The sequence below is a fragment of the Cyclobacterium xiamenense genome (assembly GCF_042140265.1).
GTDB classification, from domain to species: domain Bacteria; phylum Bacteroidota; class Bacteroidia; order Cytophagales; family Cyclobacteriaceae; genus Cyclobacterium; species Cyclobacterium xiamenense_A.
This window is the reverse complement of sequence record NZ_CP159481.1, coordinates 1,013,187-1,070,857: the sequence shown is the minus strand read 5'-3', so window position 1 is coordinate 1,070,857 and position 57,671 is coordinate 1,013,187. Positions and strand designations below refer to the sequence as shown.

Sequence of the window (57,671 nt, the reverse complement as noted above, 5' to 3'; positions counted from 1 at the left end):
AAGACCAGCCTTCCCAGGGTTTTGACCTGCAGCAAGTGGGACAAACCAGCGAGACCGTGTCCTACCTGATCGGTACGTACAGATCTACCGGAAATAGCTTTCGGGTACTTATCCGTCGCAAAAAAAATGACCAACAATCCTTCCTTATCTATAGCATGGAATTTATCCGGCAATAGATGCGCCCTGCTCGTTTCAAAATATTTCGTAATTTTAGCAAACCATGCAGGAATACCTAACGAACGAACGCTTGACCCTTTTTATACAGGCCGCCTTCCAGGAGGATGTGGGCGAGGGTGATCACTCGACACTGGCAGCAGTACCGCCCAATCAGCTCGGAAAAGCCCAATTGCTCATCAAAGAACACGGAGTGATTGCGGGGCTTGAATTGGCCAAAATGATTTTTCATCATCACGATCCGGAATTGCAGGTCGAAATACTGGTAAGCGAAGGACAGAAGGTACAGCCAGGACAAATCGGACTTTCGGTGTACGGAAAAGCCGCTTCCATCCTTACCACGGAACGATTGGTTCTAAATTGCATGCAACGCATGAGCGGGATTGCCACCAAAACGAGAGCATTGAACGCCCTCATCGAGCATACGAATGCACGGCTACTGGATACCCGAAAAACCACACCCAATTTTCGAAATGTTGGAAAAATGGGCGGTTTCGATCGGAGGAGGGAAAAACCACCGATTCGCCTTGTACGACATGATCATGCTAAAGGATAACCACGTAGACTTTGCCGGTGGTATCTCCCGAGCCATAAATGCCGCCAAAAGCTATTTGGAAAAGAAGCAACTAGACCTGAAAATAGAAATTGAAACCCGTAGCCTCGACGAGGTCAGACAGGTATTGCGGGTAGGTGGGGTGGACGTCATCATGCTCGACAACATGGATGTCCCCACGATGAAAGAAGCCGTGAACCTGATCGGTGGACGCTACGAAACCGAGGCCTCGGGCGGCATTGACGAAAAAACGATCGTGCCCATTGCTGAATCCGGCGTTGATTTTATTTCCGTCGGAGCACTCACGCATCAGGTAAAAAGTCTGGATATCAGCTTGAAGGCCTTGCGGTCTCATCGGCAAACTGAAGATTGACCAGGTTGGCATAGTGCCCGCCTTCCTTGGCAGCAAGCTGCTCGTGGTTTCCTGATTCGATAATCTTCCCATCTTTCAGCACGTAGATCCGGTCCACCTTCCGAATGGTCGCCAGTCGGTGAGCGATGATAATGGTGGTACGCCCCCGCATCAACTGATCCAGCGCCTCTTGCACCAAGGCCTCCGAGGCGGCATCCAACGAGGAGGTGGCTTCGTCCAAAATCAAAATTGCCGGGTCTTTCAGGATCGCCCGGGCGATGGCGATGCGCTGGCGCTGCCCGCCAGACAATTTGACGCCACGTTCACCCACCCGTGTATCCATACCCTCTGGAAAACTTTCGATAAACTCCCAGGCATTTGCCTGCTGCGCGGCCTCAATGAGCTCCTGCTCTGTGGCATCCGGCTTTGCGTACCGTATATTTTCCCGTATAGTCCCTCCAAACAACAATACTTCCTGAGGTACAATCCCAATATTCTTCCGCAGTTGCTGCGGGTCCCAATCCCGAATGGATTCACCGTCGAGCACAATGTCCCCTTTTCCTACCTGATAAAATTTCAGGAGCAATTGGATTACAGTCGATTTCCCTGCGCCACTGTGTCCCGCCAACGCTACTTTTTCCCCAGGGGCGATCTCCATACTGAAGCCATCCAAAACCCGGTAATCCGGACGTGTGGGGTAGTGAAACACCACCTCTTTAAAGGATATGGAACCCGTGAGGACCCCTTCTTTTCTTCCTGGAATCGCTTCCTCGGCAGTTTCTTCGAGAATCTCCAAAACCCGCTCGGAGGAGCCGATCGCTTTCTGAACCTGCCCGTAGATATCCCCCAATCCCGCGATCGATCCACCAATAAAAGTGGTATACAAGACAAAGGACACCAAATCACCAATGCTCATTTCACCAGCGCTTACGAGTGTGGCGCCGTACCAAATGACAGCGACTATTCCTCCGAAGAGGGCAAAAATGATAAAGGAAATGAAGGCCCCCCGAAAGCCTGCCGCCTTCAACGCGACGCCAACTACCCGGTCCAGCCGGCTTCGGTATCGGTCGGATTCGTACGCCTCGCCCGTAAAGGACTTTACCGTAACGATCGATTGCAGCGTTTCTTCGACCACTACATTGGCTCCTGCTAACTCGTCCTGTGTCTTTTTTGATAACTTTCGAATGAATCTGCCGAAGATCATCGCAATGATCACGAGCACCGGAATGGTAGCCAACATAAAGAAGGTTAGCCGGGGCGTGGTGTAAATCAAAAATCCAATACCCACCAGTAGCGTGATTACCTGACGGAGCAGTTCGGCCAGGGTGATGGAAAAGGTGTCCTGCAACATGCTCACATCGGCAGTAATCCGGCTAATCAACTCTCCGGTACGGCGTTTGTCGAAAAAAGTCATGGGCAAGCGAACCAAGCGATCATACAACGCCACCCGGATGTCTCGCATGGAGCGCTCACTTACCTGGGCAAACAACCAAACCCGGAAAAAAGAAAAAATACTCTGTACCAGCAGGATACCCAGGAGAAGGTAAGCAATGCTGTTGATATCGTTTACGATCCACTCCTTTCCCGAGGCTGCGTCAATCAATTTGCCTGCGACAAAGGGGAAAGTGAGGAGCATTAGACTCGAAAACAACAGGAATAGCATCCCTAGAAAAAAAGGACCTTTGTATGGAAGCGCAAACCGGAAAATTCCGGAAAGCTTTTCAAGATTCTTTTTATTCAGTTTTCTTTTTTCGCTTTTATCTAAAGGTAACCCTCGTTGCTTGGCCATTTATTCTGATTTCTTCTAATTCCATACAAGTTATTTCTTTTTTCGCGGAAACAGCTTGCCCAACCTGCGCAGGAACTGCTTTTCCTTTTCCCAAAAGAAGGAAAACTGTCCAAAAATAAACCCATAAAAAAGCAGAAATACCTGATACAATGGGAGAACCAACAGCAGATAGAGCACGGTTTTGAAAAACCCGCCGTCACTGGTGTTCACGCCAAGAAATGAAAAAATAGGTTTTTTGACAAATAAAATGGTGAATCCCGTGCAGGCAAAAACGACCAATACCAGAACCACTTGCCACAAACTGTCAAGCTTCCACTTGGTTTGTAACCTTTCCAGGAATAGGGGGGTCTTTCTGCGTGACTTTTCACTCATTTAACTAAAATCAAAAAGCCCATCATTCAGCCGCTTAAGGGCCTGTTCCTTGTGCTTTCCGTCAATGAGAATGGAAACATTGTGCTTGCTTCCCCCGTAGGAAACCATCCGTAACGGAAACTGTTCCAAACTATCCATGATTTTTTGTAGCACACCGGACTCCTCCATGATGGCATTGCCGACGATACAAATGATGGACAACTGATTGTCTACCTCCACTTTTCCCAACTTCTGCAACTCAGCTGTAATCTCTTTTAGGTGGGATACGTCATCCAATGTCAGCGATATTGCGACCTCCGAGGTGGTGATCATGTCTATGGAGGTCCGGTATTTTTCGAAGATTTCAAACACCTTACGTAAGAACCCGTATGCGAGCAACATTCGGCTCGATTTGATCTTCACGGCAGTAATCCCATCTTTGGCTGCAATGGCTTTTACCCCAACCGTCCCCTCTCCGGTTCCTGTGATGAGCGTACCGAAAGCTTCCGGCGCCATGGTATTCAGTAACTTCACGGGAACGTTGTGCAATTGTGCGGGCCAGATCGAGGCGGGATGCAGAATTTTCGCACCAAAATAAGCCAACTCTGCCGCTTCGTCAAAAGATAAGTGGGCGATCGGCCGGGTTTGCTCCACGACCCTGGGATCGTTGTTGTGCATGCCGTCAATGTCGGTCCAGATTTCCACTGCAGTGGCATCCACCGCCGCACCGATCAAGGAAGCGGAGTAGTCGCTTCCTCCCCTTTTTAGGTTATCTACTTCGTTTCGGTGGTTCTTGCAAATGTACCCTTGGGTTACAAAAATGCGATCCTCCGGATACCTGGAAAGAATGGCAGCCAACCGTTCTTTGATTCGGTGTAATTCCGGTTCGTCATTCTCGTCAATGCTCATAAATTCAAGAGCGGGTAAAAACACGGCCGGAATCTCCAACTCCTGAAGCAAGGTGTAAAACAACTTGGTGGACAACAATTCGCCCTGAGCCAATATGTCCTTGTTAATTGCTTCGTTAAAGGAGATTTTTAAGATAATCGTTAAGAACTCGAAATGCTCCTTAATGATCTGTACGGCCTTGGACCGACCGGCCTTGGAGGTCAGCAGCTCCAGGTAAAAATTCGTGTAGTGCTCTTGAAGGTCCTCAATTTTTTGTTTGGCTTTTTCTTTTTTTCCCTCCGCCAACGCTTCGCCAATACCCACCAGGGCATTGGTGGTACCGGACAGCGCCGATAAGACCACGATCTTTCTCTCCTCGTCAGCAGTAATCAGGTCTTTTACCTGGTGCATTCGCTCCGGCCTCCCTACAGAAGTGCCGCCAAATTTCATGATTTTCATGCGCATTGCAACTTTTTTATGAATGGATAACTGGAAACACCCTTAAAATCCCAGCATTTTTATGGCGGTTATGGCGGCTTCATCTCCCTTATTTCCATGCTTTCCTCCGGCCCGATCCAGGGCTTGCTGTTGGGTATCTGGTGTCAATACTCCAAAAATAACCGGCTTATTAAAGGTCAGGCCTACCTGTGTAATGCCCTGTGCGACGGCATTGCAAATGAACTCAAAATGACGGGTTTCTCCCTGAATCACACAGCCCAGGCATATCACTGCATCAATGTCATCGCGTCTGGCCATCCATTGAGCGCCCAGGGGCAATTCAAAGGATCCGGGAACATTTTTCCTGACAATGTGCTCCTTTTTAGCCCCGTGCCGCAACAATGTCTCCAATGCTCCGCTATACAGGGATTCGGTGATTTCATCATTCCATTCGGAGACCAGCAGGGCAAATTTCTTCTCCCGAATATCGGAGATATTCGCTTCGGAATGGTGACTGAGATTTTTTAACGATGTAGCCATTTTTTCCTGAAATTATATAAAAAAAGAGTAAAACCTGTCTGGCCTTACTCTTCCTGATTCTTGATAGACTGCCTATCAGTTGGAAGCCAGACCCTCTAGCCTCGCTTTGTGTTTCCGAGCCTCGGTGTATTCGTAGGCGTCGCTGTACTCACTTTCAATTTCTCCATAGGTTTCGATAGCTGCCTGCAGGTTGCCATTTTCCTCGTAAGCAATGGCGAGTTTGGATAAGTATTTTGGTGTGAAGAATTTATTCTCCTTATACGAGGAGGCATTTTTGTAGTACCGAATCGCCTCCGAAACCTCACCCAACTCCATGTAGGCATTGCCGATCAGGGAATAGGCATGCGCCTGCACCAAAAAATCGTCCGAAGAGAAGTCTTTCAAGTGGTCAACGGCCGAAGCGTATTCTCCCTGAGAGAGGTAAATGGAACCCACGTAAAAATGGGCAAGATTGGCAGCAGCGGTGCCTTCGTATTCGTCGATTATCTCCAAAAAGCCCGGCTGCACCCCATCGCCGTTCAAGGCAAAATCCACACTGTCCTGCTCAAAATAGTAAACCGCCTGGAACATCTCTCCCTGCGCTTTTTCGTTTTGATTGGCTTTATGAATCTGAAAACCAACGATCCCGGCAATGACAAGGATCATTAGGCCGATAACTCCCCCTACCAAACGGGTGTTTTGTTTTAAAAACGCTTCGCCTCTTCCAAGACGGGTAGCGATTGCTTCCGGATTTTCCAGAAGTTCATTGGATGTATCAGGAGCTGCCTTTCCCTTTTTGGTCTTTTGCTTCGCCATCATTTTAAATTTTGAGTGGCAAATATAGATGATGTTTTAATGAATAACAAAAGTATTCTGTTTTGAGCCCCAAAAAAGGAATTCCCAGGTGCAACCAAACAGAAAATCAGTCTTTTGCTCCCCTGATTGCCGCGATGCAGTTATTTCATCCCCGGGAGAAAAAACCGCATAAATCGCCGACCAAAAGGAAGCCTCTGACCCGTCCAGGCTGGGAAGGGCATGGCCGATTGAGTTAACTTTTCCAGGGACCGGTAATGGCCAGGGTAATCCCCGGTCCCTGTATGTTGACAAAATACGTTTTCCCGGATGGAGAAAACACGCCACCGGTAAGTTCAGAGGCATAACCGACGTTCTCTGCGAGGTGGTATAGTTCCCCTGCCGGCGTGATCCCGACCAGAAAGGGGTGCTTGTGGTCTTCACAGAGAATCACATCTCCCCAGGGAGCGACGGCCAGGTTGTCACAGTTTTTTAGAATCTTGCGGTCGTTTGGTTCCGCAAAAAGGCTCAGTTCGCCGGGTGCTCCCCTCTCTTCCTCCCTGCCTTCGAATTTGCTGGGCGTATAGCGAAACACCTGACCGGCACCAATTTTGCCTCCATTGGTGCAGGCAAAATACACCTCATTTTCGCCCCACCAGATTCCTTCCCCTCTCGCAAAAACGGCGGCTCCTTTCTCAAAACCCTGATGTCGGAGATCGTCTTCCGGTGACGTAACGTTCTCAAGGTCTACCCAACTGACTTTATGGGACTTCATCACCGGAAATGCCGGTCCTTCGCTATCTTCCCAATTCCGGGTATCCCGGCTTTCCTGGCCAAGGATTGCGAGGGCCTGTAGTTTTCCTCCTTTTTGCAAATTCCCGGGGCTATTCGGAACGTAGCGGTAAAAAATGCCGTCCCCGCGATCTTCGGTCAAATACACTACTCCCGATGCCGGATCTATGGCAACCGCTTCGTGATTAAATCTTCCCATCGCTTTAATCGGCTTTGGCACCGCTCGATGGATGGCTTCTTTCGCGGGTACTTCAAAAACGTAGCCGTGATCCTTTTCCAACTTGTTTTCGTAATCCCCTTTTTTGACTGTGCTCTCTTCGCAGGTCAGCCAGGAACCCCAGGGAGTAATTCCCCCAGCGCAATTCCGAACCGTCCCGGCCAGGCTTAGGTATTGGTGTTCCAATTCCCCGGTATTCTCGTTGTAAACGAAGGTAGTGGTACCCCCAAGCGAGGGCATGATTCCCTTCCCAAAGTCGTAAAAATCATCCGGCTGTAGCCTTCCTACCAATTCGTTGTTGGCACCGAAACCAGAATGCTCGAGAGAGTCCGGACTGATTTCGTGGTTTCTAACCACGATCGTCCTGTCCTTCTTGCCCTGAAAGGCACCCATTCCATCCGCAAGGCCTGGTAAATACAGGCCGTCCGCCATTTTATCTCCCTTTTTACTTATAATCTTATAGGTAAAGCCTTCCGGTAAATTCAAAATACCTGCGGGATCCTTTTTTAGGGGTCCATACCCCAAAGCCGGCTTCAATGCCCCTTTCGCCTGCGATAGCCCGGGATTCATGAATTGGTAGAGTCCCATAAAACCGAGCGTAGCCATACCGGACGTCCTGATGAATTTTCTTCTTGAGTCGTTAATTGATGGTGTCATAATCAAAGAGTGCTTAGTACGAATACGTAGTTGTGTACAGCCATTCCTTCGCTTAGGTGTGAAACGCCTCCGGTGTACAGCAGGCAGTTTATCCAAATCCAAAGAGAATTCCTAACCAAATATGGTAAATGGCAAGTATCCAAGGGTGAAAACCTCTTCGGAAAGCAATGGAACCGCTCCACTCACCGCGTAACCATCTACCTTTTTTCAAACTCACTGAGCCTTACGTGTATGGGTACCGTTTGTCTGCGCAAAAAAAATGTTAATTTTTTTTATGATAAAAAAATGGCCAAAAATGGCCAAAAAACGATAAAATCGGTGTTTTCAATTTTTAGACACGTAAAATTGTATTTTAAATTATCAAAAATGTTTTTTGTTTTAAAAATTTTATCTACCTTAGCATCATCAAACAGTAGCAAAGTCACAAAGTCGGGAGTCAAATTAACAGCAATTGTTTACGACCGATTTTGAAAACCAGGTAACAGCGGGTGGGCTTTGTCAAAAGATATTCTTTCACATAAAAAAACAGCGTAATGTTAAAGTACACATTCGAAACAGCAGAGAGGGAATTGAAAACATGGGTAGATCCTAAGAATGGTTCCCTTAACATCCAAATTGGAAACGAGACAGTCAACATTCCCCACCAAATCGGCGCGGAAATGATTGCGGTCCTTCGTCAGAAACAAGTTATCTTCCAGGAAGTAGAACGAAAGAAAAACAGCTCTTGGAGTAAGTTCATGGAGTCCTTGTCGGGCCAAAAAAGCCAACAAGGCAGGTATCATGCATTAAAAGACCAGAAGTACAAGGCCGCATAAGCAGCTGCATTCTGTATGTATCCGGTTTATCATTTCTTTTTTAATCAATTTTTACTAAAAAAACAGCGTCATGTTAAAGTACACCTTTGAAACCAATACTCAGGAGTTGAAAACCTGGGTAGATCCCGACAACGGCAACCTCAACATTCAAATCGGCGATGAAGTCGTCAACATTCCTCACGAAACAGGAATGGAATTAATCGCCGTGATTCGTCAGAAGCAAGTGATGTTTCGAGAAGTAGACCGAAAACGACTCAGTTCATGGAGCAAGTTCATGGAAATGCTTTCGGGGGACGATAAGAACGGTATCTGGAATTCATCCTTATCGGAAAACTAGTCTCATTCGTTTATTGGTTCTTTCCTGCGAGCGAAGCGGCGAAAGGCGGTAGGGAAAGTGCGAAGTGGATAGGTGAGAGCAGGAAGATTATTTTTTTACTTGTACTTTTTGGGCAGCGGTTGGAACGTGTTGATTCGATTTTTAGGTCAGGTAAGTTTGTTTTTTTTCAAAAGGTCCAGGCCGGGTCGGAAAAAGTTTTCCGACCCGGCTCGGGAAAACTTTTTTTGCTTGCAATGTTGACCAAATGGCATTTTTTAAGGCAACAAATGAAAAAAGGCAGGATTCGGTTGAATCCTGCCTTTTTTTTAAAAGACACCACGATGCGCACATAAGACCTGCAAATTACCAGGAAACCACTGCCATTACGGGAAAATGATCCGATGGGTACCTCCCGTGATAGGTATCGGTCAAAACACCATATTTTCTTACGGCGATGGACTCACTGACGAAGATGTGGTCAATGATTCGCTCCGTACTGGTACTGGTATCAAATCCATTGGTCGTTCCGTTGTTCGCATACACCAACGCGGCAGCAACAAAAGTATCTTTCATTCCGGGTGCAGTTTTTAGGAGTTGGTAAGCGTCGGTGTCCTGTCCCACGTTAAAATCTCCCGTAAGAAGTACGGGCAGACCTCCCGGATTTATTTCCTGAATTTTTTCCAAAATTAATCGGGCCGATTGGTTTCTGGCCTCCACTCCCCGGTGGTCAAAATGGGTATTGAATACGAAAAAGCTCTTTCCCGCTGCCTTATCTTCCATTTTTGCCCAGGTGCAAATTCGGGGTAATGCCGCATCCCATCCCTTATTCGGATAGCCTGTCTCCGGTGCAAGCCAAAAGGTATCGGTCTGTAGCACACTGAACCGGTCCCGATTGTAGAAAATCGCAGCATACTCCCCTGCCTCTTTGCCATCGTCCCGTCCCACACCAACAAACTCATGCTGGGGCAACAGATCGGTGAGGTCCATTACCTGACGGTGAAGTCCTTCCTGTATTCCTACGATGTCAAATTCATGAAACCGAATAAGATTTGCCACCACGGCCCTTCGGTTTTCCCAGGTGTCAGGCGCATCTCCCGGGTTGGCATACCGGATATTGAAGGTAGCGACGGTCAGTGGCGCTACCTGAGCCCAGGAGCAATTGCTCCAAAGAAGTGCTGCCATACAGCACAAAACGATTCTTTTCATGTTTGTGAGGGTTATTTTTTTTACGATGACCCGCTGGTCGGATGACAAGTTAAAAAATAAACGAAAAAAGCCCCGGTTTTTTCCGGGGCGATTTTTAAAGACAATCAAGCGGGAATCAGCCGCTTTTCTTTTTTTCGGCCTGCTTTTGCTTTTTATCTGCCCTTTTTTCCATCATGCTCTTGGCGGGCTTTTTCTTATCCGTTTTCTTTTCTCCTTTGTCCTTGCTCATGGCTGTTGAAAGTTTACGAAAATGTAGGCAGATTTATTGAGATTACCTATACAAGCCGGTGAAATAGTTTTTTGTCTGACCCTTTTCGCTTTACCTCTGATTCACAACCACTAATGGAGTCGGTTACAAGACTCCTCTGATGCAACGGACGAGAATCCCAGGTACCGGTCTCCGCATGGCATTATTCAACCCGAAGCTGGATAAACCGCATTTTTTTTCCACGGCGGGAGCAATGCACGGACCAGCCAATAGCCATCTCTTTCCACAATTTCTATTTCTATGTTCGCTTTTTCGGCTGTCTCCTTATCCATTCCGGGCCGACCAAAAATGCCTGTATCCCCAGGCCCACAGGACAAATCGCGCGCTGATGTACGTTCCAGCCGCTGAGAGTCGTCCAGGTTCCAGCTGCTGCCGTTGATCCCCCAATCGTACAACTGCCGAAACCGTAAAAGAACCACGGAAAGGCAGCGTATTTACCCATGCAAGCTTACCGGTCTTGGAGCCATTGCCCGTGCGGCAAAGCTGTTGCTCCAAAATCGCCGGTGCCTCTTGGACCAAAGAGCGCTCGCTGTCGCTAATCCCCGATAATGGCGTACAACGAATGCTTACTGCATTTTTCACTCCTGGTAAAAATGTTGATTCACATTTTTACCAGGCTCCGTTCAATTGAGAAATGGGCTTGTAGCTAGTTTCCTTTTGGCGCCTTCCGGCAAGCGCGTATCTTTGGTATTCAAACAGCAGTTATGAACGAACAGGAAAAAGACAGAAAAACTTCGCTGCTTGCAGCTATTGAGCGCTGCGAAAACCCTTACGTTCTGGCACAGGTAGAAAACCTATTGAAGCGTGAGGGAATGCTCCGGCCGATTGGGGCATTGGCCACCGAGTATCCAATATTGCTACAAGTACAATCCAACCGGGACTTATCCCTGCAAACCGGACTAAAAAACAAGCATGCGACCCGCCTTTTTTGGTATCAAAATCTCACCGCAGCCCCCTTGTTCCTTACCAGCATATTGATGTTACTGATCACAGCCGCCATTCTTAATAACTTTGCTGTGGACAAGGATGGAATCCACCTGAATCCTTTCCTCAGTAAATTGGCGCAGGTATACGGCTTTATCTGGCTGCTGTATCTGGTCGATTTTCTGGTCATTCTCTATTTATCCATCCAAACGAAAACCAAAATCGCGCGAGCTGCCTTTACATCAAAACTACTGAGCGTGTTGTTTCCTCCCCTTGGGATGAGCTTGCGGCACTACACGGAACCCGAAAAAACTTGGCTGCCCGTGTACCGCTGGTCCCTTTGCAACGAGGGGCTATTGCAGCACCTGAAGGAAAAGTTTTCCGTACCGATGATCGTCGTTGCCTTGCTGATCCTGCCGGTGCTCATCATCGAATGGAATTTTTATGACGAAGTAGAAGCTTTTCTGCATACCGACCTTTCCTTTGTCCTGGACATGGTGCAAGGCTTTATTTGGCTTGCCTTTGCCCTGGAGTTCCTACTACTCGTCTCCATCACCAATGACAAGTTTGGGTACATAAAAAAGAACTGGATCGACCTGCTTATCATTGTATTACCGTTTATCTCCTTTGTGCGTACCCTGCGGATTTTCAAGGTGGCCCGGCTTACACACCTGGCAAGGGGATACAAATTGAGGGCGCTGCTAATGAAGGCGAGGCAGGGACTCATTATCACGAGTTTCTTCTTTCGTGTATTGGCAGTGAAGCCGGACTTTCAGCTTAAAAAACTAAAGAAAAAACTGGATCAAAACCAGGCGGAGCGCGAAAGTATTGAGGAGGAACTGCTGCGTTTTGCACTACGGGTCAAGCAAAAAAATCTCCGTTGAGCTCTCCTTTGCTGTAAAAACCGATTCGTTTTCGGTAACTTGTGTTTGCTACATGCTATAACCATACGTTTCACATGATCTTCAAAGCCATTCTTAGTGTCGCCTGCTATTTCTTATTCTCATCGTTAGTAGCCCAGACAACCTATTCCATTCCCTCCTCTACGAAGAAGATACTTTTTCTCGGCAACAGCATCACCTATTCCGGCCAGTACCTGACCTACACGGAAACCTACCTGCGATTGATGCATCCGGAAAGGGACTGGGAGTTTTACAACCTGGGCTTGCCCAGCGAAACCGTCTCGGGTTTATCAGAGGAAGGGCATGCGGGAGGAGCATTTCCCAGACCGGATTTGCACCACCGACTGGATCGGGTTCTGGAAGCGATAAAACCGGATTTGATTTTTTCCTGTTACGGCATGAACGACGGCATTTACTTGCCCTTTGATGAATCGCGCTTTGCTGCCTACAAAACAGGCCAACAAAAGCTACAGCAAAAAGCGGAGGCTCTGGGAATTCCCATCATTCATCTGACACCGCCTGTCTTTGATCCCGCCAAAGACCCTGCCTATGCGGCAGTCCTGGACCTCTATGCCTCCTGGCTGGTCAGCCAACGATACGCGGCGGGCTGGAACGTGATTGATTTACATTGGCCCATGCGAAAATTTCTGGAAGACCGCAGAGAAGTTGATTCAGACTTTGCCCTTGCCGGGGATGCGATTCACCCGGGTGAACAGGGGCATTGGCTCATGGCCAGAAGTTTACTGTACGGAATCGGGGAATCCAGGCACCTGGAGGCCGATCTGCCGGACATTGCTTTCGATTCGATTCCCCAGGGCAGGGCTTTGCTTCCGCTGATCCGTAAAAAACAAGAGTTGGCCCGCGATGCCTGGCTGACCCATACCGGACACAAGCGGCCCGGGCTGTCCAGGGGTCTTCCATTGGAACAAGCCATCTCCGAAAGTGAGGCATTATTGCAGGCCATATCCGACCTGCTAATTAGGTAAGATCGATGGTGAAATCCGATTTTGGTAGGATTTCACCGAAAGGGACTAACTCGTAGCCCTCCTTATTCATCTTTTCTTCGAAGGATTTTTGGGCTTCGGGGTTCACCGCCATCAGCAGACCGCCACTGGTCTGCGGGTCTGCCACCAACAGCTGATCGTCCTGCCTTTTTACATGTATCCCCTGTCCATAGCTATCCCAATTCCGGTGTGTGCCGCCGGGAATACAGCCAAGTTTGAGGTACTTGTCAACAAAAGAAAAGCGCGGCACCAGGTCCATTACCAGCCTGGCAGATACTCCCGAGCCCTGACACATTTCAGTCAGGTGTCCTCCCAGTCCAAATCCGGTCACATCGGTCATGGCATGCACCTCAGGCCAGGAGGCCACCGAAGCCCCAATGGTATTGAGCCGAAGCATGGAGTTTTTGGCGAGGTCCAGGTCTTCCGGTTCCGCGAGTCCTTTTTTTTCAGCAGTGGTCACCATGCCCACGCCCAGCGGTTTGGTCAGGTACAAACGGTCGCCTACTTTGGCCCCGTTATTCCGTTTTACCTGTGAGCTCGGTATTTTTCCCGTCACTGCCAATCCGAAAATCGGCTCCGGAGCATCGATGCTATGCCCTCCAGCCAATGGAATCCCTGCACGCTGGCACACAGCACGTCCACCCTCCAGCACGCGGCTAGCCACCGAAGGGGGCAATTTGTCAATGGGCCAGCCCAAGATGGCAATGGCCATAAGAGGCTGGGCACCCATGGCGTAAATATCGCTCAGCGCATTGGTCGCTGCAATCGCGCCAAAATCAAAGGGGTCATCTACGATGGGCATAAAAAAATCGGTGGTGCTAACAATGGCGGTTTGCCCATCCAGATCGAATACTGCCGCATCGTCGCTTTCCTCGTTCCCAACCAATAACCCTGGAAATTGAATCCTGCTTCCCTCCTTCTGGTGCAACATCTCTGCCAATACCGCCGGAGAAATCTTACATCCACAGCCTGCTCCGTGACTATACTGCGTTAATTTAATGTTCTCCTTTTCCATAATTGATTAATTGTTCTGCAGTTCCTTTCAAATTATCGGCGCTCACATAAGACTCTCCGACTACTTTGTTCCATTTCTTTTGAATCCCTTTCTGGTAGGCCCGGTCGTAATAATTCAATACAAGGGCCGCCGCTTTTCCAAGTTCTCCGGCCTCTACATGCGCGATCGCCTGCCGGGTATTTCCGATCCCCAGCTTTCTGGCGATCCCTTCTATTGCCTTGATCAGCTTTTCTGAAGATAGCCCGCCATAATCGCCGAGCAATACGTCAATGCGTTTTTCCAGGGGAAGTTTCAGGTGGTAATGGGGCGCGAGTTGCATCTGGCGATAGAGCGGTTCTATCAAATGTACTCTCCCAATGGAAAACGACTCGTCTTCAATCCATACGTGACTTTTTGGATCCAGGGCGAGAAAAGCGTCAAACAGGTCATTTTGGAATTGCTCGGTGGTAGGTTGGCCTGTACTGAGTTGATTTCCGAAGCTAGACCCCTGATGATTTGCCAGCGCTTCCAAATCCACTACCTGCTCGCCCATTTCCCGCAGTTGTTTCAAAAGAGCGGTTTTCATCGATCCAGTGGCCCCAGTGAGTACCCTCAGCGAGGGTGGGTTTTCGAAGTAGGTCAGCGAGGCGTTCCGGTAGGCCTTGTAGCCCCCTTTCAGGACCCAGACAGAAAACCCGTACAGCTCCAATAGCCAGGCCATGCTTTGGGAACGCATGCCCCCACGCCAGCAATGCACCAGGAATTGGGAGGACTGTAGGGCGGAGGCTTTATCGATAAAGCCGATCATTTTTGGCCCAATTATCCGCAGCCCTTCCCGAATGGCGTACTGCTTTCCCTTTTCTTTGTACAAGGTCCCGATGATTTCACGCTCCTTGTTGTCAAAAAGTGGAAAACTGATTGCTCCGGGCAGGTGACCCGCATCGTATTCTGCAGGTGAACGGGTATCCAAAACCGGAAACTCACGCTTGTATGCTAAAAACTCAGGGGCTTCAATTTCTTTCATGGATCCGTCACTGCCTGTTCTTTGGTGTACTTGAATACTTCCGAGCCGCATGCCCTGCATCCAATCCATACGATCACAGGCCTTTTTCTACCGATACCCAATATAGGTATAATCGCCATCCGCCGAGACAGCCGGAGCAAAAAAAAACCGATTGAGCGCATTCAATCGGTTTTCAATTCGGGTCTGCCCGCACTAATTGCCCTCCAGGGCGTTCGCACCCGCCACGATTTCAAGGATCTCGTTGGTGATGGCCGCCTGCCGGGTTCGGTTATAGACCAGTTTCAATTCCTTCAGAAGTTCGGCGGCATTGTCGGTCGCTTTGCTCATGGCCGTCATTCTCGCCCCGTGTTCGGAAGCATTGCTATCCAGGATGGCTTTGTAAAACTGGATTTTCAGGGAATTTGGAACCAGTTCCTCAATGATGTATTCACGGGAAGGCTCCACTAGGTATTCCTGACTGGAGCGGCTGGCTCCATCTTCTTGCTCTATTTTGCTGATGGGCAGAAACTGTTCCTTTATCACCTCTTGTGTCGCAACGTTCTTAAACTCGTTATATACGAGCAACACCTTGTCAAACTTGCCCGAAACAAATGATGCCATGACGTGTTCGGCCGCTTCCTTTACCGGATCAAAAGAAACGTCTTCAAACAACTTCGAATAATCGGAAATCAAGGGAAAAGATCTTTTCTTAAAATAGTCCAAAGCCTTTTTCCCTACCGGCATCACCGTGATCTGCCTGTCTTTATTTTCCTCAATGAGGGCCATGGAAGCTTTCAAAATATTGGAATTGAATGCCCCACACAAGCCCTTGTCAGAGGTTATGGCCACGATCAGAAGGTTAGAAACATCCCGCTCTTCCGCATACACAATATCGGTACTACCTTCCGCGCCGGAGGAGATATTATTCAAAATGGAGGTAAGTTTTTGGGAATAGGGTCTCATTTGGACAATTTTGTCCTGTGCTCTTCTCAACTTGGCTGCCGCCACCATTTTCATTGCTTTGGTGATTTGTTGAGTAGAGCTTACCGAGTTGATCCGTTCCTTTACTTCTTTTAGATTGGCCATAATTGGTTGCTATCCTTCTTTGTTACCGAATTCTGAAATTTATTTGGCCGCATATTTGGGTGCCAACTCATCAACTGCCTTTTTAAGCAGTGTTCCCATGGTATCCATATCCCCTTTGCTGATGGCGGTAATTGCTTCAGGATATTGTGCTGTGATGAGGTTGTAAAAGTCTTTTTCGAACGCCCGAACCTGATCCACCGGTACGGAATCAAGTAGACCTTTGGTAGAAGCAAATATAATGGCTACCTGAAGTTCCACCTTCACCGGTGAATATTGCCCTTGTTTTAAAATTTCCTGATTCCTTCTCCCGCGCTCGATGGTTCGCTTGGTGGTGGGGTCCAGATCCGATCCGAATTTGGAAAAAGCTTCCAACTCACGAAACTGCGCCTGGTCCAGTTTAAGCGTCCCTGCTACTTTTTTCATGGATTTAATCTGGGCATTACCACCGACGCGAGATACGGATATCCCGACGTTGATCGCGGGACGAATTCCCGAGTTAAAAAGGTTGGTCTCCAAAAATATCTGCCCATCCGTAATGGAAATCACATTGGTAGGAATGTACGCAGAAACGTCACCGGCCTGGGTTTCTATAATGGGAAGGGCGGTCAAGGATCCCCCTCCCTTGACCAAAGGTGCAAGAGAAGGTGGCAAATCATTCATTTTACTGGCTATCTCGTCCGAAGCATTGATTTTAGCGGCCCGTTCGAGCAATCTGGAATGCAAGTAAAAAACGTCTCCAGGGTAAGCTTCCCGTCCCGGCGGCCTTCTCAACAATAGGGATACCTCCCGATAGGCTACGGCCTGTTTGGATAAGTCATCGTATACCACCAGTGCAGGACGTCCCGTATCCCGGAAAAACTCGCCAATGGCTGCCCCGGTAAATGGAGCGAAAAACTGCATGGGAGCAGGATCTGCTGCGGAGGCACTGACGACAACGGTATAGGGCAGAGCTCCTCCTTTTTCAAGGGCTGCTACTACGTTTGCCACTGTTGAGGCTTTTTGTCCGATAGCCACGTAGATACAAAACACGGGTTGCCCCTTGTCGTAAAACTCCTTTTGGTTCAGAATCGTATCGATGGCAACCGCTGTTTTCCCGGTTTGCCGATCGCCGATGATCAACTCACGCTGGCCTCTACCTATCGGAATCATGGCATCAATGGACTTGATTCCGGTCTGAAGCGGCTCGTTCACCGGCTGTCGATAGATCACCCCCGGGGCTTTTCGCTCCAAAGGCATTTCATAAAGCTCACCTTCCAGGGGACCTTTCCCGTCAATCGGAGTTCCAAGGGTGTCGACCACCCGACCCAACATTCCTTCTCCTGCCTTGATAGACGCAATACGCCTGGTTCGTTTGACGGTATCTCCCTCCCTGACAGACTTGGCATCACCGAAAAGCACCGCTCCCACATTGTCTTCTTCCAGGTTGAGCACCATGGCTTTTAAACCATTCTCAAATTCGATCAACTCCCCTGCTTGCGCTTTGGAAAGTCCATAAATTCGGGCCACCCCGTCACCTACTTGGAGCACGGTCCCAACTTCTTCCAATTCCGCTTGGGTTTTGGCACCAGAAAGTTGTTCTTTCAAAATTGCCGAAACTTCATCAGGTCTTACATCTGCCATTATTGTATAGGATTAGTATTGATTACAGCTATTATTAATATTTCTTCTCGTACAGGTTTTGGGTAAAACCCAATCGCAATTGTTGCAACTTGCTCTTCAGCGACTCGTCCAATTGCCGGTCCTCGATGTTTAACACAAATCCGCCGATCAGGTTAGGATCGATTTTTTCTACCAATTCCACCCGGTCCTTACCGGAAACTTCCTTTACAATTGCAATAAAGGAATCCCGCAAAGCCTGGTCCAATTGAATGGTAGCCACTACCTCGGCCTTTTGGATGCCGAGGTGCTGGTTGTAAAGCCGGTGAAAACCCCGGGCCATCTCGGGAAGCAGGCTCTCCCTGCCTTTTTTACTCACGAGTTCAAAAAATCGAAGGGTAAGTGGAACCACGTTCCTGCTGAACAGCGCACGGATGACCGTCATTTTTTGTTCGGAAGTGATTACAGGGCTTTTGATGAGATCAAGCAGCTCTGGGCTTTGCTCCACCGTGTTGTGCACACTTTCCAGGTCCTGGTACACCTTTTCCAATACATTGGTCTCCACTGCCAGTTCCAACAATGATTTTGCGTATCGTGAAGCTACTCTGTATGCTGACATTCCGGAACGTTTAGTTTAATTTTAAGTCTTTTACAAAGTCTTCGACCAGCTTCTTTTGGGATGGTTCGCTGGCAAGATTTTGCCTCAATAGCTTTTCAGCAATGCGTAAGGACATTTCTGCCACTTGAATTTTTACATCCGTCAGGGCAGCTTGTTTTTCTGTTTCGATGACAGCTTTGGCTTCCTCGATCATCTTAGCGCCGGCACTGGCCGCTTCTCCTTTCGCCTCCTCCATCAATTTTGCTGCGTATGCGTTGGCCGCCCGAAGGATTTCGTCCCGTTCGATCCGGGCCTCCTGAAGCAACCTCTCGTTTTCAGCTACCAGATTGGCCATTTCCATTTTGGCTTTCTGTGCCTCATTGAGGGAGGCCTCTATGGCCCCGTCTCGTTCTTCCAACGCAGAAAGTATGGGTTTCCAGGCAAACTTTGCCAGCAGCAGAAACAGGATGGCGAAACCAATCGTTTGCCAGATAATCAATCCTAAGTCGGGGCTAATCAGATCCATGGTAAATAATATTAAGCGTGTTGTGTGGATTGTTCAATTTTAAATAAAGGACCGGCCTAATGCCGGTCCCCGTCTTCTTTTTTAGAAAGTAAGGTTGCCATTGAGCGCAATCAGCAGACATACTACTACTGCAAACAAGGAAACCACTTCAATAAGTGCAGCAATGATCAGCATTGCGGTCTGGATTTTTCCAGCTGCCTCTGGCTGTCTTGCAATGCCTTCCATGGCTTGTCCACCGATTCTACCAATACCCAGACCTGCGCCTATCGCTACAATTCCGGCACCGATACCAGCACCCATGAGTGCAAAACCGGCAGTCAATAATAATGAAGTCAACATACTCGTTTTTTATTTAATTAAATTGAACAAAGAAATTTCGAATTAATGATCGTGTCCGTGGTCTGCAACGGCCGCTCCGATGTACATGGCCGAAAACAGCGTAAATACATAGGCCTGTATGGTTGCCACCAACAATTCAATGACATTGATAAAGACCACCATCAGGGTGGAAGCCACGCCAACTGCATACGATTCGAAGACAAATATCAACCCAATAAAGCTTAAAATCACAATGTGTCCAGCCGTGATTGCCACAAACAATCGAACGGTAAGGGCAAAAGGCTTGGTAAACAAACCGATAATTTCTACCGGTACGATGATGAGCAACAGCGGCAAGGGTACGCCAGGTGTAGCGACCACGTGCTTCCAGTAGGCACGGTTGCCATTGAAATTGGTGACGAAAAAGGTAATCATCGCCAGTGTAACGGTTACCGCAATATTACCGGTGAGATTTGCCGCTCCCGGGAGCAATCCCAAAAGGTTACCGATCCAGATAAAGAAAAACAGCGAAAGCAGGTAGGGCGTAAACTTCTTGTACTTTGGTCCGATATTCGGAAGTGCGATCTCATCCCGGACGAAAACCACGATGGGTTCTACAAATGAGGCAATCCCCGTCGGCGGTCGGTTTGGATGTTTTTTGTAGTGCCGGGAGGCACTTAGAATCAGATATAGGGTGACGGCCAATACCAGAAACAACATGGCTACGTTTTTCGTGATGCTCAAATCCACGAAACTACGATTTTCGTCTACAGCCTGAAGTTTGTCGTGCTCATCGATGTAGTACCCCGCATGTTCGACGCCAAAATGATGCGTTTCCGAATCCACAAATGAACTGGAGGAAAAGAATTCAAAGCCCCTGTCGCCCGAGTAAACGATCACAGGCAGCGGCAAGGTGAGATGGGTATGACCAAGGGTGGCGAAATGCCATTCATGGGAATCCTTGATGTGATGCATGATGAAACTCGTCTTGTCTTCATCTTCACCGGAGGCTGCCATAGAGGAAGCAGAAAAAGTCAGTAAAACCACTGACAATAAGAAACTTAACCTAATTAATTTGCGGAACATCAAAATATTTTTTATCGCCTATTTCGAATGAAGGCGCAAATTACTTATTAAGCCGTACATATCAAACAATAAGTACAACAAATAAATTAGAAAGAAATCAATTACAAACCAAAGTAAATTTTCATCGCCGGGCAATAAAATCAAAAAAACAAAGCCTATACTAAGCAGCAGCCGTAAGACGGTGGTACCAAGAATAACGGACACCGAATGAAACATTTCCGACCGCATCAATCGAAGGGCCAGCAGTCCGGTGACTCCCGTCAGCAGGGCAAAGAAAAGCAAAACGGACCAAAAATGACGGTGAAACCAGGGGCCGGGAAAAACGAGCTCTCCCAGCCAGCCAATTGATGCCAAAAGCAGGGTAAAAGCGGTAATTTTTAAAATCCATTGTATCGAAGCTGCTTGCATGATTAGAGGATCGCACCAAACGTTGGGATGGGGATCAGGAATCGTCGGATTTGAGAGATTTGAAGAGCTGATAAAAGGCGATTGCAAGGGAAAGAAAACAACCGATGAGCAAGAAGAGCGGAAAAGACATCCCGGTCTCAAGGTCTGCCCTGTATCCCAGATAGGTACCCAGGGCGATAACGACGCCCATCTGAAACGCTAGTCCTATGTATTTTAAAAAACCCCGCGAATCAATTTGAGGAGGCTTGTTTTTTGGGGTTGACATGCTCCCGATCAATTTTTAACTGATTATTGGTTCCCATGTTGCATTTCCCGTTAAACTCCGCCCCGTTTTCGATGATGAGTTTTTTTGTGTAGATATCGCCGATTATCAGAGCCGTCTTTTTTAGGAACAACGACTCTTCACATTGAATGTCCCCGTTGACCTGACCCGAAATTTCCACGTCCGCTGCTTTCACGTCTCCGTTTACCTTCGCGGATTCGCCAATAATGATCTTTTGCTGGGAGTCCAGGGACCCTTCCACCGTGCCCTCTACCCGGATATTTCCCTGAGAACCTATGTTTCCGACGATTACCGTTCCCATGGCCACCAAGTTACTCGAACTTACCAGCTCGTTGGTGTTTCTTCTTTCATCCGTATTTTTTGCCATAATTAGTCAAATGTTATGAATTCCCCTGGGTCAAGGGGATTGCCCCTGTACCACAATTCCAGATGCAGGTGTTGTCCCGTAGTCTGCTCCCCGGTATTTCCGATAATGGACAGGATTTCTCCTCCTCGAACCGGATCACCGACAGCTTTCAATATTACAGAATTATGTTTGTAAATCGAAATCAATTCATTCGAATGCTGTATTCCTACCACATATCCGGTTTCCAAGGTCCAACTGGCGAGAACCACGGTCCCATCGGCGATTGCCTTTACCGGCTCGTCCTCCCCGGCAACGACGTCTATTCCAAAATGATTTTCCGACGGAGAAAAACTGTTGGTTACCACGCCTTTTACGGGCGGAAAGAAATAATTATCGGTAAACGTACCGTTATTGACTCTCCCGAAGCCTCCTTCCTCCAGGGGAAGTGACTCAAACTCGCTGATTATGTTCCGGGTGGCTTCGCTGCTTTTGTATAGATCGATCCCGGAACGGTCCGGCTGTTGCTCCCCTCGGTTTTCTTCCGGGGCGATTTCCTCCGGAACGGGTTCGGACTCTCCCGAAAGCACCATCTGAATGTTTCGAACGTACTGATCTTTGGCCTCTACCTCCACAATCAGCGAATCAATCGTTTCTGACAAGGCGTGGATTCTCACCATGTTTTCTGTTTCCACGTACATGGGATCGAACCAACGGGCCAGTAACGTCTTGGACAAAAACAAAGACAGGACAAAGCAGGTCAGAAACAGCAAGGTTAACAATAATCCTACCCGTATCTTCGTAATAGTAAAAGAAGTGATGACCGAAAAGTCCTCCTCTTTTCTGATGACAATCAGAAACTTGGTTTCAATCCAGTCGTTTATTTTCTGTTTTACACTCAATGGGTTCCCGTTTTAAGGCATTATCTTTTACAAAAATAGAATTAAATTCCTTTCGTTTAAATTTTTATTTCAAAAGAACTAATTTGAACCGTCAATCAACACTCGGCAACTTGCGCAAGACACTCCTTTCTATATTGGCTGCTTTTCTCCTGCTGGCAGGTGCGCCTGGCTGTTCCTCCCAAAAAGATACCTTTACCAATCGTTTGTATCATAACACAACGGCCAGATTCAATGCCTATTATTACGCGAAAGAAAAAATCAAGGAACTGGAGACTAAAATTGAGCAAGAATACCAGGAAGATTTTTCGCAGGTGTTGCCCGTATTTTTCCCCGTTGACAGCAGCACCATCGAAGCCAACGAAGAATTGTTGATCGAAGCCAGGGAAATGGCATCAAAAGCGGTGGATTGGCACAAAATCAGCAAATGGGTGGATCCTTCGTATTTACTTATCGGTCGGGTGGATTATTACCAGGGAAAGTTCGATGAAGCACAAAACACCTTCAAGTACCTGAATGTAAACAGTTCGCAGAATGAAGTCCGGCATGAATCACTGATTCGGCTGCTGAAATCATTCATAGATCTCAGACAGTTTGAAGATGCAAACTATGTGGTGGACTATCTGTCCAAAGAGCCCTCCATTAGCAGAGAAAACAAGAAGCTCCTTTACACCACGCTGGCCTACTATTACGAAGCCAGGGGTGAAACGGACATGATCGTGCCCTCCCTGTTCAAGGCCCTGGAATTTACGGACGACAAGGCGGAAGCTTCCCGGATTAATTTTATTTTGGGCCAGATGTACCAACTTGCCGGATTGGATGCGTTCGCTTACGAATATTATCAAAAATCATTGTCCGGAAGTCCGACCTACGAACGCACCTTTTTTGCGCAACTCTATTCCCAGCAGGTGGCCGAATTAGAAAAAAGCAAGGACTTGAAGCGGGTAAGAGACTACTACGACGACTTGTATGCGGACAATAAAAATGTCGAGTTCCGGGACGTGATCCTTTTCGAAAAGGGACGTTTGGAAAAAAAAACAGGGAAACCTGGAGGAGGCCATTCGTCTGTACAGCAAAGCAGCGAAACAACCCGGCGAAAACGATCGGCAAAAGGGGTACATCTACCAGGAATTGTCGGAGGTATTCCTGGAGGAAAAAGAGGACTTCCTCAAAACCAAATATTACCTGGACAGCGCCCTTTCAAATTTCAAGGAAACGGACCGGAATTACGCTTCCCTATCCTCCCGAAAAGAAGTTTTTGACCAATATGCCGAAAACTACGAGTTACTTACCAGAAATGACAGCCTGATAAAACTGAGCCAACTCAGTGCAACGGACCAGGAGGCTTACGTAGATGCCTACCTGGCCAGGGAAGAAGAACGCCTTATCCGGGAAGCGGAAGAGGCCAGTGAAAGAAAATCTACGGGAATTTTTGAGAATCTGCTCGCTTTTGGAGGCAGCGGAGGAGCAGGGGGCTCGAGCTTTTACTGGGATAACCCGGCCGCTATCCAACGAGGTTCGCTCGAATTCAACAGGACTTGGGGAAACCGGCCCCTGTCGGACAATTGGCGGAGTAGTAACCGAGGGTTTCAGGAAAATACCAACGAAGCGATTCCATCGAATACCCCGGCCACCGAAACGGCATCAGAAAATTCAACCGAAACCTCCTTTGCCACGCAACTTCCTGACAAAGCCAGCCTGCTAAGCCGAATACCGAATGAACCAGAGACCCTTCAAAAAATGCGCGAGGAGACCGAAAATGCCTATTTTAATCTGGGTAAACTCCTGTACTTCGATTTGAAACGTCCGGAAAAAGCAGTCGCTAATTTGAAAAAACTTATCGAAGAATTTCCCGATACACCGAAAAAGCCAGAGGCTTATTATACGCTGTACCTCGCCTCCAGGGATTTAAATGGCAATCCGGATCAGTACGCCCAGTTGTTGAACAAAGAATTCCCAAATTCCCAGTTTACCAAATCGGTAAATAACCCGGAAGAAGTGTCCGGCTCGCAGGCAAATTTCGAATCCGCAGAGAACTACAAGAAGGCCTATGGGTATTACAGTGAGCAGGAATATGCCGCCGCCCGGGATATCATCCGGGAAACACTCAACCGTTATCCCTTAACCAAACATACGGACCGATTATTGCTGCTGGATATTCTTATTGCCGGGAAGCTGGAATCAGTGGACCGGTACAAAGAACGTTTGCAAAGCTTTATGCAGAACGCCCAGGACGAAGAATTATTGGCGTTTGCCGGGGAACTGCTACAGGCGGTCAGTGAAGAAGAGGACTCCGATGTGCCGGCAGAGGAGACCTCCCAAATGGGAAACGAGGCTGGAGACGTCCAGGAAACCGAGGCGGCGGCCCTGCCTACAGGCGAGCAATCTCCGTACACCGAAAACCCGTCCCAAACCCATATTTTCATCCTTCCCATGGACGAAGAGCTGGCAGAAAATGTGGGGAACCTAACGGCTGAATTGGAGAATTTTCACAACACAAATTTCACCAACGAGCGATTGCGAACAGGAACTATCGGCTTAAATCGGGAAACCAAAATTCTCATCATCAGCCCGTTTCCAAATGCGGAAAGGTCCCTGGTTTACCGGGAAACGTTTTTAAACAGTTTTAACAACGATTCCTTACCGGAGGAGATAAAAAATAGTAGTTTTGTGATCTCCATAGAAAATTTTCAGCAACTCAACAAACGCAAGGATCTGGAAGAGTACCGGACCTTCTATGAGCAAGCTTATTGACAACCTATATGAACGCGAATAAAAAAAATAACCGCAGCCCGATGTACACGAAAATCATCCGGTACATGTGGCTGGTTTTTGTGATGGGTCTGGTAGGCATCATTCTCTTTATAGCAGCAGTGAATGTCAACTTTCTGGGCCTATTTGGCGACTTACCTGATTTTGAATCCCTGGAAAACCCAGACAGCGAACTCGCCTCCGAGCTCTATTCAGCAGATGGCATCCTGCTGGGAAAATATTTTCGGGAAAACCGGACGCCGGTGACGTACAACGAGCTTTCTCCAAACCTGATCAATGCGCTCATTGCCACAGAGGATGTTCGGTTTGAAGACCATTCCGGAATAGACCCACGGGGGCTGACACGGGTCCTGGTCAAAACCCTTCTTCTCGGGCAGCGAGGTGCCGGAGGAGGAAGTACCCTGAGCCAACAAACAGCCAAAAACTTGTTTAAGACCCGTACCAGGGAATCCCAGGGCCTGTTAAGCAATATTCCCGTACTGCGCATGGTGATTATTAAAACCAAGGAGTGGATCGTCGCGGCAAAACTAGAGAGGGCCTATACAAAGGAAGAATTGCTCACCATGTACCTGAATACTTCCGATTTTGGGAGCAACGCATTCGGTATCAAGACCGCTGCCAGCACCTTTTTTAACAAAGAACCCAGGGAGCTGAATATCCAGGAATCCGCCACACTGGTTGGCCTTTTCAAGGCTCCCTCCTACTACAGCCCGGTCTATAATCCGGAGAATTCCAACCGCCGAAGAAACACGGTACTGTCCCAAATGAACAAGTATGGATTCATCACGGAATCCCAGTTCGACAGCCTGTCCAAACTGCCCATTGAGCTCGAATACCTGGTGGAAGGCCATAATGAAGGACTGGCGACCTATTTCCGGGAAGTGGTAAAAGCGGATTTGATACAATGGACCAAAGAAAACCTCAAGCCCGACGGAACCAATTACGATCTGTTTGGTGATGGATTGCGCGTCTACACCACCATCGACAGCCGGCTTCAAAAATATGCCGAAGAAGCCGTAGCCGAGCACATGCCGGAGCTGCAGGAGAAATTCAAAGAGGAAATGCGCAACCGGGATCCCTGGATAGATAGTCAGGGGAGGGTAATTCCAGATTTCATTGAAAATGCCGTGAAACGAACTCAGGCCTACCGAAACCTGAAATCCCGGTACGGGGACAATGAAGACAGCATTGCTGTCAAACTCAACGAAAAGAAAAAAATGACGGTGTTTTCGTACGAAAAAGGGGAAATTGACACCCTCATGAGTACCATGGATTCCCTTCGGTACTACAAAAAATTTCTGCAAACGGGTTTCGTTTCGATGGATCCCCACAGTGGGCACATCAAAGCATGGGTAGGTGGCGCCAACCACAAATACTTTAAATACGACCATGTCAAGCAAGGCAAGCGACAACCGGGATCTACGTTCAAACCTTTTGTGTATGCAGCGGCCATTGAAAACGGATACGGCCCCTGCTACACCGTGATTGATCAGCCCGTCGAAATCAATCAACCCGACCAACCCACCTGGAGACCAGAAAATGCCAATGGGGAATTCACCTACGAGCGCATGACCATTCGTTCTGCCATGTCCCAGTCCGTCAATTCCATCACGGCGTATATGATGAAAAAACTGAGCCCAAGTGTAGTCGTCGAAACGGCACATCGCATCGGAATCACCAGCGAACTGGAGGAAGTACCCGCCCTTGCCCTGGGAACCGTGGATGTTTCCATCATGGAAATGGTCGGGGCCTTCAGCACCTTTGTGAATAAAGGAGAACACATTACCCCCATATACATCGACCGGATTGAAGATAAAAATGGCAATGTATTGCATCAGTTCATCCCGAGAAAACGCCCCGCCATGAGCGAGGAACATGCCTATATCATGGTGTACATGTTGCGTGGAGGTACAGAAGAGGAAGGTGGCACCAGTCAGGGATTACCGCGCAACTTACGAGACGAAGGGAATGAGATTGGCGGCAAAACAGGCACCACCCAAAATGCCTCCGACGGATGGTACATCGGTATTACCAAGGACCTGGTTAGTGGAGCTTGGGTAGGTGGAGACGATCGCGCCATCCACTTCCGCAGTTGGCTCAACGGACAGGGCTCCCGGACCGCCCGTCCCATTTGGGCAAAATTCATGACAAAGGTCTACGAAGATCCCAGCCTCGGCATCACCAAAGGACCATTCCCCAAGCCTGAAAGACCCTTAAGCATAGAAATTGATTGCTCCAAGTACGATTTAAACCAAGACGTATACCAGGAGTTTGACTACGATGCGAGCAGTACGGATTTTTAATTCTGGGAACAATCCGTATCATTTTACCATTCTGTCTATATGGACATGCTCTCCCCTTCCTACCTGCCATCGGAATACCAGCAGCTTCCCGATCTGCCGGGAGTGTACCGCTATTACAACAAAGAAGGCAAACTGATTTATGTAGGGAAGGCAAAAAATTTAAAGAAACGCGTCAGTAGCTATTTCAATAAAAACTCTGGGATCAACCAAAAGACCCGTAGAATGGTGCGGGAAATCCATTCCATTGAGATCACCATAGTCAATTCTGAATTTGATGCGCTTTTGTTGGAAAACAACCTCATCAAAAAATCCCAGCCCAGGTACAACGTCTTGCTGAAAGACGACAAAACTTACCCCTACCTGGTATTGACGAACGAGCATTTCCCCAGGATCTATCCGACACGACGGGTGATTCCCTCCAAAGGGACTTATTTTGGCCCGTTTGCCAGCGTGAAGGCGATGAACAATGTGCTGGATCTGATACACTCACTTTTCACCATCCGCACCTGTAAGTTGGATCTCTCTCCGCAGAAAATCGCTTCTTCTAACTACAAAGTCTGCCTGGAATACCACCTGGGTAACTGCAAAGGCCCCTGCGAAGGATTCCAGGACGAAACCAGTTACCGCTACGATATCGAGCAGGCAAAAAATATCCTAAAAGGAAACCTGGGAGTAGCAAAGTCCTACTTCAAGGAAAACATGCAGGCCGCGGCGGCCACTTTGGACTACGAACAGGCACACCTTTTTAAAGAAAAGCTGGATCTTTTGGAAAAATACCAGGCCCGATCATTGGTGATCAATCCCAATACGGATAGTCTGGACGTGTTTGCCATTGTCAGTGAAGAAAAATTTGCCTTCGTTAATTACCTTCGAATAAAAAATGGCGCCATTACGCTCAGCAAAACCGTGGAGCTCAAAAAACGCCTGGACGAATCCGATGACCACCTTTTGCTAAGGGCTATCGTTCACCTTCGCGACCAATTCCAGAGCGATGCAAAAGAGGTTTTGGTTAATAAGGAGTGTGAGGACCTGCCAGAAGGCATGGTTTTCACCGTTCCAAAAATCGGAGACAAACGAAAACTGGTAGACCTAAGTCTGAAGAATGCCCTCTACTACAAAAAAGAAAAAGCATTGCTGGCCGGTGAAAACAAGCACAAGAAAAACCGGGCCCTGCTTCAATTGCAACAAGACCTTTCGTTGAAAGCCCTTCCCGCCCACATCGAATGCTTTGATAATTCCAACATACAAGGTAGTCATCCGGTGGCAAGCATGGTTTGCTTTAAAGATGGCAAACCCGCCAAAAAAGAGTACAGGCACTACCACATCAAAACAGTGGAGGGGCCTAATGATTTTGCAAGCATGGAGGAAGTGGTGCAACGACGGTACAAACGGATCCTTGAGGAAGGGAGTCCCTTACCCCAACTAATCGTGATCGATGGTGGCAAAGGACAATTATCCTCGGCCGTAGCCGCATTACGCCACCTGGACTTGTATGGAAAAGTGCCCATTATTGGAATTGCCAAGCGACTGGAAGAAATCTATTTTCCCGGCGATCAATACCCCGTATTCATTGACAAAAAATCGGAATCGTTGCGGCTGATCCAACGTATACGCGACGAAGCCCATAGATTTGCCATTACGTTTCACCGTAATTTACGAAGCAAAGGTGCACTGGCATCCCAATTGACGAAGATAGAGGGCATTGGGGAAAGTACTGCGCAAAAACTCCTGAAGCATTTCAAATCCTTTAAAAACATTGAGGCCGCAAGTCGGGAAGCACTTATCGAATTGGTTGGAAAAGACAAAGCAGAAAAAGTATTTTCCTCCATCCACCCATAAAAAAAAAAGCAACTTTTTCGAGTTGCTTTTTTCAAAGAACACTATTTTCTGTTTTTTACTACCACTCCCACAGGTTATTTTCCCATTCAAGCAAATCGTATTCAAATTCCAGGGAATTTAGAAAAGCCTGCAACTGTGCATTTGGATTATTTGGATCAATCATGTCCACAATAAGTGCGTTATCCGGGTTGGTGTATTTCCGAACCACAGATCGAAACAAGCGCAAGTCAAAGGCTTGACTGTAGGGAAGATGTTTGGATGTATTTTGAAAATTTAGCCACTGCCCTTTTTCCAGATCGTCAAAATACTCGTAGAAATCCTTAAATCGAATAAACGCGATGGATTTCTGACCGGCTCCGGAGTTGGTCTCAGAAGGCATAACCAGCTCCAGGTATTTGACATCAAATTTAACCTCCGATCGATGCTTGTCAAATACAAAATCTTCCCGGAAATCCAGGTAATAAATGTCCTTGACAAACGTACTGTCTCCATTTTCAGCCGTAAGGAAGTTGGTCTGGAATTCACTGATGGACAGTGGTTGTGTAAATTCTTCGTCTGCAAAGATCTCAAAGGCATTTTCGTTCACGATGGCATTGTAAATGTTCATCATGATGCCGTCCGATTTGAGTCCTCCGGTCCCGTAGAGGGGCAGGTTAAACTTCTCACGCAGATCAATTCGTCGCCAAACGCCTATTTGATACATTTTATCGTCCTCCCGTATGGGAAGTACAGAGAAGACGGTATCCATCTCAAACTCGGTATCGCCCGGATCCATGTTTGGATTTTGGGTATTGGTGTTTTGCGACACCGCGGGCAGTGCCAGTAAGGTCAGCGCCAGGCAAAACAGCCAAAAATTGACGGATGCTTTTATCGGTACAATCATGATTTCTCTTTCTTTAATTCTAAAACGCTCCAAACGACGACTTATTACCTGATCTGAATAGAATAGACTTCGTTAACGGTACTTCTGATTTTATTTCCCCTAAAGTTTGTTCGGGTCACTTCCCGAGCGATGATTACCAGGCGGTCGCCTCCCTGTGCTTGCGCTAAGAGATTCCGTACCGCCACGTTTTGTCCGGTGATGTTCACACTTTCTCTGGGCACATCGTTTCTTACCAAACGAACCTCACCGGCGGTTACCTCAAAATTGGCATCTCGGGGCATGGTTCTTCCAAACGTAGGTTCCGGTATGGCCCTAATCTGAAGATTGGTGAGACCATTGGCTGGCGTGGGATTTTGCAAATCAATTTGGGTGTCACCATTAAACGGACGGATCGTAGGTGCCGGTACCGGTTTGATTTCGTAGTCTACGGTACCAATGCGGTTTCCTCCACTGGATACCGTGATGTTTACAGTGCCCGAAGCCGCAGGAATTACCGTTACATCGGAAGGCCTGGAACCTTTTATCGCCTGCCCTCCGGCAACCGAAAATTCCGGCGCATAGGAGTTTCCAAGCGCGGGAACTTCTATCACCAGGTCATTGGCACATTCCGCATACAACTGGTTCACAACTTCCGAACTAACCTTGATGACCGGTTGGGCCACAAAGTATTCGTAATCGATAGTAAATACACTGTCCTGCCCTCCGATGGGCACCACTATTTCGCCCCTTAAGGTTCGGGGGGCAAGCCCCCGGTCATCGTAGCTGGATGCAGGAGCTACCGGAAATGCTATTTTACCAAAACCAGATTCCACCGGTATTTCCCGGCCATCCGCGGTCATTTTTAATTCAGTAGACGAGGAAGAGGATGCCAGAAACATCTCTGCTTCAAACGTAGTACCTGCCGCCACCACGTTAGAATTTGCCGCAACCCTCGCTTTCAAGTTATCTGCTTCAAAAATAAACGATCCCAAGGAATTCGTGATCGCATTCAATGCCTCACTCTCAATGTTGAGCACCTCGTTCTGGTGCTGACTGATAATCGCCAGAACCGCCCCTATGGGGGACTTCACGTAGTTCAAATTGACGTAGTCTTTGAACCTGACGTCAACGTCGTTTTTAAACAAATCGATCTCATTGGCATCCTTGGCAATTTTTTCAAAAGAGACGGGGATATTCAACTCCGCTAGCATTTGAGTTAATTCTGCCGGATATTCGTTGAGCTTTTCCTGCATCTCGTACCCGAGACGATTGTTGTTAAAAATATTCCCGGGGATGTCTACGTTTTTCAGGGCAGATGTTTTAAAATTGCCCTCATCGTCAATCGCATTTGCTTCATCGATCAACCGTGCCTTAGCATCCTCCAGGTACTGATATAGTGTCGAACTTTTCTCTCGGATTTGCCGGGCCACTTCCACTTTGGGAACATCCACCGGATTGTTGCCCTGCTGTTCGACGGTAGAGGAGATGATATTCACAGAAAACTGGTTTTTCTGAATGAAGTTCGTCGACGTTCGCTCCAAACCGTCATTGATCAGAATAAACTTCTGAAGGATCTGGTTACTTACCTGTAGTGCCAATAAAGCAGTCAAAACCAGGTACATCATCCCGATCATCTTCTGCCTTGGTGTTTCTTTACCACCCGCCATAAGCTATTTTATGTTTTCTAGATTAAAATAAGTAAGAACTGCTCATTCAACGAAATCATCCTTTCATTGCTGAAAGCATGCCACCATACACCTTGTTCAGGGAGTTGACATTCTGGTTTAATTTCGCCAGTTCGGTTTTAAAAGTTTCGGTTTCCTTGCCTGCTTCGGCAATGCCTTCCATGGCGGCTGTGACGTTTGAATAAAACTTACTGATCGTTTTGGCGTGCATGTTGGAATCTTTCAATTCCTCTTCGTAAACGTTATTCAATGCCGAAAGGCTTCGGGTTACGTTAAGAATCTGGTCTCGGTAAGCTTTGGCATCTTCCGATGCGGAGGACATTTCCGCCAAAGCGGAAGCCGTTTTGCTGTAAGAACTATTGATTTCAACCAGCGAATTGGAAGCCTTTTTTACGTTCTCAGCATATTCGTTCGTTGCTACCGTGGCATCGGTAAGTGAACCCAATTTTTCCGTGGTACTGGCAAGATTCTGCATGCCTTTTCCCAGACTTTCCAGCAATTCCGGGCCGATTTTTGCCTTCTCCAATAGTTCGTCCATTTTCTGAGACGTTTGATCCGAAGCTGCACCTGTGGACTTCGGACTCCCTTTTTTTCCACCGAGTTCCGGATATACTTTGGTCCAGTCCAGTTCTTCGCTTTTCGGTTCGAAAGCAGATAAAAAGAAAATCAATGCCTCAGTAGTAAGACCTACCCCAATCATGAGAGAGGCAAACGGCCAATCCAAAATCTTAAACATGGCTCCCAAAATTACTACTGCAGCGCCAATACCATAAATCTTAGGCATGACCGAACCGTAAAACTTATAAGCGAAGGTGTTTTTTTCTGTTGACATAATTTTTAAAAAACGTTAAGTAAGGAAATGTTTCTGGTATAGGTGAATGAGCTAATGTTATCGTCTGCTTCGTTTATTTGATTTCACGTCCATCGTACCTGAGCGACCAATATAAGTCATGGCCGTACGGAATCCAATGTGCGCGGTTTGCACGTATTGGTATTCATAATTTCTGGCACTCGTTTCCAAAAAATGGGCTACGTCTTTCCAGGAACCTCCTCGTACTACTTTTCGGGTCTCCGTGGAATCCTTAAACGTCGGATTCATGTCCCAGATTAGCGCATTGGCAGCCGGATTGTAGGCATCCTCAACCCATTCGGAAACGTTGCCCGCCATGTTGTATAAACCGTAGCCGTTTGGCGCAAAGGCATCGACAGGTGCCGTGTAAGCAAAGCCATCGTCAATATAATTGCCCCTACCTGGCTTGAAATTGGCCATCAGACAACCCCTTCTGTTTTTAAGGTAGGGGCCTCCCCAGGGGTACTTGGCAATTTCTTTGCCTCCCTTCGCTGCATATTCCCATTCCGCTTCGAATGGCAATCGAAATTTGGGCATGTCGAATTCAGACTCGTCGTTGGCGTTCATGTGATAGGATTTCCACTCGCAATATTGCTTCGCCTGATCCCAGCTAATGCCCACCACCGGATAGTCGTCAAAGGCTGGATGGTCGAAATAATACTCCATTAACGGGTCACCGTAATGATGGGTAAAACTGGTGGACCACACCGTAGTGTCAGGAAGCAGTTCCTCTAACACAAACTGAGGTGGATCAGCTTGGGTGGTAGGGGTTCCAAGTGCCAGGTCACCCATGCGCACCGCATCCAAAAACTGCCGGTACTTGTTGTTGGAAACCTCGTACTTATCCATAAAAAATTCGGATATGGTGACTTGTTTGTTCATCGAGGACAGACTTAAGGCAATGTCTTCGTCCGATTGACCCATCCAAAAAGTTCCAGCCTTTACAGGAGCCATTTCAAAAGGCAGTGCCTGCTGCCAGCCGGAACGCTTCGGAACGCCGGTCACCTCACCTCGCCGGTTGAGTTTTTCACTCGCTGTCCCTTTGTTTCCAAAAAGTCCGCAACCCTGGAGTAATGTCATTATTACCAGGCCCGAAATCAGGGTGAAAAAGCGCTGATTCATTTTTTTAAGCATAAATGACATTAAATTAACTACATTCATTTTCAACCATTTAAACAACTAACCAATTCGAAATTTAACAGATTTTATCAGAAAAACACAAGGATTTTTTCAATTATGTTTTCACTAGTCGAACCGAAATCTCGGGGTCCGTTGAATCATTCTGTCAATTTGTTTCGAAACCTGAGGTAAATTATAGGTTAACATAAACTCGTGCGAGGTGGGGGACTTTGCTTCCAGACCACCAACGACCAAATCGAATGCGTAACCCAACCTGAGGGAATTATCTCTTAACAGACTGTATCCCAACAACACGGAAGCAGACTCTTCACCTCTGTAAGCCAATCCCAAACTTATTTTTTTGTTGTACGTGCCTATAACGCTGACGTCGTACGAAAAATTATTCAGCGATACCGATTTTAGCAATATACTAGGTTCAACTGAAAATTGGGTAAAAGTGTTTATCCGGTACCCCGCCAACAAGTAATGGTGGTTTTCCAGTCGGTTTACCAGATTTCCGTCCCCAAAATCAAAACCCGGCTCGTTTAGGTTCCTGCTGCTTAAGCCCAGGTAATAATTCCCCCGGTCGTACATCAATCCCACTGTCAAATTGGGGTTGCCCTGATTTTCATCCCCCGCCGAGGGGACGGTCGGGTCCGGATTTACCGGAAAAAACTCATCGTATCGAATCGTACTGGAAAAAAAACCGCCCGAAGCACCCACGCTCAGGACTCCCCGACCCAAGGTCAGGTGGTAGGCAAGAGAAAGGTTGACTTCCTGATTGGTAAATGGACCAATGGCATCGTTCAGCGCAACCAATCCGAACCCGATCGGAATTTTTTTAAAGCGGCCGGAAGCAGACAGCAACTGCGTGGTAGGCGCCCCACCCGCCCCGGTACTCGTACTGTAATCCAGCCATTGGGTGCGGTGGAGGGCAGAAATGCGGTATCCGGCTTCCTTGCCTGCGAATGCAGGATTGTAAAACATACCATTGTACATATACTGTGTAAACTGTGCATCCTGCTGCCCCACGGCGTATGGCTGAAAGCTCAGAAATGCAGCGAAAAAACAAACACAGAATGTCAGGTAGTTTTTTGTGGTCATGTGTAAGGGACATTTTGCAATTGGAAACCTATTCTACACATTTAAACTGACTTTACCTGAAAAAAGATTAAAAGAAATCAGATTTTATTCGCTTTTTTTATGTAAAGTTCCAGAGCACCGGTCATGCTCGGAGCATTTGGGAGTGGCGCTTCAATGTCGAGAATCAGGTCCATCTCTTTAACTGCCTGCGCTGTGGTCGGTCCAAACGCAGCAATCCGGGTCTTGCCTTGCTCGAAATCCGGAAAATTCTGAAACAGTGACTTAATGCCCGAAGGACTATAGAATGCCAAAATATCGTATTTAATGTCCTTCAAATCCGATAAATCGGCCGCTACTGTATGGTAGATGATGGCCTCGGTAAAGTCAATGCCGTTTTTGCTTAAAAAGTCAGGGATGTCGTCCTTTCGGATGTCCGAACAGGGGAAAAGGTATTTTTCTGATTTGTGCTTTTTGAAATAGTCGAATAAGTCAGCAGCCGTGCGGTTTCCGACAAATAACTTTCGCTTTCGGATAACGATGTATTTTTGGAGATAATGCGCCGTTTGTTCCGAAATACAAAAATACTTCATATCCGCAGGCATTTCGATTTTTAGTTCCTGACAAATGCCAAAAAAATGATCGATGGCGTTTCTGCTGGTAAAAATTACGGCAGTATGCTTTAAGATCTCAATCTTTTGTTTTCTGAAATCCTTGATGGATACCGGTTCCACCTGAATGAACGGCCTGAAGTCGATTTTGATCTTGTATTTTTCAGCCAACTGAAAATAGGGCGATCGTTCATCAGACGGTTTTGGCTGGGAAACCAAAATGCTTCTTACCCGGTTTAATCTGTCTTTTGTTGATTGCGTCATTTTACTTTTTTTTCCTTTACCCTAGGAGCAATTTACAAATCACCAAAAAGGGGATCAATTCAGAGGTGCAAAGGTAAGAAAATAAATGATAATTATTAAAATCCTTTTTTTTGTACAACCAGATTGACAGACCAATAATGCCTGCGGTATAAAGTCCAAAGAACGAATAATATAAGGTCTGTAAATACAGACCTCCCGGGATCAACTGGTTCGAATACAAAACAACAGTTATACCCAAGACAACCAACAACCAAAACCCACTTACCTTCAGCAGATAAAAAAAATGAGGAAGGGCCACCCGCTGCAGGTCGAAAATAAACGTATTCATTCCCAGCCACATGAACTTAAAAAAAGTAAGCAAGGTGCCCACCCCACTGATAATCAACCAAAGCAAGACCATCGTTTCCAGCTCTTTTTCGAAGGCAATGCCCAGCATCTCTACCTCGAAAATGTGGATCCCCAACAGTACCATCAAGCCCACCCCCAGATTGACAACAATCAAATAAAACAAAAGCTCCGCAGAATAGATCTTTGAAAACCCAACGGACTCCCACAAGTCCTCGAAAGAGAAAATGCCAGCAGGGTTCCAGAACACCCCGAAGATGGTCGGAAATAGCAGCCGAAAAAGTGCAATGAAAAACAACAGCACAAACACCGCAATAAAAAAGAAATCCTTTACATTATCGATTTCCCGTTTACTCATGGGCCCGACCAACGGCACCGTTTCAGGCGAATCCAATGGGAAAAACCCCTTTTTTACGGACACATCGGTTCGGTCAATCCCTTTTCCCCGTACCGTTAGGTTTACCCCACCGCCCGGACTGGCGTGGGAACGCAGAATCTCGTTGGTTAAATACAGGAGGGTATCCGTTTCCGGGAGCATCCATAAAACATCCCCAAAAAACAAGCCGGCGTTTTTAGCTACGAGGATACGCCAGGATGCTGCTGGAAATTGCTCCGCATCTACCCGGACGAATACAGATCGATTTCCACCCGGCCCCGTATACTCCTGTTGCATCTCAGGATCGTAATTAATCAGCACCTGCGCGGTACCAGCCGTAGTCATCAACACCCCAAGCCAAAAGCCCAGGAATCCCATAAAAATCTGATTGCCTGTTTTCATTAAAAACGACTGGTAAACCCAAAATGAACCCGCGAATAGGCTACCGTCATCGGCTGATCGGCAGCCTGACCCAGCGCGTAAACGAATGTAAAGATCCCCCCGCTGGTTTCCAAACTTAATCCACCACCAAGGGCAAGCGGCCATTGCCTTTTCTGTCCCGATACGCGGTTTTCCAGCATACCGACATCCGAAAACAACAGAAAATAGGACTCATTACCGATATAGTACCTCGGTTCCACAGTCAGGTAAGCGTACCTACTGGCGTAAAAGAAATTCTCATTGAATCCCCGAATGCTCTTCAACCCACCCAGTCGAAATAAATCGTTGAGAAACAGGTTCTTGTTGTACATGTCTCCCGCGTCCAGGGAAAATTTGGTGCTTAGAGATTGATTCCATCGGAAATACCGCTGAAGATTACCTTGCAGGTAGTACTGAAGGGTGTTTTGCCAGGCCTCTTCATACAGTTCCGGTGGCAGGCCGGTATTTTCTACCAACCGCTTATTCCCTATCCCCAGCCGAAGGAATCCCTGCCAACCGCTTCTCGGCATTAAGATATCGTCCACATCGCTAAATTCCAGGGTTGCCCCGTAATTGGTATATCGGTAATCGGCGACCTCGGGCAGTGCGCTGGCATCGGAATACCTGCTTACATCCAGCAAATCTCCGGCTTGCCGCTTGCCAAAAAACCTGAGGTAGGTATTCGCTGCTACCTGATACCCGACATGCAACTCAAACTCCCGGTTTAAGAACGTGGTATCCTCTTTCAGAAAGGCAAAGGACAAGCCTAGGTCCAACTGAGAACCAAATAGAAAGGGCTCCCTGGCTGCCACTCGCAGGTTTTGGGAATACTGGCTGAGCCGCTGCCAATTCAACGAATAATCCCTACCCCTTCCGGATACATTAGCCAGGTGCAGGTCAAACTGTCCGGTTACCAGCCATTTGTTGGCCTCGATCTCGTTTGGCAGCAAGCCAATAATGCCGTCAAGGCGATTGATTTTCCGGTCGTTTACGGGTAAATAAACGGTCGCTTCCTCATTTTGGAAGGAAATTTCGGGGTTCCCTTCTAACCGAAGGTAGGGAATATTTCGGAGCCCTTCCAATGCCTGATCAACCCGCTTTTGGGAGAAGGGTTCGCCCGGAACCATTCGCAGCTTTCTCCCCAGGAAAAGTGATTGTGTCCGGGAATTTCCGGTAATCTGTAGGGTATCAAACGAAATCCAGGGGCCTTTTTCTACCCGCAAGCCGGCTGCCACCCGACGATCCTGCCTGATTCGAACGCTGTCCAGGGATACCTCCATGAAGGGATACCCGTTGTTTTGTCCCTGGCTTAGTATTTTTTCGATGAGGGAGCGCAACTCGCGAAAGCGAAACGGCTTGTCCTGAATCGGAAACCCGACTTGACTAGCAGAAGGTAGCATCCAGTGCTCCAAATTACCCCTGCTGAGAACCAACCAGGTATACTGCTCCCGGGCATCCAGGTAAAGGTGGGCGTTTCTATCTCCAAAAAATCGCAGGGAATCCTTCGCATCCAGATAACCCTCCCAATACAAGGAATCGAGTAGTTTCCGTGAAAGATCGTAGACTGCCAGGCTGTCTGGCAGGTCGTGTACGTCCCGCCCGGGGTCAGCATCCTCTGCTGAAATGAATACAGTGAGCCGATAGCTGTTCGTTTGTGCCTCGGCACTACCGGCAAGTCCAAACAACAGCACCCACCCGGTAACCAAAGGCCGAAGGATACTTACCAAACACCCCTTACCTTCATCGGAAAGGTGTAGACCGCATCCATAGCCGTTATAAATAGTGTCTTTCTGTCGCCCGCACCAAAACATACATTTGCCGTCCAATTTGCATCAATCGGGATATGCCCAATCTGATCTCCCCTACTATTAAAAATGGTCACTCGTTTTCCCGTCAAATAAACATTGCCTCGATGGTCAATGGTCATTCCATCCGAACCCATTTCCACAAACAATCTGCGGTTGGTGAGGTATCCATCCTCCTCAATATCGTACACATAGGTTTTGTTATCTCCGATATCGGCTACGTAAAGTTTCTTTCCATCCGGGGTTCCCACCAGGCCGTTGGGCTTCACCAGGTTTTCATCCACGCGGAAAAACTGCAGCCCGTCTGCGCTTAGGTAATACAAATGTTGCCCGTCTTGCTGCATTTCAGGATCCCTGTCCCAATACTTCCTGGCATACAAGGGGTCCGTCAGGTAAATTCCTCCCCTGGGATTGATCCACAGGTCGTTCGGTCCGTTCAGTTTTTTACCTTTAAAACTCTCGAGAAGCACCTCGTGATTGCCCTCCTTGTCAAACGACCACAGCTCGTTTTCCGCATCCGCACAGGCGATCAGGTCACCCTGCAGGTTGAAATAAAGGCCATTGGACCTGCCCGAGTTTTCCGAAAAAACCGAAATTTCCCCCGTTGAAAATTTCCATTTGTAAATCTTGTTGTTCGGCTGATCGGTGAAGAACACGTTGCCTTCGCGATCCACCGCCGGACCTTCGGTAAAAGCATATCCTTCCCCAACCTTTGTTACCTGGGCGTCTTTGGGTACCAAATTTTTTTTAATGTCCACCTGGGCGAGGGAATGCAGAGACGCAAGCAAGAAGCATACCGTCGACCAAAGAGCTATTTTGGGAGAATTCATTTTCATCGTAAGAGGGATTGCATGTCGATTTTTATCCAAAAATAAGCCAATTATCCACAAAAACTAAAACCTGATCGCAAGAATCTTTAGCTTTGTATGCCCATTTTGGGGAAAAGGGATCCAAACGGTCGCATCCCGGGCCCTCCCTCACTGGACATTACAAATCCAATTTCAAACCACATAGAGCCAATGGCTGGTATTTACGTTCACATTCCCTATTGCCTGCAAGCCTGCCGTTATTGTGACTTCCATTTCAGCACCAACCTGAAAAAAACCACAGAAATGGTAGATGCAATCTGCCGGGAACTGGTACTCAGAAAATCGTATTTACCTGCAGGCAGCCCCATCGAAACCCTCTATTTCGGCGGGGGTACTCCATCTATTCTGTCTCCCACAGCCATCGAAAAGATCTGGCAAACGGTGCAAGAAAATTACGCCTGTGCATTTCGGGAAGTGACCTTGGAAGCCAACCCCGATGATCTGGACGAGACAAAACTGGAGGCCTACCTGACCATCGGTATCGACCGATTAAGTATTGGGATTCAAAGTTTCAACGAAGAGGTGCTGCGCTTCTACAATCGTTCGCACAGCGCTGACGAATCGCTTGCCTCGCTTCAAAAAGCCAGAAGAGCCGGATTCAAAAGCCTTTCAATAGACTTGATTTACTGCTTTCCCCAGCCCGATCATGGGATCTGGCAGCAGGACCTGACCCAAGCTCTCCATCAAGCGCCTGAACATATTAGTGCGTATTGCCTGACAATCGAACCCAAGACCGCTCTCGGGGTTTGGGAAAAAAAAGGAAAATTTAAGGCAGCCTCTGAGAACTTTCAGGCCGAACAGTTTGAAATCCTTCAGCAGACGCTTTCTTCGGCAGGCTATGTGGCCTATGAGATTTCCAATTTTGCAAAAAAAGATGCCTTCTCCCTGCACAATAGCAACTACTGGAAAGGCGTACCTTACCTGGGTGTAGGACCTGCCGCCCACTCGTTTGACGGAACGAATAGGGGACACAATGTAGCCGATAACGCCCGTTACCTGCAGCACCTGCAAGCCGGCCGGCTCGCCTTTTCGGAAACAAAGCTATCACGGGAAGACCACATCAACGAGTACCTGCTGACCTCTTTACGTACCATTTGGGGGCTGCGTCCGGACTATCTAAAAGCAAAATTCCAGTGGGACCTGCTCGCCGAGCGAAAAACAATGCTGGAAGACTTTGAATCCCAGGGGAAAATCCACGTACACAAGGACCGGATCACGCTGACGGAGTCCGGAAAATTACTGGCAGATTACCTGGCATCGAAGTTATTTTTATGAGGGTTTCCACGTATCTTTACCCCATGAAAAAATATCCTTCAGACAACCAACGAAACAATCATACCGCTCCATTAAAGGAGGTGTTCGAAGAATTGTTGGAGGCCTACCGCCTTAAGGATACCTTTTCGGAAAAGACCGTTATCCAGGAATGGGAACAACTCATGGGCAAAACGATAGCCTCCCGAACCCAGCATCTTTCTATCCGGCAAAAAGTACTGTACGCCAAAATAAGTTCCGGACCCCTGAAGAAAGAAATGATGCTCAACAAATCAAAAATCCTCCAGTTGATCGAAAGCCGATACGGCAAAGGTGTCGTCAAGGACCTGGCGCTCCTGTAAGCACGAATAAGAGGCATCCCCGTGGTTAATGGCCCGAAGAAATCGATGGTGACGAACAACCTTCCGCGTACCGCTCCCCGATATCAGGCAGGAGTGGGGCAGGACCAGCGCCCTGGCAGCTGACTTATCCGGATACCCATTCTCCATCCACTCTCCGAAGAATTCCCAGGGGGTTCTTCTCCTGCAAGGCCTTTGGCAACAGGGATTCCGGCATGTCCTGATAGGCTATCGGTCTGGCAAATCGCTTAATGGCATACACACCTACCGAGGTACTCCTGCTATCCGTGGTGGATGGAAAGGGGCCTCCGTGCTGCATGGCATACCCGACTTCTACGCCCGTAGGCACCCCTTTAAACAATAGCCGGCCACATTTTTCTTCCAGAAGATTCAGAAAGGCACCGCTCCGGTCCAATTCCTCCGGCATGCCCCAAACGGAACAGGTAAGCTGTCCTTTCAGTTTTTGAGCCAGGGCGATGAGATCGGCCTCGGTCTCGTAGACTACCATGATCCCAAAAGGGCCAAATACCTCCTCCTGGAAAGCATCTTCTTTCAGCCAATCTGAGGCGGATACTTTGGCCAGGGCCGCATTCCCCGTTAATAATTCCCCCGGTTTCGATGCCAGGAGCCACTCGATTTCCCCTGCATGAGACAAGGTCTCCAGCGCCTGATAATAATTGTGGCAAATACCCTCGTGAAGCATGGGTGCACCTTCCGTCTGCTTCAACTGGCTTACGACAGCCTCAGAAAAGGCCTGCTCTTTTGATTTGGGAACGAAAATCAGGCCTGGGTTGGTACAAAACTGCCCCACTCCCAGGGTGAGCGAGCCCGCATAGGCAGCTGCTCCCACCTCCACCTGCTCGGTAAGGAATTTTTCAAACACAAAAATCGGATTGACACTTCCCATTTCCGCAAAAACAGGAATGGGTTGTTCCCGGGCATTGCAGGCATCGAACAGTGCCTTTCCTCCACGGAAGGATCCGGTGAATGCCACGGCCTTTGCCAGGGGGTGGGTAGCCATTAATTGGCCCGTTTCTATTCCCCCCTCTATGTGTTGGAAGGTGCCTTTCGGTAAGCCGCTTAGCCGGACCGCGTTTTTTATGGCCTCGGCCACCATCCGTGAGGTTTCCGGATGCGCTGGGTGCGCCTTATATAGTACCGGACAACCTGCCGCCAGGGCAGAGACGGTGTCTCCACCCGCCGTAGAAAAAGCCAGCGGAAAATTGCTGGCGCCAAATACCACAACAGGACCCAAAGGCCGCAACATGCGTCGTAGGTCTGGCTTGGGCACCGGCTTTCGTTCCGGATCCGCCCGGTCAATCGTGGCCTCTACCCAACTTCCCTCGGACACTTCCTGAGAAAAAAGCCGGATTTGACCCAAGGTTCGGCCAAGTTCTCCCGTGATTCTTCCCTCAGGCAAATGTGATTCCCGGGCAGCCGTCGGTACGAGTTCCTCGCGAATCCCATCAATTTGCCGGGCCATCTCCTCTAAAAAACCAGCGAGCTGGTGGTTGTCCATCGACTTCAATAGCAAAAATGCCTCCTGGGCTTCCTGAAAATTAACGGTTAATTGATCCATTTTTTTATGTACGGGTTTATTTGGTTTAAAAAACGAGATAGCTCCCCGCCCTAAGATCGGGTGCATTGAACCGAACAAGTTACAGGTTATTCGCGGCAGAAACAAAAAATCCCGCAGAATACCCCCTCGCATGGTTTGCGATGCAAGGTTCCATTCGTTGATTCGGGATTTTCTTTGATTTTCCGGCTGGGTAGTGATAAATTTGAACCGATACGCCAACCGAAGACCACGGGCCTCTTAATCACTGCAACTGCATGAATTCGCAACGTTCCCTATCGGATGAATCCCTTCGCCTGATCACTCATTTTGAACCCGGAGACATTGGGGAAATCATTGCCCTGCATGGGAAGCACTACTACGAGGAGTTTGGATTTGGATTGGGCTTCGAAAAATACGTTGCCCGGACCTTCGCCGAATTTGTGTGCCAATTCCAGGAAAATACCGATAGGATCTGGATTGCAAAAGCCGGTAATGAAGTCAAAGGATGCATCGCGTTGGTTCACCGTGATGCCCAAACCGCACAATTGCGGTATTTTATCACAAGTCCGGACTACCGGGGAAAAGGCCTGGGAAAACGGCTCTTCCTGCTCTGCATGGATCGTATCCGGATCGGTGGCTATTCCCAGGCCTATTTATGGACCAGCGCCAACCTTACCACAGCCGCCAGCCTCTATCTGAAAGCGGGATTTCGAAAAACCGAAGAAAGAAAATCGACCAATTTTGGCGTTCCGATGTTGGAACAAAAATATACCTGGCAACCCACCGGGATTTGAGGCCACGGAGGGTAGCACGATGGATGCAACCAGCCCTGGCAGACGCTCGCCTGAGGACAGAAATGAAGCCAACATGCCGGCTAAGGGTAGACGAGTACGGAGACCCGAATAGTCAAAACCAAGCAGCATTCCAGATGGATTTTCGCAGCAAGTTGTAGGAAAAGAGATCACTGAAGGAGAAAAAATATACTATGTGTATTATTAGTTTTCAACCCAACGTATAGTGCCATAGAAAATTCGGTTTTTTTAAACTAAAACTAATACAAATTTCAAGTGGGAAAAAAAAGCGTGGAAAGTCTCAACTTTTTTTGAAATAATTTTCACGGTCAATCTTTTTTCTCTATAATTAGGCGCTTAACACGTAACAACGGATAAAAATGTATTTGAATGGTAAATCGATGCAGGTTTTTTTATCTCTGCTGTGCAATCGATTCCATAGTTCTAGGAATGGTCGTTCGACATTGGGTTGCATCCCCTTCGAAGCTCCATTCTCCTCTGGATGTACTTCATGATAATTACGGAAAAAGAAGATTAATTTGCCTATGAAACACGCGAATAAGTTGGTAATTCACTTAGAAAATTACATTTCCAATTCAATTAAACTCAAAATTTATTATGAAAAAAAATTTACCAAATTGCCGTGGGCTGGTATCCAAATCATCCTTAGCGGCAATCCTGTTCGCCCTGTTTAATGGGGGGCTAATTGCGTCCCCAAACGGGCCCAGCAGGGATCTAACGAACATAGAGAAGGTGCCGCTTATGGCATCCAATGAAAATCTGGAGTCCATACGCACCGCTCCCTTTGACGTGACCGTCTCGGGTACCGTAACGGACTCAAACGGAGAGCCTATTCCCGGAGCTACCGTGTCCGTGCCTGGCACTTCCATCGGTACCGCCACCGATATCGACGGAAAGTACAGCATCACCGTGCCGGAAGGATCCTCCCTGGTATTCTCGTTCATCGGGTTCGAGAGCCAAACCATTCAGGTAAACAATCAATCTACCATCGACGTGACCCTTTCTGAAAGTGCTCAGGCGCTAGACGAAGTGGTCGTAATTGGTTACGGTACGCAACAGAAGAAAGACCTGACCGGCGCCGTGGTGAACGTACAGGCGGAGGAGGTGATGAAGTACAAACCCACCAGTGTTTCCGAGATTCTGAGAACCACCGTACCCGGTCTGAGTGTGGGATATGCCACCAACGCCCGGAACGTACCGGATTTTGAGGTTCGGGGTGACAATTCCATGAAAGCCGATGCGGGTGACGAACGTGCTGCCAACAGGCCGCTGATCGTATTGGATGGGGTCATCTTCCAGGGAGACCTGGCAGAGATCAACCCAAACACCATCGAAAGCGTGGACGTATTGAAAGATGCCAGTGCGGCAGCCGTATACGGATCACAGGCTACAAACGGGGTGGTTATTTTCACCACCAAAAAAGGCCAGTATGGCAAACCTCAAATCACCTTCAGTTCCCGCGTTGGCTTGGTCACAGGAGCCAGAAGGCAACAAACCTATCAGGGCGAGGCGGTATTGGATTGGTTGACGGACATGAACGAAACGATTACCAATACCATCACTGAACCCTGGACTCGTTTCCGGGATTTTAACGACATTGATCCGCAGTATCAGGACGACTGGTTGGCGGCGAATGGGATCCCGGGAGAGACCGATCCGGAAGTGATCCGAATGACCCGAATCAATAACTTCGGTTTTTGGGACAACGAGGTAGAAAATTACAGAAACGGAGTTACCTACGATTGGCAGGATTTCTTGTTCCACACCGGTGTGCGACAGGATTACGACCTGGGTGTTTCGGGTAGAACCGACCGGGTGGCCTACTACTTTTCGCTGGGTTACAGCGATCGGGAGTCCGTACGATTGGGTGAATCCTTTCAGGCAATTACTTCTCGCCTGAATCTGGATGTCAACCTGGGCGAACGTTTGAGTGTGGGTACCAACACACAATTCACCTTTATCGACGAAGGACAGGAGTTCATCGGTAACGGAGGATACCGGGTGTATTCCGTCTACGATCAGCCCTGGGCGAATGGGGCTCCCCGAACACGGGAAAACCTAAACGACCAGGCTGCCGGATCGAATATCTCCAATCCTTACCAGGGTCCCTCCTGGAACACCCGACTGCATAACCAAATTATGATCAACCCCACGCTTTATGCACAATTGGAGCTTCCTTTCGGATTTAGCCTCCGTCAGGATTACACGCCGCGTTTTTCCGTTCGCAAACGCTTCGATCTGGACGAGGCAGGAAACCCGCAACGTGCAGTGGATGCAGCCGAAAGAAGGTACAACGAGTCTTTCCGCTGGCAGTCCAATACCATCCTGAACTGGAACAAGCAATTCGGCGAACACCGCCTGGGCTTTACCGGCTTGTACAATACCGAAAGAAACCAAAGCTGGGAAACGCGTGCCATGACCAACAACTTCTCGCCCACCGCGAGCCTTGGGTTCCATGCGATGCAATTGGGTCTGAACCCAACCATGTCCTCTTACGATGAGGTTAATTCACGAACCGGCCTGATGGGTCGTGTGACGTATGCCTACGGGGATCGATATAATTTCTCTGCTTCCATCAGAAGGGATGGTTTTTCCCGATTTGGGGTTAACAACCTGCTGGGTAATTTCCCATCCCTATCCGCTGCCTGGACGATTTCCAACGAGGACTTCATGCAAAACAGTGGTATTCTAAGTTATCTTAAGGTACGGGCGAGCTACGGTGTGAACGGGAACAGTAGTGGACTGGAAGACTACAATGCCTACGCACGATTGAATAGCAACCTATACCTGAATTACGATGGTGGGTATTTTGCAGCACCGCGTACCGAGATTACGCGTATTGCCAATCCGTTTTTGTCTTGGGAACGAAACGCATCCTTTAACATAGGTATTGACTACGGGTTTTTCAATGACCGGGTGAGCGGTTCCTTGGATGTTTACCAATCCGAGACCAGGGATTTGTTGCTGGATCAAAAATTACCCGAACTGACCGGTTTCGGTTCAGTAAAAACCAACGTAGGAAACTTGCGGAACCGTGGATTTGATCTGGGAATCCGTTCCATCAACGTGACACGAAGCGATTTTACCTGGACCAGTAATTTTAACGTTACCTACGCGATCAACGAAATTACTACCTTGGGTAATGCGCCGATCCCCATGACCGATGCACAGGGCAACACCGTCATGCGGGAGCCCGATGATCTGCAAAACGGTTGGTTTATTGGGGAAAACAAAGACATTATCTGGGATTGGGATCTAGACGGTGTCTACCAAATGGACGAAGCCGATGAAGCCGCTGAGTACGGATTGTTCCCCGGTGACTTCCGTTTTGTCGATCAGGACAACGACGGAGACATCGATATCGATGACCGCGTATTTCTGGGCTTAACCAAAAACCCCTGGTACATCACTTTCCGAAACGATTTCGAATGGAAGAATTTCGACCTGGGGCTGGTATTTCTCGGTAAATTCGGCTGGAAAGGCGGTACACAAGAGCCGTTTAACAATTCCCAGCAATACATCAAAAACAAAAACTGGTACACCATTCCTTACTGGACGCCACTTAACGGTGAAAACAATTTCGCCCGAATCAACTCCATCAACCTGGGAGGCGGAAATGTATGGTTAAACAGAGACTATGTACGTTTGCAAAACGTATCGGTAGGATACAACGTCCCTCCAGTTTTACTGGAAAAAATCAACGGAACACGACTACGACTGGCGCTTAACATCGAGAATGCGGCTGTCTTCACCCCTTGGCACCGCAGTTTGGGTGATCCCGAATCCGCTCGGGAAATGCCTCGCACGTATTCCTTTAGTTTAGATTTCACGTTCTAAGCGAGACGTGGAGGAAATTAACTATAAACCAGAAACGATTTAACAATGAAGAATTTAAAAATATTCAAAGGAATAGGCCTTTCACTACTTCTCCTAGGCTCCGTATCGTGTCAGGAGGATTTTTTGGAAGAACAACCCTTGTCTTTCCTTAGTCCCGAAAACACCTTCGTGGATGCGGCCGGATTGCAAACCGCACTGGATGCCGCCCTGCACGGAGTAATGACGCAATGGAACGGGGATACCCGTGAACTGATGTTCAATAGTAACATGAGCGACGCCTCGGTGGTATCGGCAACCGATAAGCCAGATGCCTTTGTGGACTTGCGTACCTACGCCACTCCTACGAATTCGCGAAACAACGATGCGGGTCGTGCGCGCTCCTTTTATGCAGATAACTACAACCACATCAAAAAGGCAAATACGGTAATCGATTACATCGACGTGCCGGAATGGCCGGATGGAGCAAACGATGCGGAGAGAAATCACTTGCTGGGATCGGCCTATTTTCTACGCGCCTTCTTTTACATGCAACTGACCATGGATTTTGGTAACGTAGCCTTTCCGTTAAGCGTGGTATCCGAAGCCCGAAGGGATTTTAAGGTATTTCACATGCAAGGGATTTGGGATCAAATGATCACCGACCTGGAATACGCGGTTCAGCACGTGAAGCCAAAGAGCCAATTACCCATCGGACAAGCACCGAAGGATGCGGTTCGTATTCTACTGGCTAAGTATTACATGCTAAACGAGCGCTTTGCCGATGCGGAGCGCCTGATGGACGACGTGATCAACGGGGGAGAATCCCAGCTGTTCACCGACGACATGATCCCCTCCGGTGTCACCGAGGTGGAAGTAGCGAATACCAATAACCCGAATACCGGTAACCCGCTTCCAGGCAGGTCCGGATTTGCACCGGTAGACGCCGTTAACTACCTCCACATGGATCAGGGAGCGCAGAAAACTTCCAATCCGGAAGGAATCTGGCTGGTAGTAAACGAACCGTTCATCTTGGGAACACAAGGAAGATCCGCCCGGATTCGCGCCTGGGGTCCCAACTTCGTTAGTACCAACCTGGGCGTTTGGGAGCCTGGCACCACCCGGATCGGGACGGATGTACAGCAGTCCACCTCCGATGCACGGGGACGCATGATGAAAAAATGGGGTCGTGGTCAGGGATTTGCCCGTCCTACCAACTATTCCCAGTATGAAATCTGGAACTTCAAAGGCGAGGTTGACGAGCAGGACTACCGACACAAGGACCTGAATTGGTTTGAAATGGAGGACGTATTGTACGACAACCCTTCACTTCTGGACGATGGAAGTCCCTACTACATGCAGCCACTGCGCTTGTACGACGAAAACGGCAACCTGACCTGCCAGGACACCATTCGCTGCTGGTTCGGTTATCCTCGGTACAAATTCTACTCAGTCAATCAGGAGTCTCGGCCCGACCGACAGGACGGGGGTAAGATGGACATGTACATCATGCGGATTGCAGAGGCCTATCTGGTACGTGCCGAAGCACGTTTCTGGCAGGACAACCTCGCCGGCGCAGCCGAAGACATCAATACCATTCGTCAGCGTGCCAATGCCATCCACATGTACACCGTAGCGGATATGCAAACCGAAGGAATCGGTGCCGTCCTTGACGAGCGTAACCGGGAACTGTTTGGCGAAGAGTACCGTCACGACGAACTGGTACGAATTTCCATTATCCTGGCAAAAACCGGAAAGATGGCCTACAATGGCAAGACGTACTCCATCAGTGGAAACAACATCGAAGAGGCCATCTCGGCCAATAGCTTCTACTACGATCGTATGATGGAGAAAAACAATTTCTTCCGGGAAGAGGTGCCTTGGGCGACTTACAATACCACCAGATACACCATGGATCCGCACCACGTGTTCTGGCCAGTCTACCAGCCCTACCTTGTAGGAAACGTGGAAGCCACCCTGAATCAAACAACCGGATACAACGGAGCCGAAAACAACATCGAGCCATTAACTCATGTGGTTCAGCCAGCCGGCACTCCGAACCAAGACCCCATGCGGGCCATCGGAGAGTAATGCCGATCATATAAAAAATTCACCCGGAGGCAGTAGCAGTCGGGTGAATTTTTTAATTTAGGGAAGTAAAAAGGTTATAAACTCAAACACCATATATTATGACAAACGATTCGTCCAGAAGGACTTTTCTAAAAAAATCAGCAATCGCAAGTTCGGCAGCTATTGTTGCTCCTACCATACTTTCCTCCAACGTGTTTGGAGCCAATGACCGCATCAATGCAGCGGTACTAGGGGTGAATGGAAGGGGGAAGAACCACATTCAGAGTCTAATGAATCAGGAAAACGTACAGGTTACTACCCTCTGCGATCCTGACATGAACCTGCTTAAGGAACGACAGAAACAATTCAAGGATACCTATAAAAAAGATGTGGCCCTGGAACAGGATTTGCGCCGGGTAATAGACGATCCGGACATTGATGTGATCAGCATCGCATCGCCCAACCATTGGCATGCACTGACGACAATCTGGGCCTGCCAGGCTGGCAAAGACGTCTACGTAGAAAAACCCGGCTCTCACAATATCTGGGAGGGAAGGAAAATGGTAGAGGCCGCCCACAAGTACGACCGAATTGTGCAGCACGGTGTGCAGCTTAGAAGCTCTCCTGCCGTTCAGGAAGCCATCCAATTGATTCGGGACGGGTACATTGGTAATGTTTACATGGCCCGCGGCATCGTATTCCGCTGGAGACCCAGTATAGGAGACAAAGGATTCTCTCCGGTTCCCGAAGGAATCGATTACGACCTGTGGACAGGTCCTGCTCCCAAGCGTCCCTTTACCCGCAACCTGGTACACTACAACTGGCACTGGCACTGGGATTACGGAAACGGAGATGTGGGAAACCAGGGCATTCACGAAACAGACCTTTGTATGTGGGGCCTGGACGTGGGACTTCCTACTAAAATCACCTCTATGGGAGGCAAATTCCTGTGGGACGATGCAAAAGAAGTTCCCGAGGTACTCACTTCGGTGTACAACTATCCGGAGGAAAACAAGATCATCCAATTTGAAGTTAGGCCTTGGTGTACCAACGAAGAAGGTGGTGCCACGGTCGGTAACATCTTCTATGGAGACAAAGGCTACATCGTGGTCGATGGTTACGACAAGTACCAGTCATTCCTGGGCAAAGACCGCACGCCTGGTAAATCAGGAGCCGATGGAGGACCGTCTGCTTCCGGGATGGACCGGGGAGCCGGAGGTACCGATGGACACTTTGCAAACTTCATTGAGGCTGTCCGCAAGCACGACGCTTCCATCCTGAATGGCCCGGTAGAAACGGCACATCTGTCCTCCGGATTGGCCCACCTGGGCAACATCGCTTACAAGCTAGAACGGGTACTTACTTTTAACCCGAAATCTGAGACTTTTGTGAACGATCCGGAAGCGGACGAAATGTTGAAACGAAACTACCGCGAGGGCTTCGAGGTTCCAGAAATTGTCTAACCTCCCTCTTACTTGGGTATTTTCACCTAATGAAGCTGAATAATGACAGAAAAAACCGGCGGTGCTATCAGGCCTGCCCGGTTTTTTTGGCATTACTTCCGTAAAACTAAAATTAAAGGTAAAATCATATGAAATCGCAGGCGCTAGTATTGATCGCAATTATGAGTAGCAGCACGATGCTTTTCGGTCAGAGTAACAAAAAAGAATCCGTAGAGGTACAGGTAAACGAGTCGGAAAAAAAAGTAGATATCGTGGTAGGAGGAGATCTGTTCACCACCTATATGTACCCGGACAATATCATGAAGCCCGTTTTGTGGCCCGTTATGTCTCCGGAAGGAAACATGTTGACCAGAAGTTATCCGCTGATCAATAAGGAAGGAGACCGAACCGATCACCCCCATCACGTGGGCATTTGGCTCAATTACGGAGATGTAAACGGCCTTGATTTTTGGAACAATTCCGAGGCCATCCCCCAGGAAAGAAAAGGAGGATACGGAACCATCTATCATCAATCGGTAGAGAAAGCCAAAGGAGGAAAGGGAAAGGCTGTGTTGGAAACCAAGTCCCTGTGGAAATCGCCCGACAACACTACCTTGTTGGAGGAAGAGACGGAATTCCAATTTCAAGCCACTGAAGGAATGCGAATCATAGATCGCACCACCTCACTTACAGCCGCTGTAGATGAGGTGAAATTTACAGACAACAAAGAAGGCATGTTTGCCATTCGGGTAAGCCGGGAATTGGAACTCCCCACCGATAAACCCACCGAGCTGGTGGACTCTCATGGCGTAAAAACCCGGGTAGAAAAAATGGACAACACCCTGGTCAAGGGAAACTACAGAAGTTCGGAAGGAATTGAAGGAGGAGATGTATGGGGAACCAGGGCCCGATGGATGAAACTATCCAGTGAAATCAACGGAGAGGACGTATCGCTGGTAATCATCGACCATCCTTCCAACGTGGGGTATCCTACCTACTGGCATGCCCGTGATTATGGGTTGTTTTCCGCCAATACCTTGGGGCAAAAGGTTTTTTCCGAAGGCAAAAACGAGCTGAATTTCAGTTTGAGCAACGGAGAAACCGCCACCTTTAAATACCGGCTGGTAGTAGCGTCCGAAGAACTTTCGGACGAACAAATCAATGCTTTGGCCGATGCCTACGCAAAAAAATAAGTATCAAACAGGCTTTCACTTAAATACCTTCGAAACATGACAGACCACCCCTTATCCAGGCGACATTTTCTTCAAAAAAGTGTGGCCGCCGGAATTGGCGTATCCATCCTCGGCCAGCACGCACTGCCCGTTTTTGCCAAAGAATCCGGCATGAAGCTGGGCCTCGTCACCTACCAGTGGGGCAAAGACTGGGACCTCCCCACCCTTATTGCCAATTGTGAAAAAACCGGCTTGCTGGGAGTCGAACTGCGTACGGAACATGCCCATGGCGTAGAAACCACGCTTTCTTCGCGCGAGCGACGAGAGGTAAAAAAACGCTTCGCAGATAGCCCGGTAACCTGCCTGGGTTACGGGTCCAACTTTGCCTACCATTACACGGACCCGGCGGAAGTTCGCCAAAACATCGAAGGGACCAAAGAATACCTAAAGCTCTGTAAAGACATAGGTGCTACGGGCATCAAAGTCAAGCCAAATGGGTTACCCGAATCGGTCTCTAAGGAAAAGACCATCGCTCAGATTGCCGCTTCGTTCAATGAGGTCGGTGCCTATGCCAAAGACCTCGGACAATTGGTCCGGGTGGAAGTACACGGTAAACTTACCCAACAGCTGCCGAATATGAAGGCAATCTTTGATCAGGTGGATCAGGACAGTGTCAAAGTGTGCTGGAATTGCAACGATGAAGATTTGTTGCCTCCAGGTCTGGAAGCAAACTTCAATTCCGTAAAAAAGTGGTTTGGCGACACGGTTCACATTCGCGAACTGAATGTCGGCAACTATCCTTACCAACAGCTCATGAATCTGTTTGGAGAGATCAATTACGACGGATGGATTCTATTAGAGGCGCGCACCAGTCCTACAGACCGCATCGCAGCTATGAAGGAGCAGTTGGAAATCTTTAACAAAATGACCAAGGGATAACTACATTAGCGAATTCTGATTCCTGCGGTTACACTGGAAAACAAATAAAAAATAACGAAAAAGAGCCACCCAACGATGTTGAGGTGGCTCTTTTTACTTTAGGCATTATCAGCGGCAAATTTTTCCACCGCTTCCCACACCCGAAATAGATTTTTGTAACATACTTTCTCGATGTCCTCCTTGCTGTATCCCCGTTTTAACAATTCGGCAATCAAATTGGGGTACATGGACACGTCCTTCAGCCCGGTAGGCAGCGTATCTCCCACCCCGTCAAAATCGGATCCAAACCCCAAGTGGTCGATTCCGACCAATGCCACGATATGGTCAAAGTGGTCGGCCACTTTTTGAACGGAAGGGAACGGGTTATTGGCAGCCACGTACTCGGAAATGTATTGTTGGGCTTCGGGATCGTTTCGGCTTAGTTCATTTTCAGCCAACCAATTCACCAGGTGCTCGCGTACCGCATCGTTTCCCTCTCTGAAATCCTGATCAACGAAACTTCCTCCAAAGTTGATCATTATCACTCCTCCGTTTTCAGCCAGTTTTCGAATCATTTCATCCCCCATATTGCGCTCAAATCCAGGAGTATAATGCCTGGCCGAAGAATGGGAGGCAATCACCGGTACCTGGGTCACATCCAGTACATCGTAAAATGTATCATCCGACACGTGGGAGATATCCACCATGATGCCCAGGCGATTCATTTCTTTGACGACCTCTACGCCGAATTCACTAAGTCCCCCATGAATGTATGTGGTATCGTAAGAAGAATCTCCGATCAGGTTGTCTTTGCTGTGCGTAAGGGTGATATAGCGGATTCCACGCTCGTGGAAATAGGCAAGGTTTTCGAGCTTATCCTCAATCGGGGCACCATTTTCCATACCCATAGGAAGAGAAATCCGACCTTTCTCAAAATTGGCACGTATGTCCGCCGGACTGTAAGCCATTCCAAATTTATCCGGCCAGGTGGTTGTCAACCGCTCTGTCATCAAAATCAGAGAATCTGCCAATGCCTTGGCACCTCCCATTTCCTGGTAGCGGGCAGGAATGTATATTGACATAAACGGAGCGTCAAGCCCTCCTTCTTTGGAACGCGGAAAATCAAAATTACCTCCTTCTGTCCGCGTAGACACATCCAAAATTTCCCGCTGAAGCGTAAAGCCTCCAACTTTCATTCGGTAGGGTAAATCCACATGGCCGTCAACCATGATCGTCTGTTGGGCCAATTCAGTGGCAACCCGCATACGGTCCTCCTCCGAAAGCGCCGCATAATCGACGGTTTCACTTTTCTCGGAAGTGCAGGAAAAACCAAGCATGACTGAAAGTAGTGTTACTGCATAGATACCTTTTTTCATTTTTTGTAATTTTTGTTGATAGTGGTTGTTTATAGTGCAACGTAGAAACCAAATATACAGATCTTTCAGCTTTAACCCACTTCCCTGGAAAAATTCATTTTTTGAGGAATCGTAAGAATTCACCGAAAAATTGACGAAATTAGAGTCTGAACCAAATGTATAAGCCAATGAAATTTTCAGCAAAACCATCTATACTCCATTTATTTTGCATCGGTGCAATCGTTGGCCTGGCCACAGGCTGCGGACCGTCCACCACCAATCAGGAAAGCGAAAGTGCCGCAGTGACAGAAGCCCCTAACGAACCCGGTATGGAACTGCTTTGGGAAACCCCCGCAGAACTCACCACGAACGAGTCGGTTCATTTTGAAGCAGGTGACGGCATTTTGTATGTGGCCAATATTGAAGGAGGCCCCGATGAAAAAGATGGTGTGGGGTCCATCTCCAAGGTAAGTACTAGCGGGGAAATTCTGGAACGGGATTGGGTATCCGGCTTACATGCTCCGAAAGGAATGACCGTAATGAACGATCACTTATACGTCACCGATATTGATGAGTTGGTAGCGATTGACCTGGCCACCGGAGAGATTACCGAAACCTACGAAGTGGAAGGGGCAGTTTTCCTGAATGATGCGACAAGCGACGGAGAAAAGGTGTATTTTTCCGACATGCGTACCAATACCATTCACTACCTGGAAGATGGAGAAATCCACACGTTTGCCTCTGAGCAAAAGAACATCAACGGACTGCGCATTGGGAACGGAGGCATCCTGTATGGATTGGATGCGGAGGGATTGAAACAATACAACAGTGACGGTAGTTTCGAAATAATAAACTCCGAAGTCACGGGTGGCGATGGACTAATCATCCTTGACGAAAAAACATTTATTGCAAGCCGGTGGGCCGGTGAGGTCTACCTGGTGCAGGATGGCACGGCAACGAAAATTCTGGATACAACAAAGGAGGAGTCCAACACAGCAGATATTGGGTTTATTCCCGATGAAAATATCGTTTTGGTTCCTACCTTTTTCAAAAACAAAGTGGCGGCCTATTCATTAACCTACTAAACGGCTGAGGGAATACTACACCAAATTGAATGAATATTCCATTGCTTTCGTTATAGCAGGTAAAGAATAAAAGGTTGCTGTTAAGAAACTAGCCTTTAATTTTTGACAGCAATGTTGTTAATTTGTGAAAAGGTGTGAATGTTTTGGCGTAATAAAACAAATTAACCTCGAAAAGCGAACGCATAGTTTATGAATAAGTCAGAAAATATCAATTACGAACTCGAAAAAAATGCAGAGGTCATCAGTCAGTTGGATGACTTTGTAACGGAAACAGTTAAATCCACACTCATGGACCCGGATGATTGTTGGCAACCTACCGACTTTCTTCCGGACATGACCCAACCCGATGCGCTCGATCAGGTGAAGTTATTACGGGAACGTGCCGCAGAAATACCGGATACAATCATCACCTCGCTCGTTGGAAATATGATTACCGAAGAGGCGCTACCAAGTTACCAAACCTATTTCAACATGCTGGTCGGCATCAATGAAGAAGGATCGCTGACAAGCGATAAAGGGTGGGTAAAATGGACCAAAGCCTGGACTGCCGAAGAAAATCGACACGGGGACCTTCTGAACAAGTACCTGTACCTCTCAGGTCGGGCAGATATGCGAAAAGTAGAACAAACGATCCACCGATTGATCTACAACGGATTTGACCCCCGCTCTGAGAAAGACCCCTACCAAGCCATTATCTATACTTCCTTTCAGGAGCGGGCCACAAAAATATCCCACGTCAATACGGGTAAATTGGCCGATAAAGCCGGGGACCTGGTGCTTGGTAAAATCTGTAAGCAAATCGCCGGTGACGAGGCCCGGCATGAAAAAGCTTATAAAAGCTTCATGACGGAGATTTTCGATATTGACCCTAACGGAGCCATGCTCGCGTTTGAAAAAATGATGCGGAAACAAATCGTGATGCCGGCCGTGCTGATGGGTGAGGGAGGCAGCAATCCTTCGATTTTTGACCAGTTTTCCGCCATTACGCAAAAAGTGGGAATTTACACAGGATGGGATTACGCCCGTATCATTGACCATTTGGTCAAGCTTTGGAAAGTGGAAACCGTGACCGGCTTGAACGATGTGGCAGCAAAGGCCCAGGAATACCTTGCGGGTCTATCCGCCCGGTACATGCGACTGGCGGATCGGATGAAGACGCCGGATGAGATTAGTCTTGCGTGGATTAAGCAATAAAAAAGGGCCAAAAAATAGCTGTAAAATTGCCCTTTAGAACGTTGCAAAAGGTAAGTTTAAAAAGTTGCTTAATCACCCGTATCAAAGGTAGATAAAGAGGCATCAACAAAAAATACCCCGATCGGGGTATTTTTTTTGCATTCTTGAAGGAGTTAGTTGAGGGTGAGTCGGATCATTCATCGGTAATTTTTTCAACCCGGATTAGGGATTAAGGTTCGTGACAGCCCGTTCCGAACACCGGGAATGGCTAATACATGCGGCAAAATCAGCCACTTCGGAGACTGAGGCGTAGCCATCCCTGCGATACATCCGAAAAGTAGAGCGAAGCGGCCGATTTTGCAGCGTTCTATCTCCACAGTAAAAATTCGAATACATCGTTCGGGTTCAACACGATCGGATCATTGGACAGGATCCCAAGCAGTACAATACGGGGCGACCTGCCGGCGAGCAGATCGAAACGGCAGTGCCAAAAAATCCAAATCATTCCTACCTCAGCGCAGGGCCGGTCGCTGCCCCGACACAAGCAGCTTCAGACTACCCCTCCCATGGCAGGGGAAAAACTCGAAAACAACCACTCGACAATTCCTATCCCGATTCCTTCGTCTGCATCTATTCTCGGCTCTTGACTGCCCATACACCTACGCGAAGCTCAAAATAGCTGTATTTTTCTCCGAAATGCGCTTTAAGCGGATTCAAAAGGGTGGTTTGAAGATGGGTGGCCGCATCCCCGATTTCCTGAAGTTGCATGTCAGAAAGCCAATCCTCCGGCATACTCTCCCCGGAGGCCAGCAATTTCACCACGTGCCCCTCGATCGTACTTCGGGCCAGTCCTCTTTTTTCCACAATTTCATCCAGTGAATTTCCCCGGTTAAGCAAGGCTAAGGTCTCGTTTATGGAAGAAGGATTACTTTGTTTGCCGATTCTTTTCGGCGAGGGGGGCATGGAGGGGCCGCCTGTCCCGGAGATCGAAGGATTTTCTTCCAGGTAGTGCTGAATTACCTTCAAAAACGAATCCCCATAGTTTTCCAGCTTCTGGTTCCCTACTCCGTGTATCTGAAGAAGCGCTTGCTTGCTCGTTGGGTACTTTTTCGCCATTCCCACCAGTGTCGCGTCGGAAAAGATGATATAGGGAGGAACGTCTTGCTTTCTCGCCAGCGAACGGCGCAAGGCCTTCAGTTTTTCAAGCAACTTGTCGTCCTGTTCGCTTTCCCTTTCTTCCGGGTGCATCTCCGCCGTTTCCATCCGGAGAAAGATCCTGTCTTTTTTTTTCAATGTTTCCCAGGCCATTTGGCTGAGTTTAACAATCGGTCGAAGGGGATCCTCCTGTATCAGATACCCTTCCGCG

At 48.1% G+C, this 57,671-nt stretch carries 51 protein-coding genes and 1 pseudogene (2 of these 52 cut by a window edge); 20 read left to right on the top strand and 32 right to left on the bottom strand.

The window, feature by feature from the left end:
- Both ABWH99_RS04535 and nadC read left to right on the top strand, forming a co-directional pair.
- Positions 1-176, top strand: partial view of a DUF4783 domain-containing protein gene (locus ABWH99_RS04535; RefSeq protein ID WP_375585113.1) — the 3' portion only. 169 nt of this gene lie to the left of the window's left edge; only the last 176 of its 345 coding nucleotides appear in the window; its start codon lies beyond the left edge, outside the window; the stop codon is at positions 174-176.
- Positions 177-220: 44 nt separating this feature from the next.
- A pseudogene (nadC, locus tag ABWH99_RS04530) lies at positions 221-1,100 on the top strand (carboxylating nicotinate-nucleotide diphosphorylase).
- Here the strand turns inward: nadC and ABWH99_RS04525 are convergent.
- From ABWH99_RS04525 to ABWH99_RS04500, 6 genes are all read right to left on the bottom strand, one after another.
- Complete coding sequence (locus ABWH99_RS04525) at positions 1,057-2,868, bottom strand: ABC transporter ATP-binding protein (RefSeq protein ID WP_375585112.1); 1,812 nt, start codon at positions 2,866-2,868, stop codon at positions 1,057-1,059. The pseudogene nadC and the gene ABWH99_RS04525 sit on opposite strands and share 44 nt — an antisense overlap.
- A 30-nt stretch (positions 2,869-2,898) precedes the next feature.
- Entirely contained in the window at positions 2,899-3,240 is a 342-nt protein-coding gene (locus tag ABWH99_RS04520; RefSeq protein WP_375585111.1) for a DUF6787 family protein, read from the bottom strand.
- Positions 3,241-4,566 (bottom strand): aspartate kinase, encoded by a 1,326-nt coding sequence (locus ABWH99_RS04515; protein WP_375585110.1) that lies wholly within the window; start codon positions 4,564-4,566, stop codon positions 3,241-3,243.
- Between the two features lie 42 nt (positions 4,567-4,608).
- Complete coding sequence (ribH, locus tag ABWH99_RS04510) at positions 4,609-5,085, bottom strand: 6,7-dimethyl-8-ribityllumazine synthase (protein WP_375585109.1); 477 nt, start codon at positions 5,083-5,085, stop codon at positions 4,609-4,611.
- A 75-nt stretch (positions 5,086-5,160) separates the two neighbouring features.
- Positions 5,161-5,880, bottom strand: a complete 720-nt coding sequence (locus ABWH99_RS04505) for a tetratricopeptide repeat protein (RefSeq protein ID WP_375586541.1) — start codon at positions 5,878-5,880, stop codon at positions 5,161-5,163.
- A 232-nt stretch (positions 5,881-6,112) separates the two neighbouring features.
- Entirely contained in the window at positions 6,113-7,522 is a 1,410-nt protein-coding gene (locus tag ABWH99_RS04500; protein WP_375585108.1) for an alkaline phosphatase PhoX, read from the bottom strand.
- Positions 7,523-8,055: 533 nt separating this feature from the next.
- Between ABWH99_RS04500 and ABWH99_RS04495 the strand changes: the two genes are divergently transcribed.
- Both ABWH99_RS04495 and ABWH99_RS04490 read left to right on the top strand, forming a co-directional pair.
- The gene (locus tag ABWH99_RS04495; RefSeq protein ID WP_375585107.1) at positions 8,056-8,337 is read left to right on the top strand and encodes a hypothetical protein; all 282 of its coding nucleotides are present in this window, start codon (positions 8,056-8,058) and stop codon (positions 8,335-8,337) included.
- A gap of 70 nt (positions 8,338-8,407) precedes the next feature.
- A complete protein-coding gene (locus ABWH99_RS04490) occupies positions 8,408-8,674 on the top strand; it encodes a hypothetical protein (protein ID WP_375585106.1) in 267 nt (88 codons plus the stop codon).
- A 342-nt stretch (positions 8,675-9,016) separates the two neighbouring features.
- Here ABWH99_RS04490 and ABWH99_RS04485 read toward each other — a convergent pair whose 3' ends face one another.
- Both ABWH99_RS04485 and ABWH99_RS04480 read right to left on the bottom strand, forming a co-directional pair.
- Entirely contained in the window at positions 9,017-9,859 is an 843-nt protein-coding gene (locus ABWH99_RS04485) for an endonuclease/exonuclease/phosphatase family protein (RefSeq protein ID WP_375585105.1), read from the bottom strand.
- Between the two features lie 414 nt (positions 9,860-10,273).
- Positions 10,274-10,546 carry a hypothetical protein gene (locus ABWH99_RS04480; RefSeq protein WP_375585104.1) on the bottom strand — a complete coding sequence of 91 codons (273 nt, stop codon included), beginning with the start codon at positions 10,544-10,546 and terminating at the stop codon, positions 10,274-10,276.
- Between the two features lie 285 nt (positions 10,547-10,831).
- Between ABWH99_RS04480 and ABWH99_RS04475 the strand changes: the two genes are divergently transcribed.
- The gene (locus tag ABWH99_RS04475) at positions 10,832-11,935 is read left to right on the top strand and encodes a hypothetical protein (protein ID WP_375585103.1); all 1,104 of its coding nucleotides are present in this window, start codon (positions 10,832-10,834) and stop codon (positions 11,933-11,935) included.
- 74 nt (positions 11,936-12,009) lie between these two features.
- On the top strand, positions 12,010-12,939 hold the full coding sequence (locus ABWH99_RS04470) for an SGNH/GDSL hydrolase family protein (RefSeq protein WP_375585102.1): 930 nt from the start codon (positions 12,010-12,012) through the stop codon (positions 12,937-12,939).
- Here the strand turns inward: ABWH99_RS04470 and selD are convergent.
- The 12 genes from selD to ABWH99_RS04410 all read right to left on the bottom strand — a co-directional run bounded on the left by selD (position 12,932) and on the right by ABWH99_RS04410 (position 22,100).
- The gene (gene selD / locus ABWH99_RS04465; protein ID WP_375585101.1) at positions 12,932-13,972 is read right to left on the bottom strand and encodes a selenide, water dikinase SelD; all 1,041 of its coding nucleotides are present in this window, start codon (positions 13,970-13,972) and stop codon (positions 12,932-12,934) included. The two genes, ABWH99_RS04470 and selD, sit on opposite strands and share 8 nt — an antisense overlap.
- A complete protein-coding gene (mnmH, locus tag ABWH99_RS04460) occupies positions 13,953-15,044 on the bottom strand; it encodes a tRNA 2-selenouridine(34) synthase MnmH (protein WP_375585100.1) in 1,092 nt (363 codons plus the stop codon). The genes selD and mnmH overlap by 20 nt, the downstream gene beginning before the upstream one ends.
- 123 nt (positions 15,045-15,167) lie before the next feature.
- A complete protein-coding gene (gene atpG, locus ABWH99_RS04455; RefSeq protein ID WP_375585099.1) occupies positions 15,168-16,040 on the bottom strand; it encodes an ATP synthase F1 subunit gamma in 873 nt (290 codons plus the stop codon).
- A gap of 39 nt (positions 16,041-16,079) precedes the next feature.
- Positions 16,080-17,660 carry a F0F1 ATP synthase subunit alpha gene (gene atpA, locus ABWH99_RS04450; RefSeq protein WP_375585098.1) on the bottom strand — a complete coding sequence of 527 codons (1,581 nt, stop codon included), beginning with the start codon at positions 17,658-17,660 and terminating at the stop codon, positions 16,080-16,082.
- Between the two features lie 34 nt (positions 17,661-17,694).
- Complete coding sequence (atpH, locus tag ABWH99_RS04445) at positions 17,695-18,255, bottom strand: ATP synthase F1 subunit delta (protein ID WP_375585097.1); 561 nt, start codon at positions 18,253-18,255, stop codon at positions 17,695-17,697.
- Between the two features lie 10 nt (positions 18,256-18,265).
- Entirely contained in the window at positions 18,266-18,760 is a 495-nt protein-coding gene (gene atpF, locus ABWH99_RS04440) for a F0F1 ATP synthase subunit B (protein WP_375585096.1), read from the bottom strand.
- An 81-nt stretch (positions 18,761-18,841) separates the two neighbouring features.
- Entirely contained in the window at positions 18,842-19,099 is a 258-nt protein-coding gene (atpE, locus tag ABWH99_RS04435; RefSeq protein ID WP_010854327.1) for an ATP synthase F0 subunit C, read from the bottom strand.
- 42 nt (positions 19,100-19,141) lie between these two features.
- Positions 19,142-20,164, bottom strand: coding sequence for a F0F1 ATP synthase subunit A (gene atpB / locus ABWH99_RS04430; protein WP_375585095.1), 1,023 nt, complete (start codon positions 20,162-20,164; stop codon positions 19,142-19,144).
- Positions 20,165-20,182: 18 nt separating this feature from the next.
- Positions 20,183-20,572 (bottom strand): hypothetical protein, encoded by a 390-nt coding sequence (locus ABWH99_RS04425; protein ID WP_375585094.1) that lies wholly within the window; start codon positions 20,570-20,572, stop codon positions 20,183-20,185.
- A 34-nt stretch (positions 20,573-20,606) separates the two neighbouring features.
- The gene (locus ABWH99_RS04420; protein WP_375586540.1) at positions 20,607-20,762 is read right to left on the bottom strand and encodes an AtpZ/AtpI family protein; all 156 of its coding nucleotides are present in this window, start codon (positions 20,760-20,762) and stop codon (positions 20,607-20,609) included.
- 40 nt (positions 20,763-20,802) lie between these two features.
- Complete coding sequence (locus tag ABWH99_RS04415) at positions 20,803-21,222, bottom strand: polymer-forming cytoskeletal protein (protein ID WP_375585093.1); 420 nt, start codon at positions 21,220-21,222, stop codon at positions 20,803-20,805.
- Positions 21,223-21,224: 2 nt separating this feature from the next.
- Positions 21,225-22,100, bottom strand: coding sequence for a M23 family metallopeptidase (locus tag ABWH99_RS04410; protein WP_375585092.1), 876 nt, complete (start codon positions 22,098-22,100; stop codon positions 21,225-21,227).
- Positions 22,101-22,210: 110 nt separating this feature from the next.
- On the opposite strand from ABWH99_RS04410, the gene ABWH99_RS04405 reads away from it, so the two are divergent.
- The 4 genes from ABWH99_RS04405 to uvrC all read left to right on the top strand — a co-directional run bounded on the left by ABWH99_RS04405 (position 22,211) and on the right by uvrC (position 29,011).
- Entirely contained in the window at positions 22,211-23,359 is a 1,149-nt protein-coding gene (locus tag ABWH99_RS04405) for a tetratricopeptide repeat protein (RefSeq protein WP_375585091.1), read from the top strand.
- A 478-nt stretch (positions 23,360-23,837) separates the two neighbouring features.
- Positions 23,838-24,851 (top strand): tol-pal system YbgF family protein, encoded by a 1,014-nt coding sequence (locus ABWH99_RS04400; RefSeq protein ID WP_375586539.1) that lies wholly within the window; start codon positions 23,838-23,840, stop codon positions 24,849-24,851.
- Positions 24,852-24,892: 41 nt separating this feature from the next.
- The gene (locus tag ABWH99_RS04395; RefSeq protein ID WP_375585090.1) at positions 24,893-27,172 is read left to right on the top strand and encodes a penicillin-binding protein 1A; all 2,280 of its coding nucleotides are present in this window, start codon (positions 24,893-24,895) and stop codon (positions 27,170-27,172) included.
- A gap of 45 nt (positions 27,173-27,217) precedes the next feature.
- Positions 27,218-29,011, top strand: coding sequence for an excinuclease ABC subunit UvrC (uvrC, locus tag ABWH99_RS04390; protein WP_375586538.1), 1,794 nt, complete (start codon positions 27,218-27,220; stop codon positions 29,009-29,011).
- A 58-nt stretch (positions 29,012-29,069) separates the two neighbouring features.
- Here the strand turns inward: uvrC and gldN are convergent, their stop codons facing one another.
- The 9 genes from gldN to ABWH99_RS04345 all read right to left on the bottom strand — a co-directional run bounded on the left by gldN (position 29,070) and on the right by ABWH99_RS04345 (position 39,264).
- Positions 29,070-29,894: a gliding motility protein GldN gene (gene gldN, locus ABWH99_RS04385; RefSeq protein WP_375585089.1), complete on the bottom strand. Its 825-nt coding sequence runs from the start codon at positions 29,892-29,894 to the stop codon at positions 29,070-29,072.
- A gap of 44 nt (positions 29,895-29,938) precedes the next feature.
- Positions 29,939-31,540: a gliding motility protein GldM gene (gldM, locus tag ABWH99_RS04380; protein WP_375585088.1), complete on the bottom strand. Its 1,602-nt coding sequence runs from the start codon at positions 31,538-31,540 to the stop codon at positions 29,939-29,941.
- Between the two features lie 55 nt (positions 31,541-31,595).
- Positions 31,596-32,390 (bottom strand): gliding motility protein GldL, encoded by a 795-nt coding sequence (gldL, locus tag ABWH99_RS04375; RefSeq protein WP_375585087.1) that lies wholly within the window; start codon positions 32,388-32,390, stop codon positions 31,596-31,598.
- Between the two features lie 57 nt (positions 32,391-32,447).
- Positions 32,448-33,542 (bottom strand): gliding motility lipoprotein GldK, encoded by a 1,095-nt coding sequence (gldK, locus tag ABWH99_RS04370; protein WP_375586537.1) that lies wholly within the window; start codon positions 33,540-33,542, stop codon positions 32,448-32,450.
- 111 nt (positions 33,543-33,653) lie between these two features.
- A complete protein-coding gene (locus tag ABWH99_RS04365; RefSeq protein ID WP_375585086.1) occupies positions 33,654-34,631 on the bottom strand; it encodes a type IX secretion system membrane protein PorP/SprF in 978 nt (325 codons plus the stop codon).
- 77 nt (positions 34,632-34,708) lie between these two features.
- Positions 34,709-35,482 carry a uroporphyrinogen-III synthase gene (locus ABWH99_RS04360; protein WP_375585085.1) on the bottom strand — a complete coding sequence of 258 codons (774 nt, stop codon included), beginning with the start codon at positions 35,480-35,482 and terminating at the stop codon, positions 34,709-34,711.
- A 16-nt stretch (positions 35,483-35,498) separates the two neighbouring features.
- The gene (locus tag ABWH99_RS04355; RefSeq protein ID WP_375585084.1) at positions 35,499-36,605 is read right to left on the bottom strand and encodes a DUF4271 domain-containing protein; all 1,107 of its coding nucleotides are present in this window, start codon (positions 36,603-36,605) and stop codon (positions 35,499-35,501) included.
- Positions 36,605-38,350 (bottom strand): BamA/TamA family outer membrane protein, encoded by a 1,746-nt coding sequence (locus ABWH99_RS04350; RefSeq protein WP_375585083.1) that lies wholly within the window; start codon positions 38,348-38,350, stop codon positions 36,605-36,607. Before ABWH99_RS04350 ends, ABWH99_RS04355 begins: the two co-directional genes overlap by 1 nt.
- Complete coding sequence (locus tag ABWH99_RS04345) at positions 38,344-39,264, bottom strand: SMP-30/gluconolactonase/LRE family protein (RefSeq protein ID WP_375585082.1); 921 nt, start codon at positions 39,262-39,264, stop codon at positions 38,344-38,346. The genes ABWH99_RS04350 and ABWH99_RS04345 overlap by 7 nt, the downstream gene beginning before the upstream one ends.
- Positions 39,265-39,447: 183 nt before the next feature.
- Here ABWH99_RS04345 and hemW point away from each other — a divergent pair, with 183 nt between their 5' ends.
- Both hemW and ABWH99_RS04335 read left to right on the top strand, forming a co-directional pair.
- Positions 39,448-40,572, top strand: a complete 1,125-nt coding sequence (hemW, locus tag ABWH99_RS04340; protein WP_375585081.1) for a radical SAM family heme chaperone HemW — start codon at positions 39,448-39,450, stop codon at positions 40,570-40,572.
- Positions 40,573-40,595: 23 nt separating this feature from the next.
- A complete protein-coding gene (locus ABWH99_RS04335; protein WP_375585080.1) occupies positions 40,596-40,910 on the top strand; it encodes a DUF721 domain-containing protein in 315 nt (104 codons plus the stop codon).
- 124 nt (positions 40,911-41,034) lie between these two features.
- On the opposite strand, the gene ABWH99_RS04330 is transcribed toward ABWH99_RS04335, so the two are convergent.
- A complete protein-coding gene (locus ABWH99_RS04330) occupies positions 41,035-42,486 on the bottom strand; it encodes an aldehyde dehydrogenase (NADP(+)) (protein ID WP_375585079.1) in 1,452 nt (483 codons plus the stop codon).
- Between the two features lie 254 nt (positions 42,487-42,740).
- Here ABWH99_RS04330 and ABWH99_RS04325 point away from each other — a divergent pair, with 254 nt between their 5' ends.
- The 6 genes from ABWH99_RS04325 to ABWH99_RS04300 all read left to right on the top strand — a co-directional run bounded on the left by ABWH99_RS04325 (position 42,741) and on the right by ABWH99_RS04300 (position 52,713).
- Positions 42,741-43,259 carry a GNAT family N-acetyltransferase gene (locus ABWH99_RS04325; protein WP_375585078.1) on the top strand — a complete coding sequence of 173 codons (519 nt, stop codon included), beginning with the start codon at positions 42,741-42,743 and terminating at the stop codon, positions 43,257-43,259.
- Between the two features lie 615 nt (positions 43,260-43,874).
- Positions 43,875-47,114 carry a SusC/RagA family TonB-linked outer membrane protein gene (locus tag ABWH99_RS04320; RefSeq protein ID WP_375585077.1) on the top strand — a complete coding sequence of 1,080 codons (3,240 nt, stop codon included), beginning with the start codon at positions 43,875-43,877 and terminating at the stop codon, positions 47,112-47,114.
- Between the two features lie 45 nt (positions 47,115-47,159).
- Positions 47,160-49,181, top strand: coding sequence for a RagB/SusD family nutrient uptake outer membrane protein (locus ABWH99_RS04315; RefSeq protein WP_375585076.1), 2,022 nt, complete (start codon positions 47,160-47,162; stop codon positions 49,179-49,181).
- 98 nt (positions 49,182-49,279) lie between these two features.
- Positions 49,280-50,623 carry a Gfo/Idh/MocA family protein gene (locus tag ABWH99_RS04310; protein ID WP_375585075.1) on the top strand — a complete coding sequence of 448 codons (1,344 nt, stop codon included), beginning with the start codon at positions 49,280-49,282 and terminating at the stop codon, positions 50,621-50,623.
- 161 nt (positions 50,624-50,784) lie between these two features.
- On the top strand, positions 50,785-51,795 hold the full coding sequence (locus ABWH99_RS04305; RefSeq protein ID WP_375585074.1) for a PmoA family protein: 1,011 nt from the start codon (positions 50,785-50,787) through the stop codon (positions 51,793-51,795).
- A gap of 36 nt (positions 51,796-51,831) precedes the next feature.
- Entirely contained in the window at positions 51,832-52,713 is an 882-nt protein-coding gene (locus tag ABWH99_RS04300) for a sugar phosphate isomerase/epimerase family protein (protein WP_375585073.1), read from the top strand.
- 98 nt (positions 52,714-52,811) lie between these two features.
- Here ABWH99_RS04300 and ABWH99_RS04295 read toward each other — a convergent pair whose 3' ends face one another.
- Positions 52,812-54,068 carry a dipeptidase gene (locus tag ABWH99_RS04295; RefSeq protein ID WP_375585072.1) on the bottom strand — a complete coding sequence of 419 codons (1,257 nt, stop codon included), beginning with the start codon at positions 54,066-54,068 and terminating at the stop codon, positions 52,812-52,814.
- 167 nt (positions 54,069-54,235) lie between these two features.
- On the opposite strand from ABWH99_RS04295, the gene ABWH99_RS04290 reads away from it, so the two are divergent.
- Together ABWH99_RS04290 and ABWH99_RS04285 are read left to right on the top strand one after the other, a co-directional pair.
- Positions 54,236-55,132 carry an ATP-binding protein gene (locus tag ABWH99_RS04290; protein WP_375585071.1) on the top strand — a complete coding sequence of 299 codons (897 nt, stop codon included), beginning with the start codon at positions 54,236-54,238 and terminating at the stop codon, positions 55,130-55,132.
- A gap of 189 nt (positions 55,133-55,321) precedes the next feature.
- Positions 55,322-56,326 carry an acyl-ACP desaturase gene (locus ABWH99_RS04285; protein ID WP_375585070.1) on the top strand — a complete coding sequence of 335 codons (1,005 nt, stop codon included), beginning with the start codon at positions 55,322-55,324 and terminating at the stop codon, positions 56,324-56,326.
- Between the two features lie 609 nt (positions 56,327-56,935).
- Here the strand turns inward: ABWH99_RS04285 and recQ are convergent.
- Positions 56,936-57,671: the 3' end of a DNA helicase RecQ gene (gene recQ / locus ABWH99_RS04280; RefSeq protein WP_375585069.1), read on the bottom strand. Its footprint extends 1,403 nt past the window's final position; 736 of the gene's 2,139 nt are visible here — the last part of the coding sequence; the start codon falls outside the window, past its right edge; it ends in the stop codon at positions 56,936-56,938.

Coding starts and splice junctions, on each gene's coding strand:
- ABWH99_RS04525 (WP_375585112.1), bottom strand. CDS start 2,868: ATGGCCAAGCAACGAGGGTTACCTTTAGATAAAAGCGAAAAAAGAAAA.
- ABWH99_RS04520 (WP_375585111.1), bottom strand. CDS start 3,240: ATGAGTGAAAAGTCACGCAGAAAGACCCCCCTATTCCTGGAAAGGTTA.
- ABWH99_RS04515 (WP_375585110.1), bottom strand. CDS start 4,566: ATGAAAATCATGAAATTTGGCGGCACTTCTGTAGGGAGGCCGGAGCGA.
- ribH (WP_375585109.1), bottom strand. CDS start 5,085: ATGGCTACATCGTTAAAAAATCTCAGTCACCATTCCGAAGCGAATATC.
- ABWH99_RS04505 (WP_375586541.1), bottom strand. CDS start 5,880: ATGGCGAAGCAAAAGACCAAAAAGGGAAAGGCAGCTCCTGATACATCC.
- ABWH99_RS04500 (WP_375585108.1), bottom strand. CDS start 7,522: ATGACACCATCAATTAACGACTCAAGAAGAAAATTCATCAGGACGTCC.
- ABWH99_RS04495 (WP_375585107.1), top strand. CDS start 8,056: ATGTTAAAGTACACATTCGAAACAGCAGAGAGGGAATTGAAAACATGG.
- ABWH99_RS04490 (WP_375585106.1), top strand. CDS start 8,408: ATGTTAAAGTACACCTTTGAAACCAATACTCAGGAGTTGAAAACCTGG.
- ABWH99_RS04485 (WP_375585105.1), bottom strand. CDS start 9,859: ATGAAAAGAATCGTTTTGTGCTGTATGGCAGCACTTCTTTGGAGCAAT.
- ABWH99_RS04475 (WP_375585103.1), top strand. CDS start 10,832: ATGAACGAACAGGAAAAAGACAGAAAAACTTCGCTGCTTGCAGCTATT.
- ABWH99_RS04470 (WP_375585102.1), top strand. CDS start 12,010: ATGATCTTCAAAGCCATTCTTAGTGTCGCCTGCTATTTCTTATTCTCA.
- selD (WP_375585101.1), bottom strand. CDS start 13,972: ATGGAAAAGGAGAACATTAAATTAACGCAGTATAGTCACGGAGCAGGC.
- mnmH (WP_375585100.1), bottom strand. CDS start 15,044: ATGGATTGGATGCAGGGCATGCGGCTCGGAAGTATTCAAGTACACCAA.
- atpG (WP_375585099.1), bottom strand. CDS start 16,040: ATGGCCAATCTAAAAGAAGTAAAGGAACGGATCAACTCGGTAAGCTCT.
- atpA (WP_375585098.1), bottom strand. CDS start 17,660: ATGGCAGATGTAAGACCTGATGAAGTTTCGGCAATTTTGAAAGAACAA.
- atpH (WP_375585097.1), bottom strand. CDS start 18,255: ATGTCAGCATACAGAGTAGCTTCACGATACGCAAAATCATTGTTGGAA.
- atpF (WP_375585096.1), bottom strand. CDS start 18,760: ATGGATCTGATTAGCCCCGACTTAGGATTGATTATCTGGCAAACGATT.
- atpE (WP_010854327.1), bottom strand. CDS start 19,099: ATGTTGACTTCATTATTATTGACTGCCGGTTTTGCACTCATGGGTGCT.
- atpB (WP_375585095.1), bottom strand. CDS start 20,164: ATGTTCCGCAAATTAATTAGGTTAAGTTTCTTATTGTCAGTGGTTTTA.
- ABWH99_RS04425 (WP_375585094.1), bottom strand. CDS start 20,572: ATGCAAGCAGCTTCGATACAATGGATTTTAAAAATTACCGCTTTTACC.
- ABWH99_RS04420 (WP_375586540.1), bottom strand. CDS start 20,762: ATGGGCGTCGTTATCGCCCTGGGTACCTATCTGGGATACAGGGCAGAC.
- ABWH99_RS04415 (WP_375585093.1), bottom strand. CDS start 21,222: ATGGCAAAAAATACGGATGAAAGAAGAAACACCAACGAGCTGGTAAGT.
- ABWH99_RS04400 (WP_375586539.1), top strand. CDS start 23,838: ATGCGCGAGGAGACCGAAAATGCCTATTTTAATCTGGGTAAACTCCTG.
- ABWH99_RS04395 (WP_375585090.1), top strand. CDS start 24,893: ATGTACACGAAAATCATCCGGTACATGTGGCTGGTTTTTGTGATGGGT.
- uvrC (WP_375586538.1), top strand. CDS start 27,218: ATGCTCTCCCCTTCCTACCTGCCATCGGAATACCAGCAGCTTCCCGAT.
- gldN (WP_375585089.1), bottom strand. CDS start 29,894: ATGATTGTACCGATAAAAGCATCCGTCAATTTTTGGCTGTTTTGCCTG.
- gldM (WP_375585088.1), bottom strand. CDS start 31,540: ATGGCGGGTGGTAAAGAAACACCAAGGCAGAAGATGATCGGGATGATG.
- gldL (WP_375585087.1), bottom strand. CDS start 32,390: ATGTCAACAGAAAAAAACACCTTCGCTTATAAGTTTTACGGTTCGGTC.
- gldK (WP_375586537.1), bottom strand. CDS start 33,542: ATGCTTAAAAAAATGAATCAGCGCTTTTTCACCCTGATTTCGGGCCTG.
- ABWH99_RS04365 (WP_375585086.1), bottom strand. CDS start 34,631: ATGACCACAAAAAACTACCTGACATTCTGTGTTTGTTTTTTCGCTGCA.
- ABWH99_RS04360 (WP_375585085.1), bottom strand. CDS start 35,482: ATGACGCAATCAACAAAAGACAGATTAAACCGGGTAAGAAGCATTTTG.
- ABWH99_RS04355 (WP_375585084.1), bottom strand. CDS start 36,605: ATGAAAACAGGCAATCAGATTTTTATGGGATTCCTGGGCTTTTGGCTT.
- ABWH99_RS04345 (WP_375585082.1), bottom strand. CDS start 39,264: ATGAAAATGAATTCTCCCAAAATAGCTCTTTGGTCGACGGTATGCTTC.
- hemW (WP_375585081.1), top strand. CDS start 39,448: ATGGCTGGTATTTACGTTCACATTCCCTATTGCCTGCAAGCCTGCCGT.
- ABWH99_RS04335 (WP_375585080.1), top strand. CDS start 40,596: ATGAAAAAATATCCTTCAGACAACCAACGAAACAATCATACCGCTCCA.
- ABWH99_RS04330 (WP_375585079.1), bottom strand. CDS start 42,486: ATGGATCAATTAACCGTTAATTTTCAGGAAGCCCAGGAGGCATTTTTG.
- ABWH99_RS04325 (WP_375585078.1), top strand. CDS start 42,741: ATGAATTCGCAACGTTCCCTATCGGATGAATCCCTTCGCCTGATCACT.
- ABWH99_RS04320 (WP_375585077.1), top strand. CDS start 43,875: ATGAAAAAAAATTTACCAAATTGCCGTGGGCTGGTATCCAAATCATCC.
- ABWH99_RS04315 (WP_375585076.1), top strand. CDS start 47,160: ATGAAGAATTTAAAAATATTCAAAGGAATAGGCCTTTCACTACTTCTC.
- ABWH99_RS04310 (WP_375585075.1), top strand. CDS start 49,280: ATGACAAACGATTCGTCCAGAAGGACTTTTCTAAAAAAATCAGCAATC.
- ABWH99_RS04305 (WP_375585074.1), top strand. CDS start 50,785: ATGAGTAGCAGCACGATGCTTTTCGGTCAGAGTAACAAAAAAGAATCC.
- ABWH99_RS04300 (WP_375585073.1), top strand. CDS start 51,832: ATGACAGACCACCCCTTATCCAGGCGACATTTTCTTCAAAAAAGTGTG.
- ABWH99_RS04295 (WP_375585072.1), bottom strand. CDS start 54,068: ATGAAAAAAGGTATCTATGCAGTAACACTACTTTCAGTCATGCTTGGT.
- ABWH99_RS04290 (WP_375585071.1), top strand. CDS start 54,236: ATGAAATTTTCAGCAAAACCATCTATACTCCATTTATTTTGCATCGGT.
- ABWH99_RS04285 (WP_375585070.1), top strand. CDS start 55,322: ATGAATAAGTCAGAAAATATCAATTACGAACTCGAAAAAAATGCAGAG.